We start from the raw sequence: 52522 nt of genomic DNA on the forward strand, positions 1-52522 counted from the left end.
GCCGACGGCGTGAACTGGACCTGGAACGTCGTGGTTGCGCCGGCCGCCAGCGAAGACGCCGGCTGACTGGTCACCACGAAGTCCGCCGCGTGCGTCCCGCTGGTGGTCACCGTCCCCAGCGTCAGCGTCCCGTACCCGCTGTTCGTGACCGTGAACGTCCGGGTCACCGGCGTGCCGCCGACCATGGCCACGGGGCCGAAGTCCGTGTGATCGGCCAGACTGGGCGTTGCATCGCCATCCGCGATCTTCACGCCGTTGCCGTACATATCAATATCCGGCGCGTCCGGCGGGGCGAAGTCGGATGTCCAGAGCGCCCGCCCCTTGGCCACCATGAAGTTCTTCAAATACCCGGCCGCATAGTATCGGCCACCGGAATCCCTTGCGCAACCGATCTCAAAAGCGGAGGAGTTATCCGGCAGTGTGGCGCCAGGCGACAGGGCCGTGCCGATACTCGTCCATGTCTGCCTCGTTCCATCGATGAACAGGAGGAGATTGGTCCCCTGCCGAACAAGCGCCATATGATACCATTGATTCAGCACGGGAGTCCATGAACGTTCATACAGGGCGACGGTGACGCCCCCGGGGTCGGAGTAGAACCGGATCTTATTGAAGTTCAGATGATACATGCCGAACCCGTTATTGGCGGCATACTGATTGAAGAAGCCCCCGTGCGTGCCGCTTGGCGTCGCGGGCTTGTACCACCACTGGAAGGTAAAATCACCGCTACCCAACGCCCAGTCGGCGCTGTCCGGTGTGGTCAGGTAATCCCCGTTGCCGTCCACGTACACCGCCCCGTTGCCGGATAGGCCCTCCGGCAGCGCCGTGCCCGGCACGACCCCGTTGTTCGTTACCGTCTTGCCCGTGCCGCTGCTGTCATTGACGTTACCGTCGAAGTGAAGAAGAAGCTTCGTGTAGGCATCCGTTGTGTGCGCCGACGTCGGCGGCGTGAAGTTCGAGGTCCAGCGGGCAATGCCTTTGGATATCCGCAACTCGTCTATCCAGCCGTTATGATAGCCACTCCCCGCTCGACCAATCCTGATTTCGCCGTTCGGACGCCATATCGTACTTGAACTGGAAAAGGACGATATCAACACCCCATTCTTGAATGTGTAGAAATTGTTACCGCTTCTCGCTACCGCGTAGTGCGCCCATTCAACGGATGTCCCTCCCATGGAGACATCGCTTGCAATGTCCCAATTCACGCCATCCGTCGAGAGATACAGACTTCCTGCTGCTCCGTACGATATTAAGGGGGAGCCGCCCACATCCCCGAGTTGCACCACGTAGGAGGGCGTGCCTTTGGCCCAGAAATCGACGGTAAAATCACCGCTTCCAAAATTCCAATCTTCCGAATCCGGCATGGCTAGATACGAGGATGTCCCGTTAAAATACGCAGCACTTCCGAACACGCCACTCGCTATAATCTTCGTATTCCCGTTCGCCGTGAGCGTGTGGCGGCCCGTCAGGTCAGGGATATTTGTTGATCCGGATTCCCCATCACCCGCGACGAACAGCACGCAGTGGTCCAGGGCTTGCAACCCGACACCTTGAACCGCGAAATCGAACGGGCTCTCGTCGCCGTCCCCGTTGGTGAAGCTCACCGTCGCCCCGTGCGTCCCGTTCGCCCGCGGCGTGAATGTAATCTGGAACGTCGTCGTCCCGCCCGCGGCCACGGAGGCCGCCGGCTGGCTCGCCACGCTGAACGAACCCGTTACGGACACCGTTCCGACGCTCAACGCCGCGTCGCCGGAGTTCGTGATCGTGAACGTCCGGACCAGCGTCCCCGTGTCGGCCGAGACGATTCCGAAATCGGTATGGTCTGTATTGGTCGGCGCCGTGTCGCCGTCCGCGATGCTGACCCCATTGCCAAGAACCGCGATCTCCGGCACCGCGCCCTGGCCTTGGATCGAGAAGTTATAGGGGTTTTCGTCGTTGTCGTTGTTCGACAGGCTCAACGCCGCCGTCCGGTTCCCGGACGCCGATGGCGTGAACCGCACCTGGAACGTCGTCCACTCGCCCGCCGCCACAGACGAGGCAGGCTGCGACACCACCATGAAGTCCGCCGCATGCGCCCCGCTGGTGGTCACCGTCCCCAACGTAAGCGTTCCATACCCGCCGTTGGTGATCGTAAACGTCCGCGTCACGGGCGTCCCGCCGACCATGGCCACCGGCCCGAAGTCGGTGTGATCGGCGAGACTCGGCGTGGCATCGCCATCGGCGATCTTCACGTCGTTGCCGTATACATCGAGGTCCGGCACGCCCGGCGGGGCGAAATCGTTCGTCCACAGCGCGCGTCCCTTGACAACTGCAAAATTGCGGATGTATCCCGGGAAGAAATTCCACGCCCCGTTTTCCCCGCCGATCTCGAAGTTGGCCGACACATCCGGCAGAGATGACGACCCGATGGATGTGTTTGTGGTCAACGGCCTGGCGACGCCGTTCACAAACATGCTGACGCGTGAGCTGCTGCGAACAAGCGCCAGATGATACCATGTGTTGGTCTCTGGAGTCCATGCCATGTCATACGAGGCCACGGGACTTCCGGCATTGAAAGCGGAAAAGCGCCATAATGAACCTGTGCTGATAGCCGCCTGCCACATCATGTACGTCGAACCATTCCGCTGCCCCCAGGATCCCGGGTAATTTGCTCGGGATGTCCATTTTACCCACATGGACCATGTAAAATCCCCGCCGCCAAAAGCCCAATCCGCGCTGTCCGGTGTGAAGAGATAGTCGCCGCTGCCGTCGAAGAACACCGCGCCGTTTCCACCGAGCCCCTCCGGCAGCGCCGTGCCCGCGACCACGCCTGCGTTGGTCACCGCTTTCCCCGTGCCGCTGGCGTCGCTGATGAGCCCGTCCGTGTTCAGCAGGAACTTGGTGTAGCCGTCCGCCGACCAATCCACCGCGGCGGCATCGTAGTTCCCCATGTAGCGGCCGATCCCTTTGGATATCCTGTAACGGCGAATCTTCCCGTCGAACCAGTAGGAGACGCCCGATACCATCCTTCCAATCCAGGGCGTCGCCGCGAAATCCGGAACGCTATAGGAGCCCGTGGCCTGGCCGTCCACCACGCCATCGATGAAGATCTGCGTGTTGGTGCCGCGCCGGGATACCGCCAGGGTATGCCAGCTGTTACTCAAGACTCCGCCCACCGATGTGGTGCCGAACAGGTTGACCAGCGTCGAGCCTCCGCTGGCACAATCAAAGTGCAGCCCCCAGCGCGTACCGCTCCAATTGATCAGCAGCCGGGTGCGGTTATTGATATCCGGACTCTGAATAAAGATGCTGGGGACCTTGCCGCCAGAGGCCTCGCTAAGGACGTCGACGAAGACCTCGGCCTCGATCGTAAAATCGTTCGTGCCGAATGCCCAGTCCGCATTGTCGCCCAGGGCCAGGTAGGAAGAGGTTCCATTGAAGTCCGCGATCGTGAGGCCGCTGGCCGGATCAAGCGCCGCGATCTGCGCGTTGCCGGCGGCGGTCATCGTGTGCCGGCCGGTCAGGTCCGGGATCGTCGTCGAGCCGAACGTCCCGTCGCCCGCGACAAAGAGCACGCAGTTCTCCAGAGCCTGCAAGCCCACGCCCTGCACGGCGAAGTTGAACGGGCTTTCGTCGGAGTCTCCGTTCGTGAAACTCACCGCCGCGCCGTGTGTCCCGTTCGCCCGCGGCGTGAACGCGATTTGGAATGTGGTGCTCCCGCCCGCCGCCACGGAGGCCGCCGGCTGGCTGGCCACGCTGAACGCGCCCGTCACGGACACCGTCCCCACGCTCAACGCCGCGTCGCCCGAGTTCGTGATCGTGAACGTCCGGGTCAAAGTGCCGGTATCGGCCGAGATCGTCCCAAAGTCCGTCCAGTCCGAACCGCTCGGGGTGGTGTCCCCGTCCGCGATGCTGACCCCGTTGCCGAGAACCGCGATCTCTGGAACTGCGCCCTGTCCCTGCACGGTGAAATCATACGGATTCTCGCTGTTGTCGTTGTTCGACAGGCTCAACGTCGCCGTACGGTTGCCCGCCGCCCCCGGCGTGAACTGCACCTGGAAGGTCGTCGTCCCGCCCTCCGACACGGACGACGCTGGCTGCGCCACCACCACGAAGTCCGCCGCGTGCGTCCCGCTCGTCGTCACCGTCCCCAGCGTCAGTGTGCCGTATCCGCCGTTAGTGACCGTGAACGTCCGGGTCACCGGCGTCCCGCCGGACAGCGGTACATAGCCGAAGTCCGTATGATCTGTCTCGCTCGGTGTGGTATCGCCATCCGCGATCCACACTCCGTTGCCACGCACGTCTATGTCCGGCACATCCGGTGGCGCGAAGTTGGCCGTCCAAAGGGCCTGGCCCTTGACGATTCGGTAGTTCTTCAGGTAACCATACAGAAACTCCTCCACGGGGTTGTTAGCGGCTCCCAGGCTGATCATATTATTGATATTCGGAAGCGAACTGCTCCCGAACGGTATGGATGCGGTCGTCGGCACAACCTGGCCATCCACAAAGAGATATCCATTGGTTCCGCTGCGGGCAAACGCGATATGATGCCACGCCCCTGTGGTCAACGGAGCCGCGGCGGTGGTGAAATAGTTGCCGTACGTGATTTCATTCTGCTGGAAAACCATGGCCATGCGATTGTCGGATTTCATATAAAAGGAGCATGTGCCGGTGCGGTCTGGCGAAAGCTGCTTTAGGAACCACTGCCACGCGCCCAACCGCGTGGGTTTCCACCACAGGTCCAGCGTCCAGTCATTGGTGCCGAAAAAGAAGTCATCACTGTCGGGTATCGTGAGATAATCCCCGCTGCCATCGAGATACAGGGCCCCGCCACCTGCCATACCCGCCGGCAACGCGGTACCCGGCACCACCCCGTTGTTCGTCACCGTCTTGCCCGTGCCGCTGCTGTCGTTGACGTTGCCGTCGAAATGGAGCAGCAGCTTCGTGTACGAGTCGGCGACGAAGCTGACGACGTGCGGATCGAAGTCCGTCGAGTAGCGCGCGACGCCCTTGGAAAGACGGAACCTAGCGATGTATCCCGGGAAATACTGCACCGGCGCCGACGGCGTCACCCGCCCGATCTCGTACGTGCTGGACGAATTGAAGATGGTGTCGGAGCCGAAACCGCCGGTCACCGGCACGGCCACGCCGTCCACATACAGCCGCGCCGTTGAACCCTCCCGCACAATGGCGATGTGATGATTCGTGCCGCTGGAAATCACCGTGTCGGAATAGACCGACTTCACGGAGCCTCCCGAGTTGCCGTCCGTGCTGTAGAAAAAGACCAGCCTTTTGGTGCCGCTGACGTCCCGGTAGCTGAACTGCGAGGCGCGCTGGTTGCCCAAGGATTCGTACTGCGAGCACATGGTGTAGGCGACATTCGCCCCGGGCGCCTGCGTCATATTCATGACGAACTCGATCGTGAAGTTGTTCGTTCCAAAGTTCCAGTCGTCGCTATCCGGAACAGACAGGTAGGCCGACGAGCCATTGAAATAGGCCTGCGAACATTCATATTCGGTGTTGTAGGTTACTATCTGCGCATTCCCATTCGCCGTCAGCGTATGCCGACCGGTCAGGTCCGGGATCGTCGTCGAGCCGAACGTCCCGTCGCCCGCCATGAACAGCACGCAGTTGTCCAGCGCCCGCAGACCCACGCCCTGCACAGCGAAGTTGAACGGGCTCTCGTCGGAGTCACCGTTCGTGAAACTCACCGTCGCGCCGTGCGCCCCATTGGCCCGCGGCGTAAAGGCGATCTCGAACGATGTGCTCCCGCCCGCCGCCACGCTCGCCGCCGGCTGGCTGGCCACGCTGAACGCGCCCGTCACGGACACCGTCCCCACGCTCAACGCCGCGTCGCCCGAGTTCGTGATCGTGAACGTCCGGGTCAAAGTGCCGGTATCGGCCGAGATCGTCCCAAAGTCCGTCCAGTCCGAACCGCTCGGGGTGGTGTCCCCGTCCGCGATGCTGACCCCGTTGCCGCTGACCGCGATTTCGGGCACGGCCCCGCGGCCCTGTACGGCGAAGTCGAAGGGATTCTCGTCCCCGTCGTTGCTCGACAGGCTCAATGTCGCCGAGCGCAGGCCGCCCCCGCCCGGCGCGAACCGCACCTGGAACGTGGTGCTGCCGCCCGCCGCCAGCGACGGCGCGGGCTGGCTCGTGACGACGAAGTCCGTTTTATGCGTGCCGCTGGTTACCACGCTCCCGAGTGTCAGTTCCGACAGGCCGCTGTTGGTGACGGTAAACGTGCGCGTCACCGGCGCGCCTCCGGACACATCGACGGACCCAAAGTCCGTGTGGTCGGTCACGCTCGGCGTCGTGTCGCCATCCGCGATGTTCAGCCCGTTGCCGGATACGGCGATCTCGGGATCGCCGGGCGGCACGAAGTTCGTCGTCCAGAGCGCCTGTCCCTTCACGACGGTCACGTTGTCCAGGTAGCCGTTGAAGAAACTGTAGTTTAGGCCGCCGTCGTTGTACGACGCCCCGACGGTCAGCACGTGCGTATAGCTGTTGGTCAGATTCTCCGTGAACGTCGTGGGCGAGCCCTGCAGTTGCCCGTCCTTATAGAAGGAAAGATAGCCCGCGCTGCGCACCACGGCCAGATGGGTCCAGGTATTCGACGGAAGCGTGATGCCGACCGTTTTGGTGGGCCACGGCCAGGCTCCACCGGCAAAGGCCAGGCTGTTCGTTCCACTAACGTTCCACAGCGCCCAGTACCAGGCGCCCGCATCCTGGCCCTGGCTTCCCTGGTGGTGCTCGACGAGAAAGGCGCGGTCGCCGATGGACGGGTAGGCCAGCACTTTTGCCCAGGCATGCACGGTGAAATCCCCCGTGCCGAAATCCCAGTCGGGGCTGTCGGCCGCGGTGACCCCGTCCCCGGCGCCGTCCAGGCGTAGCGCGCCCGAACCGGCGACGCCCGAGGGCATGGCCGTGCCCAGCAGGACGCCGGTGTTGGTGATCGTCTTGCCGGTGCCGCTGCTGTCGGCTACCGAACCGTCGAAGTTCAGCAGGAGGCGCGTGTATTCGTCCGGCGTATAGTCGATGGCGGCGGGATCGAAACTGGACGCATATCGCCCGATGCCCTTGGAAATCCGGAACCGGCTCATGAGGCCACGAACATACTGCGCCGAAACGCCGTTATAGTAGCCGCTGCCTATGACCACGTTGTTTATCGTCATGTTGAAATCGGCCGTTTGCCCGGACGCCGAGGTCAGGGTCTGGGTCGTTCCATTGACGAAGAAACTGACCGCCCCCGCGCGGCGCTGGATGGCGATGTGATAATTGGTGTTCGGATTGGGATTGAAGGCGATCTCGCAATTGATCGCGATCCCCGCCCCGCTCAACCGCAGCGTATTCAGTGCCGCACCCGGGCCGCCCGACGCGTTGAGACCCACGATCCATCGCTTGGCCGTGGATTCATACACCGCAAGAGGAACCACCCAGTCGTCGCTGCTGCCGGCATAGTCGTTCGTCAGGTTCAGTATGAACTCGATGGTGAAGTCGTTGGTGCCGAAGGCGAGATCGTTGGTCGGCGCGACGGTCAGGTAGTTGCCGGTGCTGAACCGGGCCTGGCTGGCGCCGGACAGCGAGTTCAACGACACGATCTGCGCGTCTCCAACCCGCACGGGAGAATGGCGCCCCGTGGAGTCCGTGATGGTCGTCGAGCCAAAACTGCCTTCGGCCCGGAGAAGGAGCGTCGTCTGCGCCCGGGCTTCCGGCGTCCAGGCCAGTCCGACGGCCGCGAGGGCCATCAGCCACCAGCCGCGAAATCCCATGTTCCGGCGTGTTGAGTTACGCATCATGTTCGTTCTCCTTCTCGACTCCTGGCGCCCGCTTAGTTTCCTTCGTTTCCTTCTGTTCAAATTCCTTCATCCGCGTCCATCCGCGTGATCCGCGGGCCCTTCCCCCATTCGCGTCAATTCGCGGTTCCCTTCCGGCACTTCCGGCTTGAAAGGCGCCCGTTTCCACGATAAAGATGCTGATATGAAATTCATCGCCACACTGGAGAGGGACGAGGACGGGATGTGGGTAGCCGAATGCCCGTCCATCCCCGGCTGCGTCAGCCAGGGGACCACGCGGGAGGAAGCGCTGGCCAACATCCAGGAGGCCATCGAAGCCTGCCTGGAGGTCCGCGCCGAACGCGGCATGCCGCTGACGATCGAAACCCGGCAGGTCGAAGTCACCGTATAATGCCTGTTCTGCCCCATATCAGCGGCGAGGAGACGGCCAAAGCCTTCCAACGCGACGGATGGATTTTGGTTCGCCAACGGGGCAGCCACATGATCATGGTCAAAGACGGCCATATCGCCTCCTTGTCCATTCCCCATCACAAGGAAGTGGCCAGGGGAACGTTGCGCGCGCTCATCCGAAATGCCGGCTTGACCGTTCACGACTTCTTACAGCTCCTCTGATTGCGAATCACGACATCCCTTTTCGAGGTTTAAACGGAAGGCAACGAACAAAACCAAGTCTCCCCCTTTATTCCCTTCGTTTCCTTCTGTTCAAATTCTCCCATCCGCGCCCATCCGCGTGATCCGCGGTCGCTCTTCTTCGCGTCAATTCGCGGCGGCCCATTCTTCCCGCATACGCGCCTTCACGGGCGCGGGGGCTGAACGCGCCCCCGCTCGCCTTCTCCGCATCAACCCCCGCCCGGCCAGGGCGGCGAGCATGAGCACGCCGGTCGTCGGCTCCGGAATCGCGCTGCCCCCGCCGCCGGGGTCTCCCCCGCCGCCGTCGCGCGCCTGGAAGTTGTCCACGGAGTACGTCTCCTCCTCCCCGGTCGCCGAACGGGCAATCTGGATGTCCACGAACGAGACGTTACCGAGCGCGCTGTTCCAGGCCGCCTCCGAGCCGCCGAACCAATTCCCGGCATAGGTGCCCGGCACGTTAATCGTGTACCAGCCGCCGACGCCGCCCACCTGTGGCCAGGCGTTGTAGAGGAACGTCGGCCCGGAGCTGCCGGCGAACCGGATCTGCAACTCCGAGGGCAGATAGGTCGCGGCATAGAAACTGAACGTCCAGCCGTAGAACCCGCCGAGGTCCGTGAGGTAATCCCCCGTGAACGCGCCGCCCGACGAGGCCGCCGTGGCGCGCAAGGCGTCCACCTCCGGCGCGGGGACGCCCTGCGCGGCGAACGTGACCGACATCGAGCCGGCGGGATTCCCGAAGCCGCCGGCATACGACACCGTCGCCACGCCGTCGCGGCCCGACCAGCCGGCCGCATCCGCGTCCCAGTCCTCCGTGTAGACCGCCGCGCCATGGACGGGGCGCGGGCTCAAGCCCGAGACGGCGGCCAGCATGAAGCTAAACAGGCACAATTTAGTTTGGTTATCCATGGGGGGAACCCTCTCGGTTCCGGCGCCTGCCGGGGTGGTGATGCCAACGAATATGATTCACCTGGGAATCATTCATTGGGGCAGCATAGGGGCGCGCACCGGAAGCGTCTATCGGGGCAAAAATGATTGTGCATCCTATTTCCCCTCAACGCGCATCAGATTTTTTCTTATACAGAATAGGGCGCCGCGCCGGATGGTCCGGCTTGCAGTTCCTATCGTCCCATTTACAATTCGCCGCATGATCACGACTCCCTGCAGCTCTCCGGCGCCCCAGGGGACGGAGGCGTTTCCGTGGATCAACCGGCGCTTTGCCCTGGCGTTTTTTTCCCTGGTGACGGCGCTGTCCGGGGTATCGTTCGTCGCGGGCGTGCGGGTCCTGCGCGAGGCGCCGTACCTGGGGATTCAAGTCGGCTCCTGGAACCAACACCCGACGGTGTTTCACTATGACGAAACATCCGCGGCGCACGATCTCCTGTCCCAAAGCGACACCCTGATCGAGATCAACGGCATACCGCTGAAAATGAGTGATTTTCTGCACTACCCGGAGTTTTTTTCCCGGGGCATGGAAAGAGAATGGTGGGCGAAGGCCGCCGCCTTGCATCAACGCCTGTCCTCGGACCGAGAGGCCCGCCTCGTAACACTTCGGGAGGATGGGACATCCGCCTCCGCGACTCTTCCGCTGCGCCGAATGCCCTGGCGAATCCTGGTCCAGCGAACGGCCATCTCCTACATTAGCGCCGTGTTGTGCCTGATCATCGGGGCCTCCGTCCTCGTTCGCGCGGCGGACATCCATCGCTTTCTGATTGCCCTGCTGTCGGCGAACAGCGCGCTGTATCTGATTTGCATGACGGCCCTGCGCACGCGCGACCTGGTGCTGCCGTCCGCAGCCCTCCGCCTCCTGGTGAACCTCTCCTATTTCGGCGCGGCCGGGTGCCTGACGCTGATTCATTTCGCCATGGTCTTCCCTCAACCGCTGCCCCTGTTGCGACGCCACCCGAACCTGGCCTTGCTCCCGTACCTTTTCATGATGTTGTCCTGTATCCTCTATTATTCCGGCCTCACGGCGTTCGGGTTCACTTTCCCGTTCCTGATTATCTGGCTGCTGGTGGCCGCCGGCAGCTTCGCGTATTCGTATGCCCGGGAGAAGGATCCTCTTCCCAAGGAAATCATACTGATGACCATGACGCCGCCGGCCATCGTCCTGACAGCCCTGGTGCTGCTGGCCCTGTTGCCCGCCGTGTTGCGCGCGCGGCCGATTGACTTCACCTACTACAGCCTCATCGTGCCGATCCTGCCCTTCACCCTCTGGTTCGGCGCCAAGAGCTATGCCCTCTACCTCGAGAAAAAAACCGCCGTGGAACAGCGTATTCGAGAACGCGACTACATCGCCCGGGAATTACATGACCACTTGTCCAATGACCTGACCGCCGTCAGCCTATGCAGCCAGGAGGCCCGGGACTCGCTGGGCCAGGCGAGTCCGGTAACCATCGCCTCGCTGCTGGACACTATCCTCGAACGCACCCAGAAATCCTTCTGGCTCGTGCGTGATTTCATTACGTCTTTCTCGCCCGAGGACTGTTCGTGGAGCGGCCTGATCGCCCAGATGGAAAACTTTGGCTATCGAACGCTGCCACCCCTGCACATGCGGCTGGATTTGGAAGTCAGCGTGGACCGGCAGAACCCGATGAATGCCCTGACCTACCTGCACCTGTTCGGCGTGTTCAAGGAACTACTGACGAATGCCATGAAGTACTCCGACGCCAGCGTCGTCCGGGTGCGGCTGGAGGATGATCGAGCCAAGGGGCTGATCCGGATGACCGTCAAGGATGATGGAAAGGGTTGCGAGTTGGACCGGCCTTGGGGCCGGGGCCTGCACAACATACAGCGACGCGCGTCCGAACTCGGGGGCACGGCGCAGTTTGAGAGTCAACGCGGCCAGGGATTTCAGGCCATCGTCGAGACGCCCCGGCTGCACATCTGAACGGCTTCGGCCTTTCCCGGAATGCGGCGGTCCTCTCCACACAGTCTTTTCTGACACCGTTTGAAACGAACGCTCCCGCACCGCCATTCCGGCCAAGAAGGTGGATTACTCCGACCACGAACTGTTCCACGCGCTTACGCGCGCACCTGCGAAGCCGCCCTGGGGTAACGGAGTGGCGGCTATTTCATGGCCGGACTCGTTTATCTCCCGCATCGCGGGCCGAACCTCCGCAGGATCCGGAGTCACTTCACGGCCCCCTCGCGGCTGGTCCAGTGGACAGCCAAGCGCACCAATTCGGACATCGTGGGGGTGTTCAACTTGGCCTTGATGTGCAGCCGATGCGTGTCCACGGTTTTGACGGAAAGATGCAGGCATTCCGCAATCCGGCGCGTGGAGTAACCCATTCCGATGAACCGCAGAATCTGGAGTTCCCGATCCGTCAGGGCCTTCAGAGGATCGTGGACCTCCCGGGCGCCCTTCGGCACTGTCGCGCCCGACAGTCCGAACAACTGCCGCTGGACGGCTGGACTGAAGTAGTAACCCCCGTTCATCACCTGCCGGATAGCCTCCAGCACCTTTTCCCTGTTCTCCCCTTTGCTCACGTATCCTCGTGCGCCCAGGCGCATCGCGCGCACGGCATACAGCATTTCATCCCGGACGGAAACCACCAGGCTGGCCACTTCTGGGAAATGACGTGTAATATCGCCTAGAAGGTCCAGCCCATCACCGTCCTTGAGGCTCAAGTCCACGATGACCAAATGGGGTTGGCACGTTTTGATTCGCTCCAAGGCGTCCGAGCAGGACTCCGCCACGGCGCAAATAGCCAGATCCTCCTGGGTTTCAATAAATCGAGCAAATCCTTCTCGGACTACCGGGTGGTCATCCACGATTATGATGCGCGTCTTGGCGACTCTCATTTTGCAACCCTATAGCGCATCATTTCGATCCGGCAGGGGCATTCGGCCTGTGGCTCGAACGAACCCCGCATCGACTGTTTCAACGGCCTACATGAGCAACGCACAACCTGCCCTTGTCAGATTAAACTTACAGAAAAAAGGCCCGAATGTCAACGATTACGACGGCCCTGCCCGTCATGTTTTGCAAGGCGTTTAGCGCCCTCACAGCCGTCCCCAGGGCCGTGCGCGAAAGGAACTCTTCCTGCACAGGCAGGCATGGTAACGACCTTCAGGATAACGTGTTAAGAGAAGACCGAAGCGCGCCTCCCGGGGGCGGATTCGCGAGATCAGGCTCACTCGACTTGAAGCTCATCGGCCGACCCATTATGGAAAGGCACCCCTCGCGGCGCGTGGGGCGACAGTGAAAACCGGGGTGAAATATTCACCGCCAGAATGCTCTTGAGCTGTTCCGGGGTGACCGTTTCGCGAAGCGACGCGACCATGAGCGCCGATTCCAGTTTCTTCCCGATTTCCGTGCGGCGGAATCCGGAAAACGCGGGCGAAAGCATGAAGTGATAGACCACGCCCGAAGAGGTGATGTCCGCCAGCGTTTCGAGATGCGTCACCGCTTCCTCCGCCAGCCACATACGGGCCGCCGCCGCCGCCGCATCCGCATGCAAGCCCGGGGAATCGGGATCCCGGGCCAGGGTTTCCTTCAACGTACTCCGCGCATCCTTCCAGAGCCCTGATTTGGCCAGCGCAAAGGCCAGGGCGCGAGCGGCCTCTACATCAGACGGATGCTCCCGCCGATATCGGGCCAACCGGGCGATCGCCGATGCAAAGTCTTCATGCTCAATGAGCGCCAGGCCCTCATTCAACTCGGAGAGGGAGTCCGGCGTGGCGAGGCGCCGGCACTGCTCCCACAAGGCCAAGGCCTCGGTCAATCGCCCCTCCTCGCGATAGAGGCAGGCCAGCAGGGTGAAGACCTCCGGATTCGCACTGCCCAACTGGACCGCGGTCTCGAGCGCCAACCGGGCCATGTCGCGGTCCGCATAACGCAGGTAGCATTGTCCGATGCTCTGCCACACGTTCACGTTCCGGGAATTCAGCGCCAAGGCTTCACAGTAAGCCTTGAGGGCGGCCGCTATACGGCCCGACACCAGATACCGGTCTCCCAACAGCCGGATTGCTTCACCCCTCTGGATGGCCGTAAAATCAAAAAACTCCCCGGGCGCGGGCTCCCGCGCCAAGGGCGGGATGTCCGGAGAATTTTCAGATCTCCTGTCCATAGCACTGGATATCAAAGTGCGAACCGCCTCTCGCTTCGCATCGGTTCCGACGCCCGTTCCCTCGGCGGCCCCCATGCCTGCCACCGTCTGAAGCTGCTCATGGACTTGGTAGGCTTGGCGATACTCCAACCACATCATCATCAACCCGCCCCCGCCCATCACGCCGGCCACCAGCCAGGCCACAAGGGGCCATCCGCGAAGGCCCCCCGCTTTCTGACCTGACCCTACGCGGACAGGGCGAGGTCTCTCCCTCCCTTCGCGCGGCGTCTCGTGGCGGTCCGTCTCGATCGAAGCTGTCATGTCTCACCACTTATCAAGGAAAAGGAACGAGGACCGCTCCCCCTGTGGTTCTGCGTCCGCGTCCGGCCTTCCATGTAACACGAGGTCTGCTTTCAGCCGCGATTGCAGTGGCGGCGTTCTTTGGCGCAACGCAATCTTCTCCAGAACCTTGTACCGCAGATCGGCTCGAATCCCATCCAACTGGGGATCCGTCAACCAGATGGATGTCGCCTCGGGGTGAGCCTTGAAGGCCGTGTACAGTGCCGATATCGCCGAATCCACCCGTCCCAGCCGACTGTGAGCACACGCCCGGTTGAAAAAGACGGCCGCCAGCAGCGCCGGACGTTTGATGGCTCCGGTCTCGATGGATTCCAGAAGGGTGAGCGCCTCTTCGTAGCGGCCCGTCTGCATATACGCGGCGGCCTGGTTGCAAAGCAAGGCGGCGTTTGCCGGCCGATGCGCCCGTAGTTTCTTGATCGCTTCCTGCGAGCGTGGGTAATCGGAAAGGCGGAACGCGTACTCCGCCAAGTCCATCAACGCCGCCTCCCTCACCGCCTCCGGGGTCCCTTCGCCAACCCACCGCTCAAGTTTCCGTATCGCCTCCTGATGCTCTCCTTGAAAAGCCAGTTGACGAGCCTCGGCCCGATCCGCTTCAGCCTGTGACACCAGCGCGTGACGGTCCGGATCCAAGGCCAGCGCGGCTTCATCCACCGAAAGATCGGCGATGCTGACCGCCCATCGAAGAGCATCGGGGCCCGGCGCATCCGTTGCCGGCGCCGTCACCACGGCCGCCGTTTTGTTTTTTGGACCGGGCGACAGAGCCCCCCCCTTGATGCGAGCCGCTTCTTCGCGAATATACGCCTCCGCGCGGGCCATCCCTTGCCTGTCCTCCCCGCCGTCAGGCTCCGCGATAACGCCGCCTCCCAGGGAGCCCAGCAGCAGCAGGCCCGGCCCGATGAACCGCCCCGCGCGACGGCCGCCTCCGCACCTCCCGCGCGAGGTCCCGGACGCAACGCCTTCCCCGGGACCGGCGCCGCCCTTGACATGATGCTTAACGGTTTTCATTCAAGACCAACCGACAGGCGCGCCGCGCGGAAGACCGCTCACACCTGCCCTTTACTTGGGGCAGCCGCCGCAGCCGGGGCGGACCCGGCCCCCGCCGCTGGACGTGCTTTGCGTGGACATCGTCCGTCCCTGCTGGATGGCGCCCATCATCTGGCGATGCGCCTCCCACGCCGCCCAGCCCCCGTCGAGGAAGAAAACAAATGCGTTGATCCTGCCTGCCAGGCCCGCGATCGCCGGATAATCCTCCCCCTTGTCCGTGGCGATCAGCACCGAGCCTACCTGGGGGCGGTCCTTGATGGCGGCGTTGAGCGCCGATGCAAAATCCTCCGGCTTGGCTGGATCGAACGACAGCGCCACGACACCTTCCAGACCGTTGGTCGCGGCCCCGCCGACCGTTACGACCAGCCAGTCCGTGGAATAGCTGATATCGTGAAGCGCGATCGGCGGCACGCGATCGACAGGAGCGCTTCCCTCGAGGCTCCCTCCACGACGGCGCCAGGCATTCAGGCCTCCGTACCACAGGGAGAGCGCGCTGAACCCCGCCTCCCGCAGCTTCCGGCATTCCTCGTCCAGTGGATGACTGCCGTGGCCTTCATCCACCAGCACCACCGGCCGGCCCCGCAGGAAGCCCTTGGTTTTCACCGCGTAGAGCGGGATTTGGATCGCTCCGGGGATCCGAACCCCTTCGAAGCGCTCCGCGCTGCGCACGTCGACCAGCAGGACGCTGCCCGGATCGCGGATCGCCGCCTTCGCCGCCTCGGTGTCCAGGTAGAGCGACCAATCCCGGTCCACGCGGGCCCGCGGCGCCGATGTCACCACGCCCTGGATGGCATACTCGATTTCCGGCGTCTCCGGCGAGGAAGTCTTGACCTGCACGCGGTAGTCCACCGCCCCGGCCTTGTCGGGAACGAAAAGGATCTCTACCGTCCCGGTGCTTCCGGCCGCCACGTTGGTCGGCCACAGCATCACGTGCACGCACTCGCACGAGGGGGTCACGGAATAGACCTCCATCGCCTCGGCGCCGGAATTACGCAAGGTAAACCGGTTGGTCAGGCGATCGTTCAGCCCCGCCGCATTGAATCGGAAAACGTCTGCCGGCGGCGCGGGCGGCGGCGTTTGCGCGCGACCACACAAGATCGCCGCCCACAAGAACAACACGCCCCCGGCGCTCGCGGTTCGACGTATTTTCATAGGACGGGACTATACTCCCTCAATGAATCACAAGCAAAGCTAGATGCCGATCGGGGAGCCGCGCGCCGTATCGGCACGCCTCCACCGCCGGCGGAGAACCAGGGCCGCGGCCAGCACCAGGACGAAGGGGGTCGGCTCCGGCACGGCGTTCGACGGGTCAGGCGGGTCCGGAGGGTCGGGGTCGTCTTCGCTATGCCGGAACCCGTCCAGGTAGTAGCTTTCCTCCGCTCCGCTGCCGGAGCGGCCGATCTGGATGTCCACCCACTGGACACTCGCCAGCGCGTTCGACCACGCGGTCTCCGTGCCGCCGAACCAGTTGCCGGAATAGGTCGCGGGCACGGTGATCGTATACCAACTCCCGACGCCGCCCAACTGGGGAAGCGCGTTGTAGATCAGGGCCGGCCCGGAGCTGCCGCGGAACCGCACCTGCAGGTCGGAGGGCAGTTCCGTGGCGGCATAGAACCGGAAGGTCCACCCGTAGAATTCCCCCAGGTCCGCCCAGTAATCGCCCGTGAACGCGCCGCCGGAGGCGGAGGCCGTCGCGCGGAAGGCGTCCACCTCCGCCGCCGGAATGCCCTGCTCGGCGAAGGTGGCCAGCATGGAGCCAGCCGGGTCGCCGAAGCCCCCCGCGAACGAGATGCCGGCGACCGAATCCCTCCCCACCCAGCCGTCGTCCGTCGCGTCCCACGCCGCCGTGTAAATGACGGCGCCCTCCGGCGACACGCCGCCGGCCAGCAGCACGAGCAGCATGCCGAGGACGCGACCGCGGCCCCTCTTCTTTATTCTGTCGTCAAAGCTCACGGTCCGAAATCCAGTCATAGGCCAATCGAGCAAGGTCCCTCATGTGGGCGATGGTCAGCTTGCTTTTAATGCGTTCGTAATAGCTGCCGACGGTTTTCTCGCTGACGCCCAGCGTCCGGGCGATCTGCCCGGTGGCCAATCCTCTCCCCAGGGACTCGAACACGGTCAGTTCCTGCGTCGAGAGGACCTGCTCCACAGATTTCCCGTCCGCCCCGTCCTTCATGACCTGCGTCAGGAGCTGCTGGCGCACGCGTTCGCTAACCACCCGCTGCCCGGCCGCGATCCGTTTCACCGCGTCAACGATCTCTCCCGCCTCCGCCGTCTTCATCAGGTAGCCCCGGGCCCCCGCCCGGAGCGCCCGGACGGCATAGAGGCACTCATCGTGCATCGACAGGACCAGCATGTTCAGCGATGGATCCATCTGTTTGAATCGCTGGATCAGGGCCAGCCCGCTCCGGTCCGGGAGCCCGAGGTTGATAATGGCCACATCCGCGCCTTGTTCGGGAAACCGGCGCAGGGCCTCTTCATACCCCGCGGCTTCCCCCACCACCCGGATGCCGCCGGACTCGACGAGAAGGTCGTGGAGGCTGCTCCGGACCACGGGATGGTCTTCCACCAGGAATACCCGCGCGATCCCGACGCCTTCCGTCTGGCTCATGACCCGGCTCATGCGGAAACCTCGGACGGATTGGATGCCAGGGGAAAGTCGCACGCCAGCACGGTGCGCCCCTCTCCGTCGGAGCGTATTTGCAGGCGCGCGCCGATCAACCGGGCCCGCTGCTCCATGATGGCCAACCCCATGCCGACGCGGCGCTCGGGCAGGGCCTCGAAGGGGCGTCCGTCGTTTTCCATCCGCAGCGCGGCCCGCCCCTCGCCGCAAGGCGCCAGGGACAACTTGACCTGCCGCGCCCCGGCATGCCGGGCGGCGTTGCGCATCCCCTCCTGCGTAATCCGGTACAGGTGGGCCGCGGTTTCCGGACTCACCTCGCCCTCGGGAAGGGCGCACTCCATCGCGGTCTGCAGTCCAAAATGCCGGGCATTCAACTCCATGAGTTCCTTCAAGGCATCGTACAGACTGTTCGACAACAGAAGGAAGGGTACCATGGAGCGGGCCAGGCTCCGGGTTTCGAACGCCAGTTCCGAGACCACGGTCGAGAGCTTCTGGACATCCGCCGTCCCGATGGCCTGGCCACGGCCCGCGCGCTGCTCGAGGACGTTGCACTGGAAGGTCAGCGCCGAGATGTACTGCCCCAGGCCGTCGTGGATATCCCACCCGATCGCCTGACGCTCCCGCTCGCTGATTTCCTGGGTCAGGCGCTGAATCTTGAACCGCTCGGTCAGATCGCGGGCCACGCACAGGACGGCCGTCGTGCCGGCGTATTCCATGGGTTGGAGCAGCATTTCGACCGGCACTTCGGCGCCCGCGGCCGCCACGCAGGTGAGTTCCCAAAGCGCCCGCTCCCCCCGCGCCGCGCGGCCCAGGTGCCGGCGAAGTTCCGCGTGCCGGGACGGAGGCACCAAGTCGTCGAGTTTCTTCCGGCACAGCAGGTCCCCGGGAAGACCGAGCTTGGCCGAGGCCGCGGGATTGGCGTGACGAATCGCGCCGTCTGCGTTCACGATCATGATGATGTCCCCGGCGGCCTCGAACAACTGGCGATACCGCTCCTCGTTGATCCGAAGCGCCGCCTGGGCCCGACGGCGCGCCGCCCGGTTGACAAGCAGCAGGATGATGATGAAGGTCTCCAGGGCCACGACGATCACGCTGCCCAGCAAGACCCACCGGTGACGCTCGAAGAAGGAGATGTCCCGGTTGAGGATATCGCTCCCGGCCGGCAGACGCCGAGGCGCCAGGCCCCAGCGGTCGAGCTGTCGCTGATCAAACACGTAGTGAGCGGCCTCGATGCGCTGGAACGGGATTTCCCCCGCCTCCTCGCCGTCCAGCAGGCGCTGCACCAGACCGCCGGCCACCCGCCCCTGAACAAGCCCGTGGCTCACCTTTCCTCCGACGGCACCGAAACCCACGGCCTCCTCGTTGGAGGTATAAACCGGCGCCTTGGCGTGACGGCACAGGACGGGAAGAAGCCGCTGCGGCAGGTACATCTCCCCCACCCGGTCGAGGTAGAATTCCGCGAAGAAGATCACGTCCCGCCCGGGCACCTTCTCCACGCCGGCCAGCAACTGACCCAGCGTAAGGCCCTGCGCTTCCTTGTCGAAGAAAACGACCGGGACGGGGAATCGGCGGGCGGCGGCCAATTGCTCGATTTGCCATCGCTGGGCCATCCCCTCGCTGGTCCGGTCGGTGATCACATGTACCGCTTGCGCAGCGGGATGCAGCGCAAGCGCCACCTCAAGGGTGTCGCCCGGGTCCAGTTTGTTTTGCAGGCCGGTCAGCCAGGGCTCTTCCTCCATCGCCGCGGTCTCGGCGGCGCTGATGCCGCAGGCCACGACGGGTTTACCGGGCAGGATCCGGTCGCGGTAGGCGCGCATTAATCGGTAGGCATCATCGTTCAGCGTGACCACCACGTCCATGCGGCGGCCGAAGTATTTCTGGATCATCAGGCGCGCGAACAGATCGAGGTACTCCGCCCGCCGGCCCATGCGCTTGGCGTCCAGGTATTCGACGTACATTTCCGCGTTGGTCGATATGACGGCCCGCAGGCCCTCGATCTGCGCCTTCTCCAACTGCTGGTCGGGATGGAAGGAGGCCACGACCAGCACGCCCCGCGCGTTGACCTGGGCCCTGGCGCTTCCGAACATCATCCCCAGGACCAGCCAACACAGCAGGCCCGCACACCCGCCCGCACGCGCGCGGGTCATCTTTTCCCGTATCTCCATCTTCCTCGGTATCCCGCCCGCGGTCAGAATTCCACGTCCGTCGCGGCTCCGCGTCGCAGGTAATAATAGGCCTGGCCGGGCTGCAGAACCTCGTTGGTCGAAACGATCTGGAATGTGGTCAGGTCGAACCAGTTGCCGTCGTACGGCGCGCCCCAGCCTTCCACGTACATCAGCCGGCGCCAGCTGCCGTCGGGCTTCTGAAGGACCAGGATGTCCGAATCCTCCTCCGAACCCTGGCTGGTCGCCGCCTCCGCGAACGTCTGCTTCAGCGGGACATCCTTTCCTTCGGACAATCCGATCAGGTTCCAGCCGGGAACCAGCCGGTTGGTCTGCGACCCGTCGTTGCCCACCGGTCCCGTGAACGTGACCCGCGCGGGCGTTCCCACCTTGCGCGCAACCCAGAGGCCCTGCCCCGGCGGCAGCTCGTAGGTGCTGGCCTCGCCGCCGGCTTCACGCCACGTCCCCGAGGCGTCCAGGTACAAGGAACGCCAGCTTCCGCTGGGCTGCAGGATGTAGATTTCGTCGGCCCCGGACCCGAGCCCGCCGTCGCGGCCCTGCAGGACATCGGCCAACGCCGATCCGAACTCGCCGTCGAACCGGCGGTCCGACCGCAGCGGCGGCGCGATCATCGTGTACCCGGCCGCGCGGATGTCACGGCGGATCAGGCCCCAGATCTTGTTCGCGTCCGGCCGCTCGCCGGCCAGCACGGTCCGGTAGTAGCGGCGCATGACGTTCTCGAGCGCCTCGCTGTCCGCCAGCCGCTCCTGGCTGCCCGACGCCGGGCGATTTTCACCCACCGCCTGCCATATCGCGTTGGTCGCGAAGGGATTGCTGGCGGCATACACGTCGTAGAGCAGGCCCTCGACGCTATCCCACACGACCGTGGCCGTCTGGCTGGACGTTCGGGCGACCAGTTCCTTGATCTCCGGCTCCCAGTCCGCCAGGGAGACCGGCAGCCCCTGCGCGTTGAACGCCTCGTCCGACAGGCCCACGTATACGCGTACGATCTCCCAATCCGTGAGTTCGCCGTCCGTCGCCAGGAACCGTACGGGATGCACGCCGTAGTCGTCCCCGTCCGTCCGCCAGTGGAAGAGACCGGTGCCGTCATGGTAGTCCGTGAACGTGGCGCCCTCCGGCAGCGGGGCCGCGCTCAAGGAAGGCAGCACGTTGTTCGGGTCGCTGGCCTGCACCAGGAAGCCCAGTTGCTGGCCCGCGCGGACCACCTTGCGTCCGATGTACTGGAGCACGGGCGCATCGTTATGGTCTACCGGGCGCGGCTTCAGGCGGATCTCGTATAAGCCCCCGCCGAAGGAATCGAAAAGATGCAGCGCGAAGAGCCGGTTCGTGCTCCCCTCGGCCCGGTTGCGCGTGATCCAGACATTGCAGGCCGGCAGGGCGGACCCGTCCGACGAGCGAAGAACCGACTCCAGTTCATAGACCTCCCCCGCGGGGAACGGCATGCCGACGTAGAGGGGCGACAGCGAAGCCGGCGCCTGCAAGTGGTAGGTGATCACCTCCTGGCCCTCGCCCGTGTCCACCCATTCCAGGGACGAGGCGGCGGTCAGGTTCGTCACAACGGTATCCAGGTTCTCGGATTCGTAGAGGCGCACGGCATCGCGATCGTCCGCCAGGAAGTCACGGATGCGGTCGCGACCCGGCAAGTCCATCAGCACGGCCTGCATCAGGGTGTGGACGTTCTTCTGCACAATCAGGGAAGTTAGTTGCCCGCCCAGTTCGTCCGCGTGGCGCACGGTGGCCCGTACGTCGGTGAATTCCCCGGAGAGGGTACACTCCATGTCCACCCGCACGGAGGCCGCCCGGTCCGGTTCGATGGTCCCGAAATTGAACGCGGTCTGCTGTACGCTGCCCAGGGCCTGCCCGTTGACCTCGGCGCCCAGCACCGTGAAATTGACCAGCAGTTCCTGGTTGTTCCGCTGGATGTTCGGGTACCCGGCGCTCATGTTGACGTTGCGCGCAGCGCCGGCGCCCACGTTGCGGATGCGCATGCCGTAATGGAACGGCACGGGCGGCTCGATCGCCGGCGTAAGCGGATCGTCGCCCTCCACCCGGGCCGGCAGGAAGTAGTCGAGCGCCAGCCGCGGCATCGGCTTGACCCGGATCTTGTCCGGGATCAGCGGGATGGCCGTCTCCTCGCCGCTGGCCTTGTAGCGCAGGCGCCCGCCGACCAGGAATTCCTGCCCGAAGGCCGAGTTCCCGCCGGTGCCCGGGGCCGGGATGATCAGCCAGTGTACCGTCGCCGACGTCGCCTCCCGGACCGTGCCCCGGCCGTCCACATTGTCAATGTTCGTGAGATCGGGTTCCCGGACGAAGAACCACGCGTTCGTTTGAGTTGGATCCGAGGTCGAGGGCACCAGATTGCCCGCCAAATCGGTGATCCAGATTTTTACTTCCACGTCTTGGAGGAACATGGTCGTGTAGCCGTTATGGATCTTGACCTCCGCGTCGAAGGCCTGGCGCTCCAAAGTCAGATCCTGCTTCACGTCCATGTTGACCTTGGCGCACACGGTCGACTCGTCCTCGGCCTTGGCCTCGCGCTCAACGTTGATCGCCCACTGGCCAATGATCTCGTCCCAGGAGGCCCGCGCGGGAACGCCCTGGTATAGCAGGGCCAGCAGGCATCCCCCGAGTGTCGCGCCGATCGTTTTCGTCTTCATGGCTGCCTCTCTTTCCTGGCTGCCTATCGCAAACCGTTCATCCGGGCCTCCACGCCCTCCGGCGCGACCAGGCGCGCGCGGTGGAAGAAGCCCGTCCGCTCGTCCGGCGCCGGGGTATGCACCTTCATCAGGACATACCGCGGTTCCTGGACATCCCAATCGCCGAGCGCGAGATCCACGATGACCCACGCTCTCCCGTCATGAAACTCGGCCCAATTATGGTAGCCGGCTGCCGCCAGCACGCAGTTACCGTCGCAGCGGTATCCCCCGAGGACGCGAGCCGGAATCCCCCGGGCCCGGCACAGGGCCACGAAGAGATAGGCCAACTCGGTGCAATCGCCCTGTTCGTGCTGCAGCGCCCACAAGGCGCCGCGGTCCGCCGGATCGATGTCCTTGACACGGATCTTCGCTCGAATGAAATCGAAGAACCATCGCGCCGTCTCGCGGGCGTCGCCGGCCGGGGCCTCGGCCGCCTGTTTCTTGATCTCCGGCGCTTCCGACTCAATCCATTCCTCCGGCCGAAGGTAGTCGCGCGGCTCGTCGCCGCTTTGCAGGCCCGGATCCTGCGCGGCATGATCCAGTCGGGCCTCGATCTCGACCAGGCGGCTGCCGAGGGGCGGAAGAAACGGAAGGACCACGCAGGCCACCTGGTTGCCGGCCCCGTCCCGCAGCACTTCCGCTTCCGGCACCACCTTGAAATCCAATGTCCGCTGGCGCACGGCCTGGCAAACGGGCAACTGCACATAAAGCACGATGCCCGTGGCGGATACATTGCGGGTGTTTTCAACCGTGAAGCTGTAGCGCACGTAGCGCGCGGCCCCGGATTCGCCCCGGGCCAGAGGAGTAGCCGCGACCACGACGAGGCTCGCCGTCGCCACGCACCGCAGATAAGAACCGATCATGGCAAACTCACTCCTTCCCATCGGCCGAGGTTGCGGGACAGGTTCCGCTTCGGATCGAACTCCATGTTCCGCGTCCCGTCCGGGTTGACATAGTACCGGAACTTCAGCGTGCTCCGGTCGGTTCCATATCCGGACAGGTCGAAATCGCCGTGGAGCTTCCCGTACCACGCATTTGTAACCTCTCCCGCGTCGTTGGTCTGCGTACGCACGCGGAAAAAGTAATTCAGGTCCTCCGGCCGCTCGACATTGTAGTAGCCCTTCTGCGGGTCGGCCCCGAAGGCGATGATGTTGGTGGCGTGGTAGCCGTCGTCCGGCGCAAAACGCGGCAGGCGATACACACTACCCAGGTAAGACTTATAGGGCCAGCGGACCTCCTGGATGCCGTCATCCGGATTGGAGAAGGTCAGTTCCAGTTTCACGTCGAAGTTGTCCCAACTCTCGGCGCGGCGGGTGTAGGTGAACAGGAAATCGCGCACCGTGCCCCGGCCGTGCGGAACAGTCCAGTCCCCGGCTTCCAAATCGTAACCCAGCGCCCGGCTCTCCGCGGGGATGGTCGTCTCCACGTTCCGGGCATACATGGGAACGGGATTTTCGATCGGACGCAACAGGGCTTCTGCGATCGGATTCCACGGCACCCATTTGCCCGTGTCCACGCCGTCGAACAGGAACTCGCCGCGCGTCACGTAGTGGCCGTCCTTGTACGCGCTGAAGTACGCGCCGCCGTCAGACCCCATCGAGCCGGCGCGGAACTGGCCGTTGGTATCCGTCAGGCCCTGGACAGGCGGCGCGTTATCGTTCAGCGCGAAGGAAACGCTCACGTTCGCGCCCTCTACCGGCACGCCCTGCTCGTTCCCGACCGTCACGGTGGCCTCGGCGGGAATCCCGGCCCGGGCCCGGCCGGCCAGCAGCCCCCCGCCCACGATAAGCAGAACCCATTTCCAGGCCACCCCGCCGATGCCCACCCGCTTGCTCCTGTTTTTCGACACCGTCATCTTGTGCCAAGGCTCCGTTTACTTGACCTGCGTAGAATCGGTGACCTTCAAATTACTGGAGTAGGTCGTTCGGTGTCCCCGCTGGATTAGCCAAAGGTCGTCCAGGACGGGATACCTTTCGTCATGGCTATACCTCTTCCAATCCGTAGGACGTTTGCTGCCGTCTGAACGATATCCATACTTGCTCATATCCAAAGGAACGCCCTTGCTGCGCGCCTGCTCTACCATCCATTTCAGGGATTCCAGGTTGGATGTTTCGTAACCTCCGCCGATGTCCGAGTGCACACCTTCGAAAGGCATCTCTATGAAATTATCGCCTTTCAGTATGTAATAATCGTCCTCGTGCCGCCACTTGGTTCTCCAGTAGAAGTCCGCCACCGAGGTCAGCGGGAACAGGCCGCGGTACTCGTCCCGGGCCACGGCATGGGCGACCCACTCCACGTTCGGCGGGATATCCAGGCGCACACCCCAGTTGATATTGAGGCCGGCAGAGGGCGCGCCCACCTGGGCGACCGTATCGAAGATGCCCATGAACCGGACCTTGACGCACAGCCGGTAGTAATCGTGGAGCATGTTGGCGAATTCGCGGGCCATGGCCGCCCCTCGGCTGAAGCCGAAAACGTCCACGGTTCGATCGCCCCGCCCCCCGTCGAACGTCTCTTCAAATTTCTCCAGCATCCATTCCAACCGCTTGTTGGCGCCGCGGCCATTCAGGTTACCGGCCACGTTATGCCATCCGTCACCGGTGCCCACGCCGTTGTGATACCACTTGGGCCCGATGTACATGTTGTGCAGATCGGCCACGAAGGTGGAGGATGCGGGTTTCTCATCCTTATGATTCCCCGTTCCGTCGAAGAAGTATCCGGCGAGTCCCAGGACATCGACGGCATTGACGGGATCGTTCCCCGCGAAGCCGTAGAGGTGGATGCCGCCGTCTTCCTCGATCGGATCGCGGTTGAGCCAACGACCGTTTGCCGGGTCGTAGAACCGGTACCCGTAGTTGTACAGGCCGGTTTCATCGTCCAGGTACCGGGTGCTGAACCGGTGCGGGAAGTCGCCAGCCAGCGGGCCGTTGGTCAGGATGAGGCTTCCAAACACGCCATACTCGTAATGGGCCGCGATGCTGCCGTCCTGCCCGACGTACTCGGAGACATTGCCGTTGGCATCGTACACGGGGAAGTAGGCCGTCGCGTCCGAGGCCCGGACGACGGCCGCCAGTCCGCCGGCGCCGGCGGCGCCGAACGGCGTCCCGCTCAAGTCCAGGCCCCAGACGTAGTAGTTCGTCTGCGCCGACGCGCCCTGCTGCCGGACTTCGGCAATCAGGCTCCCCCCGTTGTACAGGAAGGTATTGGTCCGGCCGATACCGATCTTCCGGATCCGCCGGTCGGAGTAATCGTATTCGTTGCGCTCGAAGCTTGCGCCGTCGGAAGCCAGGACCATCCGGTTTTCCGCGTCCCAGGTGAAGGTCCAGTCGCCGTAGGTCAACAGGTTGCCGTCCAGGTCGTACGTCGGCTCGACCGGCGCGCCGTTGGACACGGACGTATACTGGTTCAGTTCGTTGGCCGCGTACTCGACCCATTCCCCGGGCTCCGAGGCCGTGCGGCGGTTCCCGACCAGGTCGTAGTCATACAGGTAGGCCAGCCCGGCCTGGTTCGTGGCGCTGGTCAACTCGCCGCGGAGATTGTATCCGAAGTCGAACAGGTCGCCGGCTCCGAAGGCGTCGCCGCTCTGCTGCCGCTGGCGGCGGCGCCCCAGCGGGTCGTGCGCGTAGTCGAAGCGCGAGACCAGGCGCCCGCCGGCCTCGTTGTCCACGCGGGTTACCAGGTCGCGATGAGAATCATAGCTCCAAGCCGTTGAGAGCGACCCCGTGCCGGCGGAAGTGATATCCCATCCCGCCAGCAGGTCGGAGTGCGCGGTGTAGGCGTACCGGACGCCTCCCGTAACGGAGGCCGCGGAGAAGGCCGCGCCGGCATAACGCCCAACCCCGTCGTAGTCATAGGTCACGGCATACGCCGTGCCCCAACCGAGGCCGGCGAGGCGGCCGTACGCATCGTGCGAGATCGCGAGGTCCGGCCAGCCCGGCATGGATTGACCGGTCAGCAGGAGAGACGAGGAATCGTATGTGTTGGTCCGCGTGCCCGAGCCATCGGTCACCGTGACCGGCCGGCCCATCCGGTCGTACGTGTAGCTGATGCCCGGTGTGCCGTCGGAATAAGTCACGCCCGTCAACTGGCCCAGCCCGTCGTACGCGTAGGTCTTGACGGTTCCGCGAGCCCACGTGCGCGTCGCCGGCCGGCCGTCCGCGTAGTACGTGAACGTCGGCCCCTCGCCGTCGGCGTAGACTTTCCGCGTGACCAGGCCGGAAGCCGGATCGTAAATCCACTGGGTGACATCGGGATCGCCGCCGACCTCGCGCCACGTGTGCATGGCGACCCGGCGGCCGAATACGTCGTACTCGTAGGCTACGGGGGAGACGGCGCCCCAGATGTTGGTCAGGCGTCCCTGCCCGTCGTACGCGAAGTAGGTGGCCTGGCCCAGCGGATCCGTGCTGGAAATCCGCAGGCCGGTCTCCGGGTCATACGAGAAGGCGTTCGTATGCCCGGCGGCATCGGACAGGGCGATCGTCCGGCCCAGCGCGTCGTACACGGCGCGCCGGGTTCCGGTCCGCGGATCGGTCACCGCGGCCGGACGCCCTAACGCATCGTAGCCAAACTGCAGGGTCAAACCGGACGCGCCGGTTTCCGAAGTCACCAGGCCGTTGACCGTCACCCGCGTCATGACCTGCGTGGAAGTCGGCACGATCCGATGCTCGATGCGGCTTCCGCTCCCGCGCTGCAGGTAGACGGCCGAAACGGTCTCATGCCCCAGCAGGTCGGCGGAGACCGATTCCTCGCGCAACACGCCGTTCGCCGTGGACTGGCCCAGCCCGGTCAGACGCTGACGGGAGACCCCGGCGAGGACTGACGCTGGGCTGCCTTGCTCCGGAACCAGGTACTGCCGGGACTCGCTGAACCAATCGTTGGTCAGTTGGACAAAGCGTGTCGCGTTGGATACCACCCGGTCCGGCCCGGCCAGGTCCACCTGGCCGTTCCCGTTGACGTCCAGGGCCTTGAGGCGCCGTTCGCCGAGTTCATCATACGCGTACAAGGTGGCCATGCCCAGGGGGGACGTCATCTTGGCCAGTCGGCCCATCGCATCGTACTCGTAGGTCATGGTCAACGTCGCGCCGCCGTAGCCCGGCCGTTCCGTGCGGAGGGTGCGCCCCAGCATGTCTGAAACGGTCTTCTCCCACACCGGGGACGCGATCCCCGCGGGGCCGGTGTAGACCTTCGTGTACTGGGACCCGTCCGCCAGGACCCCGTACTCATAGGTCTGGGGCACCACGGCGTTTCCAGTCACGGACTTGAGTTGCCCGTCACGGTACTGCGTCTCCACGGACACCCGGTTGCCCGGCGCGGTGTGCGTGATGGTCCGGTTGGCTTCGGAGTAGGCCATGGTCCGCTCCAGGCCGGCCGCGTCCACGAGCCGCACCACGCGCCCCAGTTGGTCGTACTCGTTGCTGGTCGTCATCGAGAGACCGCCGGCGCTGACTCGCTCGGCCATCATCCGGTTCTCGGCGTCGTACGAGTAGGTCGTGGTCACCCCGTTGGTGCCCGTCACGACCGTCATGCTCTCCAGCCGCTTCTGCGAGTCGTAGGTGAATGTGGTCAGCCGGCCCTCGGCATCGCTTTCGGACTCGACTCCGCAACAGCCGAACGCGGTCTCCGTGACGGACCCGTCGGACGCCGACGTGGCGGTCACCCGCCCGTTGGCGTCCCGTGTGTAGTCCTTCCACCAGGTAGTGACGTAGTCCAGGCCGTCGTAAATCTGCTGCTCGTCCCGGGCCACCCGGCCCTTGGCGTCGTAGTAGGTCACGGACCGCGTGGTCCGGTACGGCACCCCGGCCGGGTTCGCCGCCGTGCCCCGGGTCACGGTCTGCATCGCGACCATCCCGTTGGCGTCCACAACATAGCCGTACGTCACCAACTGCCCGTCGGGCTGCTGCTGGCTCACCAGTTTCCGGTCGAGCGTGCCGCCCTCATGCCGGAGGGTCGTGGTCCTCAAATTGCCGGCCGCCCCGTACGCCGCCCCCTGCGAGGCCGCGCGCTCGACGATCTCCACGCGCTGGGTCCCGGCGACGGCATAGACGTAGTACGTCCGGCCGACTTCCACGCCGTTGATGCTCTCGACGACGCGGCGGGGCTGGTTGTCGTCCTTGGCGCTCCCGGAATCGGCCGAGGAAACGGGTTCGTAGGAATACGTGGTGACCTTGCCGCCTTCCTGGTCCAGCCAGGAGGTCTCCTCGCGCGTAGGACGCCCCAGCGCATCGTACTCGAACTCGACCAGGCTGCCGTCGGGATAGACCTCCATGGCCGGCTGACCGTAGCCGCGTGCCAGGCTGGCGTCCTCGTCGTACACGATGGTCGAGGTCAGCGCCGCGCCGTCGGGATCCTGGATGACCTGGACAATTTCCTCGCCCCACGAGAAGGTATCAAAGCCCGTCTGCCGCTTGGACAGCACCTTGCCCTGGTCGTCCATAACCGTCCGGATTTCCGTGTCGCCCTCCCGGACCTTGCGCTCAAGTCGCCCGTTGGAAATCAGGTCCACGCGGGTCGGCATCACGTAGTCGGAGATGACCAGGTCGTCCACGTTCAGGATGCTGCGATCCACGTGGATCTGCAGATCGTCCAGGTTGAGCTGGGCCGAAGCTCCCGCCTGGTTGCTGACGCGGAAGCGTACCGGGTTGGTCGCCGCCACGTTCGCGCGCAGTTCGTGCCAACCGCTGATGTCCTCATCCACGCGGACTTCAACGGGCAGCCAGTTGGTGCCCCCGTCCTCGCTGTACTCGACCGACCACCATTCCCGCACGTTCTTCACGCCGCCATACGCGTTGGTGCCGTACAGGCCATACTTGAAGGACAAGCCGCCGGCCCCCTTCTCCAGGTCCTGCTGCAGGGTCATGCGACCGCCGTCCGCTACGCGCCCCGCCGCGGCCCCGATCTTCCGATCCAGCAGGTACCGGCCGACCACCGCCTGGTCCAGTTCCCAGACCTGGCCCGAGAGCATGATGTTCGTGGGCGCGTAATCGGCCTTCTCCCCGTCCTCGAAGTCAACCAGGGCATAATCCGTTTCGGACGAATCCCGGGTCACGCGAATCCGTACATCGCCCGTCTGCTGGACGCCGGCGTGGAACAGGGTCCAATTGGTCGACACGGCCGCGGCCGTCTCGCCGGCCTGCGCCCACGACTGGCCGCCGTCCACGCTGTATTCAACCCGCAGCGACGCCGAGTCCACGACTTCGTACGCGCCGGTGCCGTGCAGGGCATACTGGAAGGAGACCTCTCCGCACCCGTTGGTGCGGTCCGTGTCCATGCTCATCGCGCCGCCCGCCCGCAACCGGGCCGAGGCCGCGCCGTTCTTCTGGTCCTCGTCACCGGTGCCGATAAGGGCGTTGTCCAGCGTCCACGGCTGGCCGGAAAGGGTCACGGTGCCGGCGGCGTAGTTGGTCTTGACCTCGCCGGCGCCCTCGAAGTCCACGCGGACGCAGCCGCCCTGGGGCCAGGCCACGTACTCGTACACATTGGTGCCCGCCCCGGTGGTCTCCGTCAGTCGCAGCCGGTTCATGCTGCACCCGTCGTAGTCCGGGTCCTCGATGCGCCAGACGGCGGTCGGCGAAGTGCCCTCCTCTATGACGTACACGCCGTTGGTCCCGAACGCGCCGACGTCGCCGGGCCGGTAGAAACGCAGCTCATACCCCGCCTCGTTGGTGGCGATGACATCCACCACGGTGCTGGGCGCGAGAATCTGCCGCAAGGCGAGGCCGTCGCGCACGATCGTCACGCCCGGAGCCAGGCCCGCGAACTCCAACCCGTCGGGCGTGGTCAGCTTGCGCGAGAGCGCATCGGCATTGATGAACAATTGGCCGGCCGACTCGCCCGCCCGGGCGGGTCCGAGGTCGAACTCCACGTCCACGCTGCCGTTCTTCACCTGGCCGCTGGCACCCTCGCAGTCGGGGCAGGCCTCGTTGCAGTCCAGGATGTTGATCCAGGCCTCGTAGAAGCAGTTGGTATGGTTGCGGTCCACGGCCCGCACGAGGATGCGCCCGTAGACGGACTCCTTGTCCACGAACAGCAACGCCTTGTCCACCAGGTCGTTGGTCACCACCTGCGTCCCGTTGGTCTTGATCTCCTTGGCGCAGGGCAGCTTGTTGTTCTGGTCCTTCTGGACCTTGATGCTCTTCCACGGCCGGATCTTATCCTTGAATGACTTCTCCTTCTCCTTGATGACGTAGAAGTCCAGCGGCTGGCCGGCGGGCCAGTTGGTCAGGGACAGGTCCACCTTGAAACCCGGGGTGCAACGCAACTCCGCGCGCTTCCCGTCGATGAGCCAGTCGCCCGCCGGGAAGCACTCGATCATGATGCGCGTCTGGCGGTAGATGAAGGGCGTCACAGCCGCCCGCACGTCCACGTACCCGAGGCCTGAATTCGTCGCGATCACCAGTTGGCCGTTGGCATCCAGCGAAGCCATGACACCGGGATGCTGCTGCACGATCGTCCAGGTAGCCGCGCTCCCCACCCGCAGCACGGCGCTGGTACCCGGGAAGAGCACATAGGCCTGCTCGGCAACGGCGGTTTCGTAACCGTCCATCGTGATGTTCGACAGGTTCTCGATCGACACCCGGCCCGTGCCCGGGCCGGTCTTCGCGTCCAGCTTGGCGATTTGAACCCACCGATCGAACAGGTCATTGACTTCCTGATACGGCCGATCCTTGAAGTCCCCGTGCTTCCAGCGAAGCGAGGTGACCGGGTTGTTCGGATCGTAGACGCCGCCGAGCTTGGCATTGAGCCAGTCCTGCATCGGGATATTCCGGGCCGGATCGTATTTCCATCGCGCCACTTCCCGGCTGCCGGCGGGGCCGGTCAGCGCCGGGGACCACTTGGCCAGCAGAAAGGCATGGTTCGCGGCCGCAAACGCGCTGCCCTTTGCCGGGTGGTAGAGGTCCGCGAGGTTCAGGAACCGGCTCGGGCCCATTTCAAAGAAGGCATTGGTGCGCAGCAGGGATACGCGCAGCGCGTTGGCGTCGGCCGGCGGCATGCGCATCCAGTTGTGGGGCACCAGGTCCAGGACGTACCACGACCGCCAGTCCTTGTTGAACCCCCAGCCGCCGCAGGAACTGCCCACGAAGCCGTCGTAACGCTCCGTCCAGCGTCCCTTCAGAAGTTCCTGCCACCACCAGGCGAAGCTGCCTGTCGGATCGTTCCCGGGCATGGCGTCCGCCAGGTTGTTCGCCATCATCGTCGAGAAGTTCGGCCAGCGACTGGCCCGGCTGGCCTCCAGCACCTCCTCGCCGATGCTGAAGAAATTGTAGGCCACCGGGGCGACGTCGCCCAGCCGGTTGCGCCACGTAAGTTCGTGGCGACCGTCACCCGGCGGGAACAGCGTGTACCATTCCGCGGCCCAGAGCTTCGGATGATACTCCTTCCACTCCGGATGGACCATCTCGGCCATCTGCTGCGCCATCGGATCGTAGGTTTCCGAGGCCACCGCGGCGTCCAGGAGGAAGTAGCGGGTCACCCGGGCGCGGTGATCGTGAATGGCGCTGGAGAGCAGCATGTTGCCCAGGCTGTGCGCGGCCATGGTCACGTCATTCTCGTCGCGCCCGTTGATGAAGCCCGCCAGCCGGGAGGCGGCATTGAACGCGTTGATCACGTCCTGATGGTAGTTCACCGTCTGTTCCAACGAGGCCGGCACGGCCCACGCGCCGCCGCTCTTGTAGAGCTCGTGCCCGTACCAGCCGATGCCCACCATCCGGCCCCGGAAGCCGGACCAGAACAGCCGCTTGAACACCTCCGCGTAGGCGCCCCGCTTGTTCTGCTCGTTGACGTTGAACCCGTGCGCGAACAGGAACAGCTTGCCGTTGGTCTCGTCGTATGGCCAGTTGGGCGGCGAACCGAGGACGTCGTGCCACTCCTGCTTGTCCACCGGGGTCAGGTTCTTGCGCTCGTACATATCCTCGATGCTGCTGATGCTCAAGTTCAACTGGCGTCGCGAGGCGACTTGCTGGTACAGGCCGACATAGGCATTGGTGACCGCGACCAGGTTGGTGAGGCTACGATTGGTCGAGGACGGGTTCCACCGCTCCGACACGATTTGCAGGACCGGCGCGTTCGTCTCGATATCCGCCCGCCGCAATTCGAGCACCAGCGGCGAGACGGTCGGCTCCTTGGCCTCCACCAGGATGACGCAGTATTTCGGCCCCACGCCCTGGGGATCCGTAACCTGGGAAAGCGGCTGCTGGCGGATCTGCTTGAGCCAGGACTCGGGAATCTTCAACCCCGCGTTCGGCGCCGCCAGGCTCCGCGGCGGGATGTTGGACACGGGGAAGTTGTACTCGATCCACGTAACCGGCGGATTCCCGCCCGCCGAATGCACCGTGAAGCCCGCCAGTCGCTTGGCCGTCGCCGGGTCCGTCAGGTACTTGCCGACTTCCCCGGGAGCCAGGTCTGTAAAGGCCACCTTGAGCTTGTTGCTCCCGACGTGTGTCAGCCAGTACTCATACTTGGGCTGCGCCAGGTAGCCCTTGACCTTCTCCGGATCGCCGGCGATCGCAGCGGGCGGATCGTCCGTGAACCGGCAGTACTGGAGATCCGGCCAGAGATTCAGGTAGACGGGGAAGAAGTCCGTCAGGTCCTTGATCCCGTCGATGTAGCCGTCCCGCGCGTCCGCGTCCTCGTCGCCCGGGATGTCTTCCCCGTGCGCGTCGTCATCGTCGTTGACCCAGAACCGGAACAACCGCTGGTAGGCTGTCAGGCCGCGGTCCACGTTGCGCGCGGAGTTGTAGTTAAAGCCGTGCGCCACGTAATAAAGGTTGTTCGTGCTGCAGTCCTCCAGCTCGCTTTCGGCCCCGCCGATGTGCAGCAGCCGGTCCCGCGTGAACTCGGTGCCCAGCGACATGGACGAGCACAGGTCGCGGATCGAGCGCTGGCGGTACTCGCGCGAACTGAACGACCAATCCCACCAGTTCGTGCTGAAGTTCGAATCGAACATGAAGCAGGCGTCCGCCCGGCAGTCGCCGTCCGAGTCGCAGCGGCACAGGCAGCCGATTTCGAGGAACTTGTCCGCCGGCCGGCTGGCAATCTGCTCCACGCCGGTCTGCTGGTAGCCGCCGCTGTCCATGGCGGAGAACGTCCCGCCGCCCATGCCGCTGGCGTACGAGCCCGCCAGCCCGCCCATCGCCGCTTCCTGCGTGCTCTTGCCGCAGAACCCCATGGTGATCTCCACGGCCAGGGATTGCGCGCTCGCGCAGATATACTTGAACCCGATCGTCGCGTACTCGCAGACCTCGGGGCCCGACGGGAAGAGCATCCCGAACCCGCCGCTGCCGTCCAGGAGCGAGCCCAGCAGGTCCGGCTCCGCCTTGCAGACGACCTTGACGGGAATGATCACCGATTCCATCGGGTGCAGCGTCTCGGGCACCGCGTCCAGGACATAGAAGGTGTAGCGCTGGCTGTTCGCCGGCACCTTGAAGTTGACCTCGTCGGCGCGGATCAGGCCCTTGTTGGTCAACTTGACTTGCGTGTTGTACACGTCGCCGACCTTCATTTCCGGCAGCGTGATCTTCGGCGGTTCGACGATGACGACGGCGGCGGGCACCTCGGTGCGGTACACCATCGTCACGACGGTTTCATACACGTCCTTGATGGTGGTCTCTCGCACGGAGAACTCATAGGTCACGAGCTCATTTTCGAGCATGACCTGCTTCGTGACCGTGGAGTCCGGCCGCACCGAGACCGTGCCCGCGACCATCTTGTGGTCGCGCGAGCTGATCCGGTACTGGTAGTTGCCAACCGGCAGGTCCTCGAACAGAGCCTCGCCGTTGGCGTCCGTCGTCAGGGTCCGGTCGATGCCGCCCACCTGCTCGTGCTGAACGCGAACGGTGACGCCGGCGGCGCCCTGGATGGGCTGCCCGTTGGCGTCCAGCGTGCCGGTGTAGATGTCCAGCAGCTTGAACAGCGCGTCGCCCGTGCCGGCCTCGGTCACCGTGATGTAAATCGGGATCAGCCGCTCGGCGTGGTTGGAACTGCGCACGCGCAGCTTGAAGGTGTAGTTGCCCACGGGCACGTCCGCGCCGGGACGCGCCAGGATCAGCACTTCGCGCTGCGCGCCCGGAGCCAGGTCGGCCGCCGCGCCGCTGGACGAAAGGTTCAGCCACGCCGGGGCGGCCGTCCCCTCCTGGGTCAGCAGGTCGAGGCGCACCTCCCGCATCAGGCCCAGCCCGACGTTCTTGAGCACGACGGTTTCTTCCACGGGGTCCAAGGTCCCGGGATTGGCGCCGGTCTCGATATACGACGGCGTCCACTGCAGGGCCGGCTGGGCCTCCTGCACGGAATACTGCACCGGCAGGCGCGCCCAGACGAAAGGCCCGGCCGGCGTGTCGCTCTCCAGCCGCAGGGTGATCACCGACGAGGTCAGGGACAGCCCCTGCAGCGTGAAGTTCAGCGTCCCGCGCTCTCGGGAGCCCACGTAACCCAGCGGCGGATCGCGGGTGACCACGAGATCCTCCGGGAGGACGCCGCCCGGCTGGTCGGCCGCCTCGTACATCAGCCGCAGGTTGGTCACCGCGCCGCCCTCGCTGGTGGTGAACCGGACGGGATAGCTCTGCGGCACGCCCAGGGGCAGAACGACGTTGTACCCGCTGAAGTCCAGGATAAGCCGGATGATCGTGAACCGGTCCTGCACCGCCTTGCTCAACTGCTGCGGGTGGTTGACCCAGACGTCGTACACGCCGGACTCCTTCGGCAGCGGCTTGAAGGCAAAGCTGAATCCGCCGGCCTCGTCGGTCGTCACGTCGTACGTCCGCTCCAGTCCCTTCTGGGAGATCGTCAGCTTCAACGGGACGTTGATCACGGGCACGGAGGTCTGGCGGTCCACTGCCCGGCCGTAGATCATGATGTTCGTCGCGAGTTCGCCGATGGCCTCGCGCGGGCTGATGTGCGTGATCTCGCCGATGTAGGGCAGGTCCGCGAGCGTGACCTGCTGGTTGAACGAGCCGCCCTCCGCCCAGGTTTCGTCCGGCTGCGAGCGGTGGTAGTACACGCGGTCCAGTTCCAGCCGCAGCACGGCCGTCTCCGGCGAGTTGGTCGGCACCTCGAAGACCACGGGATCCGAAGTGAACGTCCCGCCCGGCGGGATTCGGACGACGGCCTCGCCGTTGACGAGGGATACGAGCAGTTCGCCCAGCACCTGGCGGAACGGCACCAGGGCCAGCGACTTCTCCTCGCTGTTCAGCAGGCGCAGGCGCACGTGCGGGGACGGATTCTGGCCGGACGCCGTCACGATCTCCACCTCGACGGCGCTGTCGTTGTAGAACACCCAGCGCACCGTACCCGTGCTGCCGCGGGTCAGCGACTCCGCGAACACGCCCGCGCTCACGCGCTGGACGGTCGTACTCCGGTCGGTCCAGCCGACCAGTTGCGCCAACTCTCCGTCGGCAGGCCGCATCTCGACGGCATGCCGGACGCGGTCCGGGTTGGCCAGCGAAGCGCTGCCACCCAGCACGACGTGGACATTGGTCACTGAGCGGGCGGGCATGTGGAACACGGCGGAGACGTTCGTCATCCCCCCTGCGCTGACGCGCAGGTAGAGGTTGCTGGCGGCGGCCGAGGCCGCGTTGGTCAGCGCGTACTCGAGGCGGTTGATCACGCCGCGGGCCAGGACGGCGTTGGTCGCCAGGATCGCTTGCACCTCGGGCAGCCGGATGCTCCGCTCGGGGCTGCGCTCGCCGTACTCGTCCACCGCCAGCACGGTGTACTCCCGCGGGCCGCCGCGGTACGAAGCGTCCTGGAAGCGCCGTTCCATCAGCGGGGCGACGTTCTGCTTCACGCGCGCACCCTCGGCCGCGATGTAGAAGTCGTAGCCCCGGATCTCGCTCTCGTACGGGTGCGTCCAGGCGGCGATCGGCGCCAGGTCGTTCGTCCGCGTGACCAACAGCGAATCCACCGGCAGCAGCACGACGTTCAGGAACTGCGCCAAGGCGGGCGCCGACTCGTTGCCGATCGCATCCGCGGCCGTGACCGTGTACCAGATCTGCGTCCGGCTCGGCCGGGCGTCGATCCACCACAGGTCCGCCAGGTTCTTCAGCAGCGGGGTCCGCCCCGTGACGTTGGTCGCCTCCTGCGCGGTCCGGTAGACGCGGTACGTGACCGGCTCGGTGAACGGCGGCGCGATCCAGGCCAGCTTCACGCCGCGGCCCAGCAGTTCCAGCGTCAGGTTGCGCGGCGACTGGGGCGGCGTGGCGTCGGCCAGGGCCGAGACGGATTCGCTGGGCGTTCCGACGGACTCCTGCCCGTTGGCCTTCCGGACGCTCGCCACCTTGTAGGCGTAGGAGCCGTCGAAGGCTGTTGTGTCGCGCAGCGTCAGCGCGCCCGCGCTCCGGACGCGGGCGGTAAAGACCTGCTCGCCCGGCGCCTTCCGGTACACCTGGTAGTCCGCCGCTCCGTCCACCGCCAGCCAGGAGAGCTCAATCTGCCCGCCCGGCTGCGACTTTGCCGCGAGGCTGAACGGAGTCGGCAGCGTGGGCAGGTCGCCCTGGTACACCTCGTAGGCGTTCTCCGCCCGGATGACCCGCGTCGTGTTGCCCAGGTCGTCCCAGGCCAGGTATTCGAAGAACAGGTCCTCCTTCGGGGTGCCCGCCGCCGCCGGCAGGACGAACGTGCCGACCCAGCGCTGCTGATCGACGCGCGCCAGCGTGTCCAGCGCATAGCGCCCTGCGCCCTTCAGGCTCAACCCGTACGAGATCGCCGGCTGTGCGCCGTCGGGCACGACGTCGCTCAACACGAAGACCGCCTCGACCCGAACGGGGTTCGTGGAACTGTTGCGGATCGGCTCCGGCGGATTCAGGAGAATTTCCGAAACTTCCGGCCCGGCGGTATCGATCACGACCCGCGTCCCCTGCTCCACCTCCGAGCCCTGGTTGCCCGAGAGGTCGCGCCCCGAGAAGAGCACGTAGCCCACGCCGGACGGCGTGGAGGACCGGATGTCGAACTGGCCGCGGTAGAACCGATTGCTGACGGGGGTGAGCGCGATCGGGATCGGCGAGGCGTTCTCGAACGTCAGGCTGACGAACGGATCGGCCACCAGTTCCTCGCTGATCTCGACGGACACGTCGACCCGGCCCACGCCCATCCGCCGCGTGGCGGGATCGTTCGGACCGGACGGCGTGAAGACCACGCGCCGCGCCTTCGGGGCCACGCGGTCGGAGACCACGGCGACCTGCTCGGACAGTTCGCTCTCGTTGCCGGCCAGGCTGACCCGGGTGATGCGGTAGTAGTACGTGTCGTCCGCGTCCGGCAGGTCGTTCCACCAGGCGGAAACCACCAGGTTGGTGTTGATCCGCACGGCCTCGCTGACGTTCGTGAACGGCTCCGTGGCCCGGTAGATGTTGAAGCCGCGCACCGTGGCGCGATCGGGATGCTTCCAGGCGAGCATCACCACACCCTGCGCATGCCGGTCGCCCACGACCTGCACCGGCGCGGCCGGGAGGGTCCTATCCACATATATAGTCAGTGGCGTTGAGGTCGGCCCGAAGCCCGCCCGGTTCCATGCGGTCGCGAGGAACTCGTTGGTGCCGTCCTCCAGCGCGCCCGTGTGGCCGAATTCAAGGTTGGTGTTCAGGGGCAGCGGCCCGGCCCACGCGGCGCCGTTCCGTTTCAGGTAGACCTCGCTGAAGGCCGGTCCCTTACCGGTCACGGTCAGCGACAGGACGTTGGTGAACGAGCGGTCTTCCGGCGCCAGCCAGGTCGGGGCGGCCGCGGGCGGCGCCAGCGCCACGACGACGTCCGCCGTATAGACGGAGACGTTGCCGGCCAGGTCCTCCGCGCGCGCGGTGATCCGGTACGGGCCGTCGGAGATCCCCCGGACGTCCCAGTTGTATTCCGCCCAGCCCAGCCCGTTGGTGTCCCGCGCGAGCAGCGTCCCGTCGCGGCGCAGTTCGATCGGGCCGACGCCCGAGCGGTCGTAGGCCTCAACCCGGATGGCGCCGACCCGGTTCACCACCAGGCCGTTGGTCATCGCGGCGCCCTCGAAGCGGACGCGCGTGAACGACGGCGCGATCTGGTCCGGCATCGGCTTGACCGGCAGCGGGGTGACGTCCGGGTTCCAGCCGTCGTTGATGTTGACCGACACGACGGCCAGGTAGCTGGTCGCGGCGTTAGGCAGGCTCATGACCGTCAGGTTGGTCCGGGTCGCGGTCTGGCGCGCGGTCATGCCCGTGACCGTTGTGAACGGCTGGCTCTCGACATAAATCGCGTAGTGCTTCAGGCCCGAGGTAGGCGCGACGGCCTTCCAGAACAGATCCGCTTCGCCGTGATAGGCGATGGCCTCGACGTTGGTGGGATTGGGCAGCCAGGTGTAGCCGGTGCCGTAGATCCCGCCGCTCTCGTACGCCTCGGTATCCCTCGCGGTGAGCAGGATCTCGTAGCCCGTCGCCGGCGCGAGGCCCTCGATCAGGCACTGCGTGACGACACCCACCGCCAGCTCGTTGGTGGCGCCCCAATAGAGCGTGTAACCCGCCAGGTCGTGGAACAGGTCCGCCGAGTGCTCCCAGCGTACGACCAGGTTCGTCGGCCCGGAGTCGAAGCGCAGGTTCTTCGGCGCGGCCGGAGGCTTGCCGTATCCGACGAGGGACAGCGGGATGCCATCGCCCGTCAGGGTGTCGTTGGTGCGGCCGACAAAGATCGTGACGCGCTCGGAGACCTGGGTCGCGCCGTCGCTGACCGTGAAAGTCACGTAGCGCACGCCCCAGTCGTTGGTACCCGTCTGCCAGTGGAAGGCCGAGCGCCAGACGCCGCCCGTGTAGACGGGCTCCGTCAGGATGGCCCCCTCCGGCATGTTCGTCGCCGACAGGGTGAGCGGGTCGCGGTTCGGGTCCGTCGCCCGCAGGCCGATGCCGAGGAACTCGCCCGCGCGCGTGACCTGGTTGCCGATGTACGCAAGCGCCGGGGGCTGGTTCTCCGCCTGCGGCTTGAGCCGCATCGTGACCAGATACTCGCCGCCGAGATTTGAATCGAACACGTTGACGAAATAACGCCACGGCTCGCGCCAGTTGTCGCGGAACTTGTCGATCCAGAAGTTCCTCGGGTTGAGCCGCTTGCCTTCCCACCGTTCGACCGACTCGATCTCCATGTCCTGCAACCGCAACTGGGCGTCGTTGGTCGTGGACCAGACAAACTCCATCGCGGCGTACAGCGGGGCCGGCACGGAGGGGGTCGTCAGCCGCAGCCGCCAGACATCGTCGTCGAGGTTGCTCAACAGCTCCAGCGTCGCCTCGTCGGACACGTTGGTGACGTCCGTGTAGTAATTCGACAGCGCGATCTGCGATCCATACACGCGGTAGGCGTCGAGGTCCTTTGCCAGGAAGTCCGGGAGGTCGTCGCTGCCCGGGGAATCCAGGAGGACGGTGTGAATCAGCCGGTGCGTGTTGACCTCCCGCAGCAACGAGGTCATCTTGCCGCCCAGCACGTCGCTGTGCGAGAAGTCCGCCGTGAACTCGACGAACTGGCCGCACAGCGTCGCCTCCATGATCCAGGACGCGATGCCGGCCTGGCCGGGCTGGATATCGCCGAAGTTCGCCTGCAGGCTCTTCGCCCGCTGGATCCCGTTGACCTCGCTGCCCGTGATCGCGAAGGTGACCGGCAGCCCCTGCTCGTTGTCCACGATCTGCGGCTGGGCGGACTGGATGGACAACTTGCGCGCCCGGCCGGGGCCGTCGTTGCGCGCCCGCACGCCCAGGTGGAACGGGACCGGCTTCTCCACCTCCGGCGAGAACGGGTCGTCTCCGTACACGTCGCCGGGCAGGAAGTAGTCGAGCGTCAGCATGGGCATGGGCTCGACGTAGATGTGGTCGGGCTTGACGTCGCGCTCGTAGTCGTCGCCGGCCAGCCGGTAGCGCAGCGTCGCGCCGGCGTAGTACAGCGTACCCCGCGGATCCTCGCCGCCCGCGCCGTAGGCGGGGATCAGCATCCACCGGATGGTCGCCGTCTTGCCGCCCTCGACCCGGCCCGCGCCGGCGATGTTGGAGATGTTTTCCAGCTTGTCCAGGCGGATGAAGAAGAACGCCTCGGTGTCGTTCGGGTTCGAGGAGGCGCGCACCAACTCGTTGCTGGCGTTGCGGAAGATCAGCTCGATGGACACGTTCTCGATGGCGGTCTTCGGCAAGCCGTTGCGGATGCTCATCCGCGCCTCGAAGGCCTGCCGCTCGAGCGTCAGTTCCTGCGGGATTTCCAGCACGACCTCGGCGCAGGTCGCACCGCCGGCCTCGCCGTCCCGGCAGGTTCCCTGGGCCTTGCCAATCCAGACTTCGCGCTCCGACCGGCCGCCGACCGACGCCCACGGGTCGGGCAGGTAACGGCCGATTTGACCCAGCGTCCATGGCTCGAACCGGTCCGCATCGCCGGCAGGGGTTGCGAACCAGGGCAGGCGCGCCGGTAGAACACGCTCGAACGGCCACGGCTCGGTGGTGCCCGCCAGGATATCGATCGGCCAGGGGACCTCATCGGCCAGGTAGCCGTTCAGCGTCAGCGGATCGGACGACCGCATGATGTAGCGGCCCATCGCGGGCGAGTAGAAACGGCTGCCGTCGTACGCGAGGCCGATCTCCGGATCCCAGAGCCAGCCGCGGAAGCCGAACGACAGCGGGATTCCGGCGGCTTCCAGGGTGGCCTGCCCGAACGCGTCGTAGCGCGCCGACCAGACCTCGCCGCCGCTCTGGTCCAACAGCTTCCAGGGCGTGCCCTGCTCATCCGCCGCCACCCAGTACAGGCTGCCGCCGACACGCAGGAACAGCGGCGTTTCGCCCTGCCCGCCTTCGCCGGCCTCCGCGTACCCGTATTCCGCCAACGCCGTCCCGTCATCGGCGTACTCGCCGAGCAGCCGGCCTCCGTCATGGATGTACCAGCGGCGGACGCCGCCGCTGCGTTTCCAGAGCCGGCGCCCTTCGCCGTCGTAGCCGAACGCCGCCTTCTCCTGGCCCGCGCCATCGGTCACGCGCACCAGGCGGCCCGCGGCATCGTACTCGAACCGCTCGGACGAACCCGCGTCCGCCCGGTTGGTCAGGTTGCCGTTGGCGTCGTACTGCAGGGTCCAGCCGCCGTAGGCCGTCAGCTCGTTGCGCGCGCCGCTGATCCACAACTCGGCCATGCCGGACGCGGTCCGGCGATTGCCGTTGGCATCGTACGTGTACGTCTCGGGATCACCCGTCGGGCCCGACTGGTAGGTCAGGCGGCCCATGGCGTCATATTGGAAGTGGTAGCTGCCGTGCTCGGTGTCGCGGCGCGTCAACCGGCCCATCGCGTCGTAGGCCAGTTCGTGCCGCATCAGCTCGTGACTCACGGCATCCTTGGCGACCAGCGCCGTCGGACGGCCAAGCCACTCGTACTCGCGTTCCAGGACCGTGCCGCCCGGCAGCGATATCCGGATCGGCCTCGGGCCGTCCCACGCGGCCGGGAGGCCCCACGGGCTCTCCACGACACGATCCGACGGCGCGCGCGGCCCGGGCCCCGAGGACAGGGCTTCGCGGTAGGCCTGCATCCAGGGCTGCTCCCACGGCGCGCGGCCTTCCGAATCGAACAGGCGGTTCGCGTCGAGCAGGCCGCCCTCGAGGTAGGCCCCGGACCGGGCCGGCAGCGACCACTCGTACTCGTTGAACACGACCTGGCCCAGGCCGGGCATCAGGATGGAGGAGACGCGGGTCTGGCCGTCATAGGCGTACTCGCACGCGAATCCCGAGGCGTACTGCAGGCGCTGAACGGCGCCCGCCGCGTCGAAGGTCCGGGCCACCGCGCCGGTGCCACCGCTCCATGTCCACTGCTCGTTGGTGCCCCGCCCTCGCGCATCCCGCTGCACGGCCACGGCGAGACCGTCGCCCGTCCAGCGCCGCACGCGGCCGGCCCCGTCGCGCTCCCAGCGGTAATCGAGGACCACCTGGTTCGTCGCCTGGGCGGCCATGAAGACCTGCTGCGTGAGCGCCAGGTCCGAGTCGTACCGCAGGCGCGTCCAATTCCCGCGCCCGTCCCGGCGCGCGGAAGCGGCCCCCTGTGCGTCGTATTCGTACGTCCACGTGGTCCCGGCCTCGTCCACGCGCTGGGCCGGCCGGTCGAGGCCATCCCATGTCCACTGCACGGTGCGGCCGCCGGGGCCGGCCCGCTGCACCAGCCGGCGCCAGCCGTCCCAGGCCAGCGTCCACGCACCGCCCGCCGAATTGGTCAGCGCCACGGCGCGCCCTTCCGCGTCGCGCGCCACGGCCATCGACCACCCCGCGCTGTTCGTCGCGCGCGTCAGGCGGTCGCCGGCGTCATACACATACGTCACAGTGGAGACCAGGCTCGTTCCGTTCCGGGCCTGCGCCTGCGTCAGGCGGCGGCGCGCGTCGTACTGCATCGTCCACTCATGGCCCGGGAACTCGACGCGCCAGGGGCGCTCTTCGAGGTTCAACGAGGCCGGGTAGGTCAGCACGAGGCTCCCCTCGCCCGCCGCCACGGACTGCAGGCGGCCTGCCTCGTCGTAGGCGGCCTGCCAGACGGCCCGGCCCGCCTCGTCCAGTTCGCGCTCCAGTTGCCCGTTCAGGTTCAGCTCGAAAACCCGTTCCGCGCCCTCGGCGACGCGGCGCACCATCCGGTACGGGCCTTTCTCGTACACCCACGCCGCCTGGACCTGGCCGCCCGCCATGACCTGCGTCACCGCGCCCATGCCATCCACGAACCACTGCCGGCTCAAGCCGTCGGCAGCCGTCCGGCGGATCACGGCGTTGGTGACGATCTGGTCGACCACGTTGCTGCCCTGAACGACCTGGTTGGTCACCGTCTCCTCGTAGGCGAAGGCCCATTCCCGGCCGCGATCGTCGCGCCGCCACAGCAGCCGGCCGGCGCCGTCCTGCTCGATCCGGTTGGTGCGTCCCTTCTCGTCCGCCCAGGCCACCACCAGCCCATTCGTGCCGGGATAGGCGAACGCGCGCGACAGCGCCGGGGAATCCCCGTCCGTGCCGCGGCCCACGGCGTTCGTCAGCCGGCCCTGGGCATCGTACGCGAAGCTCCAGACCGCGCCCGTCTCCGCTCCGCTGCGCGTGACGCCCGCCAGCCGGCCGCCGGCGTCGTAGCCGTAATTCCACGCCAGGCCGAGCCGGTCCGTCGCCTGGGTCAGCTTCCGGCCGGTCACGTCGTAGCCGAAGAACCGCACCAGGCCGCCGTCCTGTTCCACCCGGGCCACGCGGCCGCGCGAATCGTAGAACACGCGGTGGGAGCGGCCGTCCTGATCGGTCACCGTGTCGCCGAGATCGTCGGCCCGGTATACGCTGCGCACCTGCTGCCCGTTGATGACCGCGCGCAACAGCGTGCCGTCGCGCCGGAACCGCCATTCGCGATGTGCGCCGTTTCCGCCGCGGTCCTTGCCCTCGGCGCGGGCGACGTACTCCTTGCGCTGGGAATCGTAGTCGAAGGCGAAGTAGTAGCCCTGCTCCGCGTCGGGGGCCAGGCTCTGGATCGTGCCGGCGGCGTCGATCTTCTCGGCCTCGTCCAGGATGTTCTCCCAGTCCAGGTCGTTGTAGTCCAGCACCGCCCGCTCGAACCGGCCGTCCAGCACGGCCTGCAGGTGCCCCATGTCGTCGTGCATGATCCGGCGCGTCCGGCCGCCCGAATCCTTGCGCAGCGCCATGCAGCCGAGTTCGTCGTACTCGTACGCCGTCCACCCGCCGCCCGGCAGGACCACCTTGATGAGGTCGTATTCCAGGAACATGCGCACCGCGCCGGGATCGCTCTCGGACAGGTCGAGGGCCGTGTTGGCGGCCGCCTCCTTCATCGCCCACGTGTACTTCGGACCGGGCCGCCCGGCCTCGAGGGACGCGACGGGGCTCTCCAGGCCGGCGTAGCTCACCTTGACGACCTGCGCCGTGCCGCCCGCGCCGCGGACCCCGACGATCCGGCGGACGTCACCCGTGGTCTCGAAGACGAAACGGGAATCGTCGGAGCTGTAGCCGTCCCACAACTCGCGGCCCGCCAGGTACACGTCCTGCGCCGGCGTCAGGCGGTCGCCCATCGGCGTGGTGTACAAGACCTGCATGTCCGCGCCGCGGCCCGCGTACCAGCCGAAGACGAAGCCATAGTCCTGCCCGATGCTCTGCCGCTCCACCCGGATGTCGCCGGCTTCGAGATCCGTGGTCCGCTCGATGTACACGCGCGTGCGCAATTCGACCTCGCCCCCGTCGCCCACGGGGAACACGTAGTCGCCGCCGCGGTTGTCCCGGGTCTCGTCCTGGACCAGGGGGCAGGACCAGCAGCCGAGATTGCTGATCAGCGAGCCGCCGCCGCTCTCGCCTCCCATGTCCATGCCGCCGTCGCCTTCACCAACCCCCACGTCCTCGCCTTCACCGTCGCCCTGCTGCTTCGGCTCGCACTCGTAGCCGTCCGGCTTCCAGGCCGTCAGCTTGCCGCTGGCGTTCTGGACGACCTCGCGCCCCAGCGCGGTGACGAACTTGTACGAGACGCTGTAGTACTTCTCGTAGCAGTAGTTCGGACGCAGGCACGTGATCCGGAACGGGACCACCAGTTCGCCGCGCGCGGCCAGCTCGGAGGGGAACTGGCTGACGAGGTATTCGTACTTGAAGGAATCGTCGGTCGCCGGCAGGCCGAACCGCAACTGCTCGGCCCTGATCATGCCCTCGTTGCGCATCAGCAACTCGCCCTGGTACACGTCGCCGGCCCGCATCTCCGGCAGGTTGATCTGAAGGGGCGCGACGATCATCACGGGCGCGGGCACATCGGTCTGGTACACCGCGCGCAGCACGATCTCGTAGCGGTCCTGGATGGTCGTGGGCACCACCTCCCATTCGACGGTGATGGTCTGGTAGTCGAGGAAGGCCTCCTCGGTGATGGTAATACCCGGCTTGATCCACACGCGGCCGGACCGGCTGTCGTGGTTCGGCGAGGTGATCTGGTAGCGGTAACGGCCCGCGGGCAGTTGGGTGACAAGCGCTTCGCCCCACGCGTCGCTGACGACGCTGGTGCTGATGCTCAAGGCCTGCTCGTGCTGGAGCTTGATCGTCGCGCCGGCGACGCCCTGGACCACCTGCCCCTGCGCGTCGAGCGTGCCCGTGTAGAGATCCGTCAGCTTGAAGAGCACGTGGCCGATGCCGGACTCCGTGACCGTCAGGTAGAACGGGATCCGCCGCAACGAATGGTTCGTGGCCGAGACGACCAGGTAGAAAGAGTAGTCTCCGTCCTCGACCCCGGACGTCGGCAGGAAGGTGACCTCGACGACCTGGGTCGCGCCCACCGCGATCTCGGGGAAGAACGTGCCGGTTTCCACCCAGGCCCAGGACGGCGCCGGCTGGCCCGCTCCGGTCACCAGGCTGACGCTGACGCCCCGCAGCGAGGCCAGCCCCGTGTTCTCGAGTGTCACCGTCTCCGTGACGGGCAGGCCGCGCCGCGTGCCCGTCTGCACGTGGGTCGGGCTGAAGGCCAGCCGCGGCTGGGCCTCGGAGAACTGGTAGTTGAGCGTGATCATCGCCCAGGCGTTCGTGCCCGAGTAGTCGTCGCGCACCCGCAGGTAGGCGGTGCCCGAGCGCGGGGCGTCGGGCCCGGCCTGCACGGTGAAGCCCAGGCTGGCCGTGCCGCCTTCCGCCAGCGCCGCCACGGGCGCCAGCGGCGTGATGACCAGCCCGGTCGGGCAGAGCCCGCCCGGCTGGTCCGAGGCCTGGTAGACCAGGGCCAGGTTGGTGGCGGTCGTGCCCCGCGCCGCCTCCACGGAGACCGACACGGCGTACGCCGGGTGGCTGATGGGCAGGCGGAGGTTGATCGTCCGCGGGCTGACGAGCAGCTTCTGGATGACGAACCCGTCCTGCGGGACGCGATCCTTCAGCACGGGGTGCTGCGCCCACACGGTATAGACGCCGGCCTCGCCGACTTGCGGAACGAAGGTATGCGCGAAATCCCCGTGGGCATCGGTGGTCAGGCTGACCGTCCGGTCGAAGCCCTCCACCGAGATCAACAGCGAGACCGCGGCCCCGCCCAGCGGCTGCCCGGTCGCGCGGTCCCACGCCCGGCCCTGGATCGCGATGCTCTCCCCGCCGAGGGACAGCCGGGGCGTCACGTTGGTCACGAGCGCGTAGTACGGCGTGTCGGCCAGCCGCAGCGCCTGGCGCGCCTGGAGCCCGCGGACCTGGCTCTCGTCCACGCGGCTGCGGTGGTAGTAGACCCGGTCCATCTCGAGGACCACGTAGATGTCGTCCGGCGCGGCCGTGGGTACGTACACCGTCGTCGGGGCCGAAACGAATTCCTTGCCGGCGCCGATCCGCGCGACGACCTCGCCGTTGGCCAGCGCCACGAGGCCGGCGCCGATCGCCTGTTGCGCCGACGCGGCGGACAGGACGTTGCCGTCCTTGTCCGTCAGCTTGAACCGGACGTCCGGCGACGCGCCATTGCCGTAGGCGGAAGCCGTCACGACCTCCAGTTCCACCGGGCTGGTGTTGCGCAGCACCCACTGGACCTCCATCTCCCCGCCGCGCACGCCGCCGCCGGCGCGCAGATCCACGCTCAACTGGTCGTTGACCGCGGCCCAGGACACGTCCCGCCGCAGCGTCACCAGCGACCCCACCGCCGGCTCCATGCGCAGGGTCGTAACCGCGGGCACGTTCGTGGCCGCGTTGGTCGAGCAGCCCACGACCACGGCCATGGGCTGGACCTGCCCGGGCTCGAGCGAGAAGAAGGCCGACCGGTTGGTCTGGTTCTCCGCCTCCACCACCAGCTGGATATTCTGCAGCGCCAGCTCGGTCCGGTTGGTCAGGGTGAAGGTCAGCTGGTTCATCATCCCGCGCTTCAGCGGCAGGCCCTGCGAAACCTCCGCCCGGATATCGGGCAGCAGGATCGAGCGGCGCACGCTCTCCTCATCCTGGTCGTCGACCGCCGACACCGTGTACCAGCGGCCGCCGCCGGCATACGAGGCGTCCGTGAAGTTGGTCGACAGCCAGAGGCCGGCGTGCAGGCGCTGCACCTGCTGGCTCTGGCCCGCGTACACCTGGTAGCCGGCGACGTCCGCCGGGTACGGGTGCGCCCAGGTCAGAACCGGCGCGGTGTCGTTGGTCATGGCGATGCGCAGGCTGTTCACGGGCATCAGGCTGATGTTGAGATAGGCCGGGTCCGCCGCCGGCGATTCGTTGCCGACGTTGTCGATCGCCGTCGCCGTGTAGAAGCGCTCGGTCTTGGATGGATGCGGGTCCACCCATTCCGTCAGCACGACCCGATCGCCCTTCGGCGTCAGCCCAACCACGTTGGTCACGGCCGCGCTCGCGCCCCGGTAAACGCGGTATTTGACCGGCTCCGTGAACACCGGCGCCTGCCAGTCCACCAGCATCCCGTTGCCGACCAGTTCGAGCGCCAGCCCGGACGGCGCCTCGGGGGGCGTGGCGTCCGACACCGCGGAGACCGATGGACTTCGCTCGCCGATCCGTTCGCGCTGGTTTTCCTGGCGGATGCTGGCGACGGCGTAGCTGTACACGCCCTCCTCGGCGGGCCGGTCCAGGTAACTCAAGGTGTTGGTGCTGCGGGCCAGCGGCGCCAGGTCCTCTTCGCCCGGCGCCTGGCGGTAAACCTGGTAATCCTTCGCGCCCTCGACGGCGTTCCAGCTCAGCTCGATCGCGCCGGCCGGCAGGGACTCTGCCACCAGCCCGAACGGCGAGGACAGCCCGGGCAGGTCGCCCTGGTAGACTTCGAACTCGCTTTGGCAAAGGAATTCCGAGCCCTCGTTGCCCAGGTCGTCCTCGGCCGAGAACCGGAACTGCAGGAATTCCGACGGGTCGCCGGCGTCCGCGGGAAGCGCAAAGGTCCCCTGCCACGAGGCCTCGGTGATCTGCACCACCGACGTCATCGCCGTCCACGTGTTCGTATGGCCAGACAGCTTCCACCCGAACTCCGGCGTGGCGCCGGCCGCGGGGGCCTCGTTGAGAACGAACCGCGCTGTCACGACGGCCGGGTTGGTCGCGGCGTTCTCAATCGGCTCGTTGGGCTGCACGACCAGTTGCGAGACCGCGGGGCCCTCCGTATCGATCAGCAGGCTGCCGCCCGACAGGATCTGCGAGCCGCGGTTCCCGGCGGCGTCTCGGCTGGAGAAGGTCAGCAGCGCCGTCCCGGCGGGCGTGCTCGGGAAGACGGAGAACTGTCCCCGGTACTCGAGATCCCCGGCGGCGCTCAACACGATGGCCAGGGGGACACCGCCGTCCGGCGTGATCCCGAGGAAGGGCGTCACGATCGCCGCCTCGCTCAACGTCACCCGCACGTCCACGGGCCCCGTCCCGTACCGGCCGGTGGCCGGGTCATAAGGCCCGTGGGGCGTGAACTGGATCGTCGCCGACGGGCCGACGCGGTCGGACGTCGCCGACACTTCGCCCGAGAGCGCGCTTTCGGTGCCGGCCTGGTTCTCGGCCGTCACGCGGTAGTACCACACGCCGTCCGAGGGCGGGATGTCCGTATAGCCCAGGACCGACACCATGCTCGCGTTGACCCGCGCGGCGTCGGCCGTCGAACTGAACGTGCCCGCGGCGCGATAGACGTGGTAGCCCTTGATGGCGCCCTCGCTCGGCGCGCCCCAGGTGAGCTGGATCTTCCCGGCGTCGCCCATCTTGGCCTCCAGCCAGGGCGGCGTCGGCGGGGTCGTCGTGTCCAGGATGACTATGGCCGACGCCGTGCGCGGGCCCTCGCCGGCGCGGTTGATCGCGGCGGCCTCGATGACGTTGGTGCCCTCCCGGAGCGTCACGCGGGCGCTGAAGAGCCCCGACGTGCCCACCGAGACCGTCAGGGACGTCGTCGCGGCGCCGCTGATGTACCACCGCGCCTGCGAGGCATAGAGCGCGCTGCCGCCGGACAGGCTGAACTCGGGGTTCCGGACCGACACGGTCGCGCCCGCCACCGGCGTGATCATCGTCGGGGCGCCCGGCGCGGCGAGCGCCACGGGGAGGTTGGTGACATACACGGCTTGGTTGTCCTTGCTGTCGTACGCGCGGACCCGCACCTCGTGGAGCCCGTCCGTCGCCGTATTCGCCACGTTCCAGAAAGCGGCGAAGCTCGACGGCCCCTTGCTGTCCGTGCCGATCAGCTGGCCGTTGACGAGGAACTCCACGCGGCTCACGCCGATCGGGTCCTCCGCCGTGACCGAGAAGCTTCCCGGCCAGGTGACAGCGCCGGGCAGGGCGGCATTATTCCACTTCAGGGCTCCGATTTCGGGTCCCGTCGTGTCGTCTTCGGTCATGGCGGCCACCGGGGTCACGCCGGGATTCTGGCCGTCGGACTTGTTCACGACGGTCACCGAGAACCAGTTGGTCTCGTAGTTCTGCAGGCCGGCCAGTTGCGCGTTGGTCGCCGTCGAGGTCAGGCGCGGCGTCATGCCGGCGACGTTGGTGTACGCGTTGGTGGCCACGTAGATCGCGTAGTGCTTCACGTAGCCCGCCGGTTGCACGGCGTTCCAGCGAATGCGGACGAATCCGTCGTAGGCCTGCACGACGAGACCCGTCGGGTTGGGCAGCAGCGTGTAGCCCGTCGCCGCGAGGCCGGAGCCCTCGTTGCCGGTCTGGTCGTAGGCCGCGACGCGGAACGCGTAGGCCGAGGCCGGCTGCAGGCCCGGCAGGGCATACATCCGGTTGGTCGGCTCCAGCGCAACAGGTACGGGGTTATTGGTCACGTAGAGGCGGTAGCCCGCGAGATCGGCCTGCGGATCGGCGGACGCGGACCAGTACGCCACCAGGCCCGTCGAGTAGCACTCGAACCACATGCCCGTCGGGTTGGCCGGCGCCACGATGTCCACCGGCGCAGCGGCGATCGAGGTCACGTTGGAGTTGCAAAGGCCCCCGGTGTCCCGCGCCATGACCGCGTACCATTTCGTCTCGCCACGGGTCAGGCCGGTGACCGTGTAGCTCTTCTGGCCGGCCGACCGCGAGCCGATCAGCGAGGCTTGGGAAGCATGGGTAAAGCTCGCGTCCGCCTGGTAGATCGAGTAGCCCGCGATGTCCCCGCCGTTGGCCAGCTCGTCGTAGGCCGCCCAGCCCAGCGTGATCTGCGTGCCGACGCCCGCCACGGTCGCCGTCACCGTCACCGGCCCGGGCGAGACGTCGTTGTACAGGATCTCGACGCTCACCACCCCGCTTGTGTTGCCCGCCTGGTCACGCGACGAGTAGGCCAGCGGATTCACGCCGCTCGTGAGGGCCTGCGTGTACGACCAGTTGGTCGAGGAAGTGAACCCGATCACCTGCGCGCCGTTCCGGTAGAGCGCGGCATAGGCTTCCTTGGTCCCCGCGATCGTCTGCTGGTTGATCGTGGTCGGCGACGCGACCGCGTACACCACCGGCGTGGACGGCGCCACGCGGTCCACCGTGAAGGCCGAACTGAACGTCCCCGTGTTGCCCGAGAAATCCACCAGCACGGCGGACACGGTATAGACGCCGTCCAGCAGCGAGCCCGAGGGCGTGAAGGTCAGCGTGTTGGTCGTGGCCTCCCACGCGCCGGGCATGATCACGCCCGAGCGGGTGACGTTGCCGATCGTGTTCAGGTCCACATTGAGACCGCTCGTCGCTTCCGTGTACGTCAGCCGCACGAACGACGGCGAATTGTTGGTATAGGCGCCGTTCGCCGGCGACACCGCGGTCACCGCAGGGGCCACGGAGTCCACGTAGAAGCGGTATTCATTGGTTGCCGAGGCGTTCCCCGCCTGGTCCACGCCGTGGACCCGCAGCACGATCGTGCCTTGACCCAGGGTCCAGGCCTTCGACCACACCCCCGTCCCGCGCGACACCTGCAAGATCCCATTGATCCAAACCGCCGTGTCCGCGTCGCGCGTGCCCCAGAGCGTGATCGCGGTAGTCCGCAGGCTGTTGGTGGCCGGGGCGGCCAGGCGGTTTGTCACTACCGGAGCCGACGGGGGTTGATTGTCTATTATAAAGGTGTTGGTATACCCGGCCTCCGGAGGATGACCCGCCTGGGTCAGGATATTCGTACCCATGACCAGCGTGTAGAGCCCTTCCACGGACGCCGCCTGCGAAAACGCCAGTCGGTAGGAAATGCTGTCCAAGGGCGAAATGGAGGCGAGTCCCACGCTGCCCTGCGGTCCTGTCAGGGTAAAGTCTTCCGTCCCCAGCGTGTCTTCATTCAGCCGCGCAATGAAAACAAGGTCCACGTGCGCGACAGGACCCTTCACCAGCCCGCCCGGGGTCATCAAGGACACCCGCACCGGCGCCATGTTGGCGATGTACACGGTGCCCGTCGCCCCGGCGGGATAGCCCGCGCCGCCCGCGGCGCTGACTCGGTTCGACAGGTCGAACCCGTCGGTCTCCTGATAGTAGATCGCAATACGCCCGCCGCCGCCGCCGCCGCCATAATAGTAGGAATCCGTGCAGCGCCCCCCCAGGGCCTCGATGCGCCCGCTCCCCGCGAGTTGCCCGACATCCAGGTAAATACCGCCCCCACTTCCGCGTCCATAGATTCCATCGGTCGAGTTGGCTCGAAGGATCCCCTCCAATTCCAAACGTCCGGCCTGTATTCTCGCCAGTCCCCCTCCCGGAACGCTGCCATCACTGGGCCCCGAACCGCTGCCCAGTTCATTCGGGTTGCGATAATCGCCATACACGGGATTGGCTACACCGCCGTACGCGTTCCCGCCGAGTCCGCCATAGCTTCCGCCCGACCGGCCCGTGCTCGCGTTGGTGGTGGTATTAGGCCAGGTCCTTCCTCCAAGATAACCCTTGCTGTTCATATCAATCGTGCTGTTGCTGGCCACGTGCAGCGTCCCCAGCACGGTCAGGTTCAGGCTGTAGTTCGTCGCGGCGGTCGCCGCCGAGTGCGTCAGAGCGGCGTTGTCTACAATATACATATTGGACGGGGTCAACCCGGAGGACCGCACCTCCGCTACCGTTCCCGTCCCGCGCAACATCACGTCTTCCGTAAAGTTCGTCCCTTCGGGCAGCCACAGCCAGGCCGCTTTGTTCCCACCGCCCTTCCGATCTATCACCAGTTGGCCGCGATCCCCGTTCTTCTGCAGATAAATCGTGCCGGCCGCACCCTGCACGTCATAGCTTCCCCCCGCCGCCGTCACGCGATTCGTCAAGTCAAACCCACTCGCGTCTTCGTAATACAGGGCGATCCGTCCCCCGCCCCCCGCTCCTGCCCAATACCCGCTGCCTCCGCCCAGGGCCCGCACCTGGCCATACCCCACCAGGGTGGTGACATCCAATCGTATCCCCCC

16 protein-coding genes are annotated in these 52522 nt (G+C 66.0%); 3 read left to right on the forward strand and 13 right to left on the reverse strand.

The window, feature by feature from the left end:
- Positions 1–7775: choice-of-anchor D domain-containing protein (locus KA248_10820; protein MBP7830399.1), on the reverse strand; the 7775-nt coding region annotated here is incomplete at its 3' end.
- A gap of 181 nt (positions 7776–7956) precedes the next feature.
- Between KA248_10820 and KA248_10825 the strand changes: the two genes are divergently transcribed.
- Positions 7957–8163, forward strand: coding sequence for a type II toxin-antitoxin system HicB family antitoxin (locus KA248_10825; GenBank protein ID MBP7830400.1), 207 nt, complete (start codon positions 7957–7959; stop codon positions 8161–8163).
- Positions 8163–8384: a type II toxin-antitoxin system HicA family toxin gene (locus KA248_10830; GenBank protein ID MBP7830401.1), complete on the forward strand. Its 222-nt coding sequence runs from the start codon at positions 8163–8165 to the stop codon at positions 8382–8384. Before KA248_10825 ends, KA248_10830 begins: the two co-directional genes overlap by 1 nt.
- Before the next feature lie 144 nt (positions 8385–8528).
- Here the strand turns inward: KA248_10830 and KA248_10835 are convergent, their stop codons facing one another.
- On the reverse strand, positions 8529–9308 hold the full coding sequence (locus tag KA248_10835) for a PEP-CTERM sorting domain-containing protein (protein ID MBP7830402.1): 780 nt from the start codon (positions 9306–9308) through the stop codon (positions 8529–8531).
- A 238-nt stretch (positions 9309–9546) separates the two neighbouring features.
- Between KA248_10835 and KA248_10840 the strand changes: the two genes are divergently transcribed.
- Positions 9547–11289, forward strand: coding sequence for a hypothetical protein (locus KA248_10840; GenBank protein MBP7830403.1), 1743 nt, complete (start codon positions 9547–9549; stop codon positions 11287–11289).
- Positions 11290–11531: 242 nt separating this feature from the next.
- Here the strand turns inward: KA248_10840 and KA248_10845 are convergent, their stop codons facing one another.
- The 11 genes from KA248_10845 to KA248_10895 all read right to left on the reverse strand — a co-directional run bounded on the left by KA248_10845 (position 11532) and on the right by KA248_10895 (position 52510).
- Positions 11532–12206, reverse strand: a complete 675-nt coding sequence (locus KA248_10845) for a response regulator transcription factor (GenBank protein MBP7830404.1) — start codon at positions 12204–12206, stop codon at positions 11532–11534.
- A gap of 332 nt (positions 12207–12538) precedes the next feature.
- Positions 12539–13657 carry a tetratricopeptide repeat protein gene (locus tag KA248_10850; protein ID MBP7830405.1) on the reverse strand — a complete coding sequence of 373 codons (1119 nt, stop codon included), beginning with the start codon at positions 13655–13657 and terminating at the stop codon, positions 12539–12541.
- Between the two features lie 120 nt (positions 13658–13777).
- The gene (locus tag KA248_10855; protein ID MBP7830406.1) at positions 13778–14818 is read right to left on the reverse strand and encodes a tetratricopeptide repeat protein; all 1041 of its coding nucleotides are present in this window, start codon (positions 14816–14818) and stop codon (positions 13778–13780) included.
- Positions 14819–14869: 51 nt separating this feature from the next.
- Positions 14870–16009 carry a DUF1573 domain-containing protein gene (locus KA248_10860; protein ID MBP7830407.1) on the reverse strand — a complete coding sequence of 380 codons (1140 nt, stop codon included), beginning with the start codon at positions 16007–16009 and terminating at the stop codon, positions 14870–14872.
- A gap of 39 nt (positions 16010–16048) precedes the next feature.
- A complete protein-coding gene (locus tag KA248_10865; protein ID MBP7830408.1) occupies positions 16049–16810 on the reverse strand; it encodes a hypothetical protein in 762 nt (253 codons plus the stop codon).
- Positions 16800–17468, reverse strand: a complete 669-nt coding sequence (locus KA248_10870; protein MBP7830409.1) for a response regulator transcription factor — start codon at positions 17466–17468, stop codon at positions 16800–16802. Before KA248_10870 ends, KA248_10865 begins: the two co-directional genes overlap by 11 nt.
- An 8-nt stretch (positions 17469–17476) precedes the next feature.
- On the reverse strand, positions 17477–19645 hold the full coding sequence (locus tag KA248_10875) for a PAS domain S-box protein (GenBank protein ID MBP7830410.1): 2169 nt from the start codon (positions 19643–19645) through the stop codon (positions 17477–17479).
- Positions 19646–19668: 23 nt separating this feature from the next.
- Positions 19669–22320, reverse strand: coding sequence for a hypothetical protein (locus KA248_10880; protein ID MBP7830411.1), 2652 nt, complete (start codon positions 22318–22320; stop codon positions 19669–19671).
- A gap of 23 nt (positions 22321–22343) precedes the next feature.
- Entirely contained in the window at positions 22344–23222 is an 879-nt protein-coding gene (locus KA248_10885; protein MBP7830412.1) for a transglutaminase domain-containing protein, read from the reverse strand.
- The gene (locus tag KA248_10890) at positions 23219–24214 is read right to left on the reverse strand and encodes an Ig-like domain-containing protein (protein MBP7830413.1); all 996 of its coding nucleotides are present in this window, start codon (positions 24212–24214) and stop codon (positions 23219–23221) included. Before KA248_10890 ends, KA248_10885 begins: the two co-directional genes overlap by 4 nt.
- Before the next feature lie 18 nt (positions 24215–24232).
- On the reverse strand, positions 24233–52510 hold the full coding sequence (locus KA248_10895) for a DUF2235 domain-containing protein (GenBank protein MBP7830414.1): 28278 nt from the start codon (positions 52508–52510) through the stop codon (positions 24233–24235).
- Positions 52511–52522: the final 12 nt, after the last annotated feature.

It is taken from the genome of Kiritimatiellia bacterium (genome assembly GCA_018001225.1).
Lineage (GTDB): Bacteria > Verrucomicrobiota > Kiritimatiellia > CAIQIC01 > JAGNIJ01 > JAGNIJ01.

What these genes read in the sequence shown, in the direction of transcription:
- KA248_10825 (MBP7830400.1), top strand. Translation starts at nt 7,957, where the DNA reads ATGAAATTCATCGCCACACTGGAGAGGGACGAGGACGGGATGTGGGTA.
- KA248_10830 (MBP7830401.1), top strand. Translation starts at nt 8,163, where the DNA reads ATGCCTGTTCTGCCCCATATCAGCGGCGAGGAGACGGCCAAAGCCTTC.
- KA248_10835 (MBP7830402.1), bottom strand. Translation starts at nt 9,308, where the DNA reads ATGGATAACCAAACTAAATTGTGCCTGTTTAGCTTCATGCTGGCCGCC.
- KA248_10840 (MBP7830403.1), top strand. Translation starts at nt 9,547, where the DNA reads ATGATCACGACTCCCTGCAGCTCTCCGGCGCCCCAGGGGACGGAGGCG.
- KA248_10845 (MBP7830404.1), bottom strand. Translation starts at nt 12,206, where the DNA reads ATGAGAGTCGCCAAGACGCGCATCATAATCGTGGATGACCACCCGGTA.
- KA248_10855 (MBP7830406.1), bottom strand. Translation starts at nt 14,818, where the DNA reads ATGAAAACCGTTAAGCATCATGTCAAGGGCGGCGCCGGTCCCGGGGAA.
- KA248_10860 (MBP7830407.1), bottom strand. Translation starts at nt 16,009, where the DNA reads ATGAAAATACGTCGAACCGCGAGCGCCGGGGGCGTGTTGTTCTTGTGG.
- KA248_10870 (MBP7830409.1), bottom strand. Translation starts at nt 17,468, where the DNA reads ATGAGCCAGACGGAAGGCGTCGGGATCGCGCGGGTATTCCTGGTGGAA.
- KA248_10875 (MBP7830410.1), bottom strand. Translation starts at nt 19,645, where the DNA reads ATGGAGATACGGGAAAAGATGACCCGCGCGCGTGCGGGCGGGTGTGCG.
- KA248_10880 (MBP7830411.1), bottom strand. Translation starts at nt 22,320, where the DNA reads ATGAAGACGAAAACGATCGGCGCGACACTCGGGGGATGCCTGCTGGCC.
- KA248_10885 (MBP7830412.1), bottom strand. Translation starts at nt 23,222, where the DNA reads ATGATCGGTTCTTATCTGCGGTGCGTGGCGACGGCGAGCCTCGTCGTG.
- KA248_10890 (MBP7830413.1), bottom strand. Translation starts at nt 24,214, where the DNA reads ATGACGGTGTCGAAAAACAGGAGCAAGCGGGTGGGCATCGGCGGGGTG.